The 56,526-nt window shown below is 45.5% G+C and carries 57 protein-coding genes (2 of these 57 only partly in view); 30 read left to right on the forward strand and 27 right to left on the reverse strand.

Going from position 1 to position 56,526, the window contains the following annotated elements:
- Window positions 1-57 carry the start of a 2-dehydro-3-deoxy-D-gluconate 5-dehydrogenase KduD gene (kduD, locus tag AABA11_RS03010; protein ID WP_265727290.1) on the reverse strand. 693 nt of this gene lie to the left of the window's left edge, so only the first 57 of its 750 coding nucleotides appear in the window; the start codon lies at window positions 55-57; its stop codon lies beyond the left edge, outside the window.
- Window positions 58-329: 272 nt separating this feature from the next.
- On the opposite strand from kduD, the gene AABA11_RS03015 reads away from it, so the two are divergent.
- The 3 genes from AABA11_RS03015 (at window position 330) to AABA11_RS03025 (ending at window position 2,404) form a co-directional block, all read left to right on the forward strand.
- Window positions 330-509 carry an RpiB/LacA/LacB family sugar-phosphate isomerase gene (locus AABA11_RS03015; protein ID WP_338265240.1) on the forward strand — a complete coding sequence of 60 codons (180 nt, stop codon included), beginning with the start codon at window positions 330-332 and terminating at the stop codon, window positions 507-509.
- A gap of 58 nt (window positions 510-567) precedes the next feature.
- On the forward strand, window positions 568-1,605 hold the full coding sequence (locus tag AABA11_RS03020; protein ID WP_148832222.1) for an IS110 family RNA-guided transposase: 1,038 nt from the start codon (window positions 568-570) through the stop codon (window positions 1,603-1,605).
- Between the two features lie 298 nt (window positions 1,606-1,903).
- Window positions 1,904-2,404 carry an RpiB/LacA/LacB family sugar-phosphate isomerase gene (locus AABA11_RS03025; protein WP_338265245.1) on the forward strand — a complete coding sequence of 167 codons (501 nt, stop codon included), beginning with the start codon at window positions 1,904-1,906 and terminating at the stop codon, window positions 2,402-2,404.
- Between the two features lie 116 nt (window positions 2,405-2,520).
- Here AABA11_RS03025 and AABA11_RS03030 read toward each other — a convergent pair whose 3' ends face one another.
- The 6 genes from AABA11_RS03030 to AABA11_RS03055 form a co-directional block, all read right to left on the reverse strand.
- Window positions 2,521-3,819, reverse strand: coding sequence for a TRAP transporter large permease (locus AABA11_RS03030; RefSeq protein ID WP_338265247.1), 1,299 nt, complete (start codon window positions 3,817-3,819; stop codon window positions 2,521-2,523).
- A gap of 2 nt (window positions 3,820-3,821) precedes the next feature.
- The gene (locus AABA11_RS03035) at window positions 3,822-4,340 is read right to left on the reverse strand and encodes a TRAP transporter small permease (RefSeq protein WP_338265250.1); all 519 of its coding nucleotides are present in this window, start codon (window positions 4,338-4,340) and stop codon (window positions 3,822-3,824) included.
- On the reverse strand, window positions 4,340-5,326 hold the full coding sequence (locus AABA11_RS03040; RefSeq protein WP_265729101.1) for a TRAP transporter substrate-binding protein: 987 nt from the start codon (window positions 5,324-5,326) through the stop codon (window positions 4,340-4,342). Before AABA11_RS03040 ends, AABA11_RS03035 begins: the two co-directional genes overlap by 1 nt.
- A gap of 66 nt (window positions 5,327-5,392) precedes the next feature.
- Window positions 5,393-6,511 carry a beta-galactosidase BglB gene (gene bglB, locus AABA11_RS03045; RefSeq protein ID WP_338265257.1) on the reverse strand — a complete coding sequence of 373 codons (1,119 nt, stop codon included), beginning with the start codon at window positions 6,509-6,511 and terminating at the stop codon, window positions 5,393-5,395.
- Between the two features lie 205 nt (window positions 6,512-6,716).
- Window positions 6,717-8,009, reverse strand: a complete 1,293-nt coding sequence (gene rhaI, locus AABA11_RS03050; RefSeq protein WP_338265259.1) for an L-rhamnose catabolism isomerase — start codon at window positions 8,007-8,009, stop codon at window positions 6,717-6,719.
- A gap of 36 nt (window positions 8,010-8,045) precedes the next feature.
- Window positions 8,046-10,136 (reverse strand): bifunctional rhamnulose-1-phosphate aldolase/short-chain dehydrogenase, encoded by a 2,091-nt coding sequence (locus tag AABA11_RS03055; RefSeq protein ID WP_265729098.1) that lies wholly within the window; start codon window positions 10,134-10,136, stop codon window positions 8,046-8,048.
- A gap of 235 nt (window positions 10,137-10,371) precedes the next feature.
- Here AABA11_RS03055 and AABA11_RS03060 point away from each other — a divergent pair, with 235 nt between their 5' ends.
- The 8 genes from AABA11_RS03060 to AABA11_RS03095 all read left to right on the forward strand — a co-directional run bounded on the left by AABA11_RS03060 (window position 10,372) and on the right by AABA11_RS03095 (window position 19,097).
- Window positions 10,372-11,154: a DeoR/GlpR family DNA-binding transcription regulator gene (locus AABA11_RS03060; protein ID WP_265729097.1), complete on the forward strand. Its 783-nt coding sequence runs from the start codon at window positions 10,372-10,374 to the stop codon at window positions 11,152-11,154.
- 62 nt (window positions 11,155-11,216) lie between these two features.
- Entirely contained in the window at window positions 11,217-12,212 is a 996-nt protein-coding gene (gene rhaS, locus AABA11_RS03065; protein ID WP_265729096.1) for a rhamnose ABC transporter substrate-binding protein, read from the forward strand.
- A gap of 238 nt (window positions 12,213-12,450) precedes the next feature.
- Window positions 12,451-13,965: a sugar ABC transporter ATP-binding protein gene (locus AABA11_RS03070; protein ID WP_338265263.1), complete on the forward strand. Its 1,515-nt coding sequence runs from the start codon at window positions 12,451-12,453 to the stop codon at window positions 13,963-13,965.
- Entirely contained in the window at window positions 13,959-14,957 is a 999-nt protein-coding gene (locus tag AABA11_RS03075) for an ABC transporter permease (protein WP_338265265.1), read from the forward strand. Before AABA11_RS03070 ends, AABA11_RS03075 begins: the two co-directional genes overlap by 7 nt.
- An 8-nt stretch (window positions 14,958-14,965) precedes the next feature.
- On the forward strand, window positions 14,966-15,985 hold the full coding sequence (locus AABA11_RS03080; protein WP_338265268.1) for an ABC transporter permease: 1,020 nt from the start codon (window positions 14,966-14,968) through the stop codon (window positions 15,983-15,985).
- On the forward strand, window positions 15,982-17,691 hold the full coding sequence (locus AABA11_RS03085) for an L-rhamnose mutarotase (RefSeq protein WP_338265270.1): 1,710 nt from the start codon (window positions 15,982-15,984) through the stop codon (window positions 17,689-17,691). The genes AABA11_RS03080 and AABA11_RS03085 overlap by 4 nt, the downstream gene beginning before the upstream one ends.
- A 498-nt stretch (window positions 17,692-18,189) precedes the next feature.
- On the forward strand, window positions 18,190-18,636 hold the full coding sequence (locus AABA11_RS03090; protein ID WP_265729091.1) for an antitoxin Xre/MbcA/ParS toxin-binding domain-containing protein: 447 nt from the start codon (window positions 18,190-18,192) through the stop codon (window positions 18,634-18,636).
- A complete protein-coding gene (locus tag AABA11_RS03095; protein WP_338265275.1) occupies window positions 18,636-19,097 on the forward strand; it encodes an RES family NAD+ phosphorylase in 462 nt (153 codons plus the stop codon). Before AABA11_RS03090 ends, AABA11_RS03095 begins: the two co-directional genes overlap by 1 nt.
- A gap of 38 nt (window positions 19,098-19,135) precedes the next feature.
- Here AABA11_RS03095 and AABA11_RS03100 read toward each other — a convergent pair whose 3' ends face one another.
- A complete protein-coding gene (locus tag AABA11_RS03100) occupies window positions 19,136-20,284 on the reverse strand; it encodes an alpha-hydroxy acid oxidase (protein WP_338265278.1) in 1,149 nt (382 codons plus the stop codon).
- Between the two features lie 114 nt (window positions 20,285-20,398).
- Here AABA11_RS03100 and AABA11_RS03105 point away from each other — a divergent pair, with 114 nt between their 5' ends.
- Window positions 20,399-21,298 (forward strand): LysR family transcriptional regulator, encoded by a 900-nt coding sequence (locus AABA11_RS03105; protein ID WP_338265282.1) that lies wholly within the window; start codon window positions 20,399-20,401, stop codon window positions 21,296-21,298.
- 162 nt (window positions 21,299-21,460) lie between these two features.
- On the opposite strand, the gene AABA11_RS03110 is transcribed toward AABA11_RS03105, so the two are convergent.
- Window positions 21,461-22,411, reverse strand: coding sequence for a sugar kinase (locus AABA11_RS03110; RefSeq protein WP_338265284.1), 951 nt, complete (start codon window positions 22,409-22,411; stop codon window positions 21,461-21,463).
- A gap of 133 nt (window positions 22,412-22,544) precedes the next feature.
- The gene (locus AABA11_RS03115; RefSeq protein WP_338265286.1) at window positions 22,545-23,561 is read right to left on the reverse strand and encodes a LacI family DNA-binding transcriptional regulator; all 1,017 of its coding nucleotides are present in this window, start codon (window positions 23,559-23,561) and stop codon (window positions 22,545-22,547) included.
- A 112-nt stretch (window positions 23,562-23,673) separates the two neighbouring features.
- Here AABA11_RS03115 and AABA11_RS03120 point away from each other — a divergent pair, with 112 nt between their 5' ends.
- Together AABA11_RS03120 and AABA11_RS03125 are read left to right on the forward strand one after the other, a co-directional pair.
- Window positions 23,674-24,750 carry a zinc-binding metallopeptidase family protein gene (locus AABA11_RS03120; protein WP_265729080.1) on the forward strand — a complete coding sequence of 359 codons (1,077 nt, stop codon included), beginning with the start codon at window positions 23,674-23,676 and terminating at the stop codon, window positions 24,748-24,750.
- A gap of 116 nt (window positions 24,751-24,866) precedes the next feature.
- Entirely contained in the window at window positions 24,867-25,217 is a 351-nt protein-coding gene (locus tag AABA11_RS03125; RefSeq protein ID WP_338265289.1) for a DUF6172 family protein, read from the forward strand.
- Window positions 25,218-25,342: 125 nt separating this feature from the next.
- Here the strand turns inward: AABA11_RS03125 and AABA11_RS03130 are convergent, their stop codons facing one another.
- The 4 genes from AABA11_RS03130 to AABA11_RS03145 form a co-directional block, all read right to left on the reverse strand.
- On the reverse strand, window positions 25,343-26,698 hold the full coding sequence (locus AABA11_RS03130) for a multicopper oxidase family protein (protein WP_338265291.1): 1,356 nt from the start codon (window positions 26,696-26,698) through the stop codon (window positions 25,343-25,345).
- 106 nt (window positions 26,699-26,804) lie between these two features.
- Window positions 26,805-28,640: an ABC transporter ATP-binding protein gene (locus AABA11_RS03135; protein WP_338265293.1), complete on the reverse strand. Its 1,836-nt coding sequence runs from the start codon at window positions 28,638-28,640 to the stop codon at window positions 26,805-26,807.
- A 171-nt stretch (window positions 28,641-28,811) separates the two neighbouring features.
- Complete coding sequence (locus AABA11_RS03140; RefSeq protein ID WP_338265296.1) at window positions 28,812-29,783, reverse strand: aspartyl/asparaginyl beta-hydroxylase domain-containing protein; 972 nt, start codon at window positions 29,781-29,783, stop codon at window positions 28,812-28,814.
- A 247-nt stretch (window positions 29,784-30,030) separates the two neighbouring features.
- Window positions 30,031-30,456 (reverse strand): YebG family protein, encoded by a 426-nt coding sequence (locus AABA11_RS03145; protein WP_265729076.1) that lies wholly within the window; start codon window positions 30,454-30,456, stop codon window positions 30,031-30,033.
- 127 nt (window positions 30,457-30,583) lie between these two features.
- Here AABA11_RS03145 and AABA11_RS03150 point away from each other — a divergent pair, with 127 nt between their 5' ends.
- The 5 genes from AABA11_RS03150 (at window position 30,584) to AABA11_RS03170 (ending at window position 34,632) form a co-directional block, all read left to right on the forward strand.
- Complete coding sequence (locus AABA11_RS03150) at window positions 30,584-31,456, forward strand: mechanosensitive ion channel family protein (protein ID WP_265729075.1); 873 nt, start codon at window positions 30,584-30,586, stop codon at window positions 31,454-31,456.
- On the forward strand, window positions 31,456-32,043 hold the full coding sequence (locus AABA11_RS03155; RefSeq protein WP_338265302.1) for a DUF1439 domain-containing protein: 588 nt from the start codon (window positions 31,456-31,458) through the stop codon (window positions 32,041-32,043). The genes AABA11_RS03150 and AABA11_RS03155 overlap by 1 nt, the downstream gene beginning before the upstream one ends.
- A gap of 119 nt (window positions 32,044-32,162) precedes the next feature.
- The gene (locus AABA11_RS03160) at window positions 32,163-32,642 is read left to right on the forward strand and encodes an FKBP-type peptidyl-prolyl cis-trans isomerase (protein ID WP_265729073.1); all 480 of its coding nucleotides are present in this window, start codon (window positions 32,163-32,165) and stop codon (window positions 32,640-32,642) included.
- Window positions 32,643-32,883: 241 nt separating this feature from the next.
- Window positions 32,884-33,240, forward strand: coding sequence for a hypothetical protein (locus AABA11_RS03165; RefSeq protein ID WP_265729072.1), 357 nt, complete (start codon window positions 32,884-32,886; stop codon window positions 33,238-33,240).
- A 15-nt stretch (window positions 33,241-33,255) separates the two neighbouring features.
- Complete coding sequence (locus AABA11_RS03170; protein WP_338265305.1) at window positions 33,256-34,632, forward strand: class II fumarate hydratase; 1,377 nt, start codon at window positions 33,256-33,258, stop codon at window positions 34,630-34,632.
- 94 nt (window positions 34,633-34,726) lie between these two features.
- Here AABA11_RS03170 and AABA11_RS03175 read toward each other — a convergent pair whose 3' ends face one another.
- Window positions 34,727-35,419, reverse strand: coding sequence for an aspartate/glutamate racemase family protein (locus AABA11_RS03175; protein ID WP_265729070.1), 693 nt, complete (start codon window positions 35,417-35,419; stop codon window positions 34,727-34,729).
- 110 nt (window positions 35,420-35,529) lie between these two features.
- Window positions 35,530-35,985, reverse strand: coding sequence for a GNAT family N-acetyltransferase (locus tag AABA11_RS03180; RefSeq protein WP_338265308.1), 456 nt, complete (start codon window positions 35,983-35,985; stop codon window positions 35,530-35,532).
- 196 nt (window positions 35,986-36,181) lie between these two features.
- Here AABA11_RS03180 and AABA11_RS03185 point away from each other — a divergent pair, with 196 nt between their 5' ends.
- Entirely contained in the window at window positions 36,182-36,640 is a 459-nt protein-coding gene (locus AABA11_RS03185; RefSeq protein WP_338265310.1) for a GNAT family N-acetyltransferase, read from the forward strand.
- On the opposite strand, the gene AABA11_RS03190 is transcribed toward AABA11_RS03185, so the two are convergent.
- Both AABA11_RS03190 and AABA11_RS03195 read right to left on the reverse strand, forming a co-directional pair.
- Window positions 36,637-36,900, reverse strand: a complete 264-nt coding sequence (locus AABA11_RS03190; RefSeq protein WP_265729067.1) for a DUF3820 family protein — start codon at window positions 36,898-36,900, stop codon at window positions 36,637-36,639. The two genes, AABA11_RS03185 and AABA11_RS03190, sit on opposite strands and share 4 nt — an antisense overlap.
- A gap of 80 nt (window positions 36,901-36,980) precedes the next feature.
- Window positions 36,981-37,871 carry a LysR family transcriptional regulator gene (locus AABA11_RS03195; RefSeq protein ID WP_338265312.1) on the reverse strand — a complete coding sequence of 297 codons (891 nt, stop codon included), beginning with the start codon at window positions 37,869-37,871 and terminating at the stop codon, window positions 36,981-36,983.
- A gap of 168 nt (window positions 37,872-38,039) precedes the next feature.
- Here AABA11_RS03195 and AABA11_RS03200 point away from each other — a divergent pair, with 168 nt between their 5' ends.
- The 5 genes from AABA11_RS03200 to AABA11_RS03220 all read left to right on the forward strand — a co-directional run bounded on the left by AABA11_RS03200 (window position 38,040) and on the right by AABA11_RS03220 (window position 42,279).
- Window positions 38,040-39,155, forward strand: a complete 1,116-nt coding sequence (locus AABA11_RS03200; RefSeq protein WP_338265316.1) for an S-(hydroxymethyl)glutathione dehydrogenase/class III alcohol dehydrogenase — start codon at window positions 38,040-38,042, stop codon at window positions 39,153-39,155.
- A gap of 65 nt (window positions 39,156-39,220) precedes the next feature.
- Entirely contained in the window at window positions 39,221-40,051 is an 831-nt protein-coding gene (gene fghA / locus AABA11_RS03205; RefSeq protein ID WP_265729065.1) for an S-formylglutathione hydrolase, read from the forward strand.
- A gap of 514 nt (window positions 40,052-40,565) precedes the next feature.
- The gene (locus tag AABA11_RS03210) at window positions 40,566-40,808 is read left to right on the forward strand and encodes a type II toxin-antitoxin system Phd/YefM family antitoxin (RefSeq protein ID WP_255826352.1); all 243 of its coding nucleotides are present in this window, start codon (window positions 40,566-40,568) and stop codon (window positions 40,806-40,808) included.
- Window positions 40,805-41,068 (forward strand): Txe/YoeB family addiction module toxin, encoded by a 264-nt coding sequence (locus tag AABA11_RS03215; RefSeq protein ID WP_265729064.1) that lies wholly within the window; start codon window positions 40,805-40,807, stop codon window positions 41,066-41,068. Before AABA11_RS03210 ends, AABA11_RS03215 begins: the two co-directional genes overlap by 4 nt.
- Before the next feature lie 29 nt (window positions 41,069-41,097).
- On the forward strand, window positions 41,098-42,279 hold the full coding sequence (locus tag AABA11_RS03220) for an amidohydrolase (RefSeq protein ID WP_265729063.1): 1,182 nt from the start codon (window positions 41,098-41,100) through the stop codon (window positions 42,277-42,279).
- Window positions 42,280-42,358: 79 nt separating this feature from the next.
- Here the strand turns inward: AABA11_RS03220 and AABA11_RS03225 are convergent, their stop codons facing one another.
- The 3 genes from AABA11_RS03225 to AABA11_RS03235 all read right to left on the reverse strand — a co-directional run bounded on the left by AABA11_RS03225 (window position 42,359) and on the right by AABA11_RS03235 (window position 46,694).
- Window positions 42,359-44,077, reverse strand: coding sequence for a SulP family inorganic anion transporter (locus AABA11_RS03225; RefSeq protein ID WP_265729062.1), 1,719 nt, complete (start codon window positions 44,075-44,077; stop codon window positions 42,359-42,361).
- 13 nt (window positions 44,078-44,090) lie between these two features.
- On the reverse strand, window positions 44,091-45,731 hold the full coding sequence (locus tag AABA11_RS03230) for a bifunctional protein tyrosine phosphatase family protein/NAD(P)/FAD-dependent oxidoreductase (protein WP_265729061.1): 1,641 nt from the start codon (window positions 45,729-45,731) through the stop codon (window positions 44,091-44,093).
- Window positions 45,732-45,812: 81 nt separating this feature from the next.
- Entirely contained in the window at window positions 45,813-46,694 is an 882-nt protein-coding gene (locus AABA11_RS03235) for an MBL fold metallo-hydrolase (RefSeq protein ID WP_265729060.1), read from the reverse strand.
- A gap of 223 nt (window positions 46,695-46,917) precedes the next feature.
- Between AABA11_RS03235 and AABA11_RS03240 the strand changes: the two genes are divergently transcribed.
- From AABA11_RS03240 to AABA11_RS03250, 3 genes are all read left to right on the forward strand, one after another.
- The gene (locus AABA11_RS03240; RefSeq protein WP_265729059.1) at window positions 46,918-48,270 is read left to right on the forward strand and encodes a sigma-54 interaction domain-containing protein; all 1,353 of its coding nucleotides are present in this window, start codon (window positions 46,918-46,920) and stop codon (window positions 48,268-48,270) included.
- 136 nt (window positions 48,271-48,406) lie between these two features.
- On the forward strand, window positions 48,407-48,943 hold the full coding sequence (locus AABA11_RS03245; RefSeq protein ID WP_338265327.1) for a YbhB/YbcL family Raf kinase inhibitor-like protein: 537 nt from the start codon (window positions 48,407-48,409) through the stop codon (window positions 48,941-48,943).
- A gap of 34 nt (window positions 48,944-48,977) precedes the next feature.
- Entirely contained in the window at window positions 48,978-49,748 is a 771-nt protein-coding gene (locus tag AABA11_RS03250; protein ID WP_265729057.1) for a helix-turn-helix transcriptional regulator, read from the forward strand.
- Window positions 49,749-49,840: 92 nt separating this feature from the next.
- On the opposite strand, the gene AABA11_RS03255 is transcribed toward AABA11_RS03250, so the two are convergent.
- Complete coding sequence (locus tag AABA11_RS03255; RefSeq protein WP_265729056.1) at window positions 49,841-51,463, reverse strand: methyl-accepting chemotaxis protein; 1,623 nt, start codon at window positions 51,461-51,463, stop codon at window positions 49,841-49,843.
- A gap of 156 nt (window positions 51,464-51,619) precedes the next feature.
- Between AABA11_RS03255 and AABA11_RS03260 the strand changes: the two genes are divergently transcribed.
- Window positions 51,620-52,453 (forward strand): SDR family NAD(P)-dependent oxidoreductase, encoded by an 834-nt coding sequence (locus tag AABA11_RS03260; protein WP_338265332.1) that lies wholly within the window; start codon window positions 51,620-51,622, stop codon window positions 52,451-52,453.
- On the opposite strand, the gene AABA11_RS03265 is transcribed toward AABA11_RS03260, so the two are convergent.
- Window positions 52,450-53,466 (reverse strand): alpha/beta hydrolase, encoded by a 1,017-nt coding sequence (locus tag AABA11_RS03265; RefSeq protein ID WP_265729054.1) that lies wholly within the window; start codon window positions 53,464-53,466, stop codon window positions 52,450-52,452. The genes AABA11_RS03260 and AABA11_RS03265 overlap by 4 nt on opposite strands.
- An 18-nt stretch (window positions 53,467-53,484) precedes the next feature.
- Complete coding sequence (locus tag AABA11_RS03270; RefSeq protein WP_265729053.1) at window positions 53,485-53,772, reverse strand: HlyU family transcriptional regulator; 288 nt, start codon at window positions 53,770-53,772, stop codon at window positions 53,485-53,487.
- Between the two features lie 184 nt (window positions 53,773-53,956).
- Between AABA11_RS03270 and AABA11_RS03275 the strand changes: the two genes are divergently transcribed.
- On the forward strand, window positions 53,957-54,178 hold the full coding sequence (locus AABA11_RS03275; RefSeq protein WP_265729052.1) for a VF530 family protein: 222 nt from the start codon (window positions 53,957-53,959) through the stop codon (window positions 54,176-54,178).
- A 53-nt stretch (window positions 54,179-54,231) separates the two neighbouring features.
- On the opposite strand, the gene AABA11_RS03280 is transcribed toward AABA11_RS03275, so the two are convergent.
- The 3 genes from AABA11_RS03280 to AABA11_RS03290 form a co-directional block, all read right to left on the reverse strand.
- Window positions 54,232-55,281 (reverse strand): GGDEF domain-containing protein, encoded by a 1,050-nt coding sequence (locus AABA11_RS03280; RefSeq protein WP_338265340.1) that lies wholly within the window; start codon window positions 55,279-55,281, stop codon window positions 54,232-54,234.
- A gap of 79 nt (window positions 55,282-55,360) precedes the next feature.
- Window positions 55,361-55,837, reverse strand: a complete 477-nt coding sequence (locus AABA11_RS03285) for an NYN domain-containing protein (RefSeq protein WP_265729050.1) — start codon at window positions 55,835-55,837, stop codon at window positions 55,361-55,363.
- A 65-nt stretch (window positions 55,838-55,902) separates the two neighbouring features.
- Window positions 55,903-56,526, reverse strand: the 3' portion of a protein-coding gene (locus AABA11_RS03290; protein ID WP_338265342.1) for a hypothetical protein. 306 nt of this gene lie beyond the right edge of the window; 624 of the gene's 930 nt are visible here — the last part of the coding sequence; its start codon lies beyond the right edge, outside the window — the gene reads right to left on this strand; its stop codon occupies window positions 55,903-55,905.

The following is a 56,526-nucleotide window of genomic DNA, read 5'->3' on the forward strand; positions in this document are numbered from 1 at the left end:
TCCCAGACCTGTATTGCATCCAGTGACAATGGCGACTTTACCCGTCAGATCGAACATAGTACTTCCTCTTTATTATATTGATAGCAGCATACATCGCGGCAGCTCTTAATCTTGTAGAGCAATACTAGAAGAACAATTTGGAAATAACAATCTTAAATTTATTTTAATGAAACAATGTTTTGATTTTATTTTTGTGTTTTGTGAAAAATATTGAATATTGTTTTTCTATTGGTATAGTGGAGAGAGTATGACTTATTAATTCAGGGCTGCGACACCGTAGTCTCTACAACAATAATCACTGAGAATTATTCAGACAGAATTAGGAGAAAATGATGAAAATTGCATTAATGATGGAGAACAGCCAAGCAGGCAAAAATGCGACTATCTTGGAGCAGCTCAATACTGCGGTTGAGCCATTTGATCATGATGTATTTAATGTCGGAATGGATGGCGAGAACGATCATCATCTAATGGAATGGTCCACCCCGCCCCATATCGGCTTCAAATGAGCCATGATGAAGTGAGTTGTGTGAACAATGTCATTCATCAAAAGAAACGGAGCGAACCATGAACGAGCATAGCAAAAAAGGCCAGGTATGTACTCTCGGAGTTGATTTGAGCAAAACCAGCTTTCAATTGCACGGCGTAGATAACCATGGGAAGGTGGTTTTCAGAAAAAAGCTCAGCCGTAGCAAGCTGTTACCCTGCATCGCTAATCTTCCACCTTGTGTCATTGGCATTGAAGCCTGTGGCGGTGCGCATTATTGGTGCCGTCAATTTACGGCCTTGGGGCATTCGGTTCGTATTATTGCCCCTCAATTTGTTAAACCCTATGTCAAATCAAACAAGAATGATGCCGCAGATGCAGAGGCAATTTGTGAAGCGATCCAGCGCCCGAGTATGCGCTTTGTGCCTACGAAAAGTATTGAGCAACAGGACATCCAGAGCATTCACCGTGTGCGTAGCCAAGCGGTTGCCCGAAGAACGGCGCAAGCCAATCAGATCAGGGGGCTACTGATAGAATACGGCATTATCATTCCCAAGGGGATTTCTTATGTTCGAAAACACATCCCCCTTATTCTCGAAGAGAGAGACAATGGATTAAGTGATGTATTTCGGGCCTTGCTCAGCACGCTCTACGATGAGATGGTTCATTTAGATGATCGGATTGAGGCACTTGAGTTACAACTGGCAACCATCGCCAAAAACCATGACGATTGCCAACGTTTGCTCACCATTCCGGGCGTCGGCCTGTTGAGCGCCACCGCACTGATCGCGGCGATTAGTGATGTGACCGTGTTCAAAAACGGCCGTGAGCTGGCCGCTTGGCTTGGGCTGGTGCCTAGACAACATTCCACCGGAGGAAAACCCACCTTGCTCGGCATCAGTAAGCGAGGGGATACCTATCTAAGAACCTTGATGATCCATGGTGGCAGGACGGTTGTCAGGGTGGCCGACAAACATGATGATCGCCGTAATCGTTGGGTGAAGGAGCTTGATAACCGCCGTGGTAAGAATATTTCAGCCGTTGCGGTCGCCAATAAAAATGCGCGTATTGCTTGGGCGGTCTTGAGTAAAAAGGAATCTTATCAGGCAGCAGCCTGATCCCGACCGAGTTGGTCATGAGATGCAAAGAAAAGTTAAACAGAAAAGCGGTTAACAAGGTAGATCAGCAACGAGTTGCGTGGATAAAGTACAAGTGATGGCATAAAAGGTAAGACCTGCGTTCCTAAAACCTGCTAGGGTCTAGGGCTCATAGAGGCCGATCATCTGATGAGGTAGGAGCGAGCGAATTCCATCAGGGCCAGAGGTTACAAAAACCTCAGTTAAAGGCCGGATATATGGAAGCAATATCTTTCTGTCATACCAGTAACTTTATCTTGCATCGCGGGATGGACCATATATGACTTATATCCACTTAGGCATCATGGCAAGTCTGTTGTTGAATTCAAAAGCGGTGGACTTTGTTGTTTCTGGCTGTGGTACAGGGCAGGGCGCCATGATGTCATTAAACGCTCATCCAGGCGTGGTATGTGGTTATTGCTTGGAACCATCTGACGCGTTTCTGTTTAATCAAATCAACAATGGTAATGCTATTGCTATGGCGTTCGCTAAAGGATTTGGTTGGGCGGCAGAATTGAATGCTCGCTACATTTTCGAAAAAGCATTCTCAGGTCCTCGTGGGCAGGGCTATCCAGTAGAGAGAAGAGAGCCACAAGTGAAGAATGCGGGTATCCTTCATCAAGTGAAAGCGGCGACAATGAAAGACAGCTATTTGGATGGGTTAAAAGCGATGGATCAAGAATTGGTTCGCACTGCCGTGGCAGGAAGTCGCTTCCAGCAATGCTTCTTTGACAATAACCAAAATCCAGAGATCGAAGCTTACGTACGCTCACTGATTTAATCCAAGCATTACTCACCAGCTTTCAAAAATAAAGGCGCTTCAGTAATGAAGCGCCTTTATTGTTTCCCATTCTTTTGTTTCAAACGATTTTTAATCGAGTTGTTAGTTTTATGTCCTCATAGACCGAAGAACTTCGGTAAGAATAGCGTGATGACAGGCACGTAGGAGATCAGCGCGAGTAAGCTAAATAGAACGAAGTAGAAAGGCGCGAGCGCGACGATGACTTTTTCGACTTTAACTTTGGCAACGGTTGCGCCGACGAATAGTCCTGTGCCGACTGGCGGTGTGATCGTGCCGATGGCTAGGTTGAATACCATGACAACACCGAAGTGCACAGGGTCGTAGCCAACTTTCATGGCAATCGGCAGCAAAATCGGCGTGAAGATCAAGATTGCCGGTCCAATGTCCATAAAGCAGCCAATAACCAGTAATAAAATATTAATGATCAGCATGACCATGATTGGGTCGTTAGAAATCCCTAGGATCAAAGCCGATATCGCTGCCGGAATACCTGTGAATGCCATGGCAAAGGACAAGGTAGCAGATGCCGCTAAGAGCAACATGATGGTGCCAGTAATGTGCGATGTTTCGATTAGGAACTTAGGCAAAGCGCGAAGCGGGGTGGTTTTATGGATGAAGAATGCCAAAATCATGGTGTAAATGACTGCAATACCTGATGCTTCTACTGGCGTCACTACACCCATAACAATCCCACCAATAATAAACACGATGAGAAACAAACTAGGAATGGCATCAAGAGTTATCTTAATGGCTTCTTTAAAGGGGACTCGATCTGACAATGGGTACTTGTGTTTTTTGGCAATAATAACCGTGACGAGCACTAACCCTAGTGCCCAAATAACACCTGCTACAGCGCCGCCTAAAAACAAGGCTGCGACAGACGTACCACCGGAAATTAATGAGTAAATGATAAAGGCTGTGGTGGGTGGCACCAACATGCCTGTTGGGGCAGAGGCAATATTCACTGCTGCTGCAAAGGATCTGTCATAGCCTTCTTTGGCTTGAATCGGCACCATGACGCTACCAATTGAAGTCGACGCCGCAATGGCAGAGCCTGAAATACAGCCAAATAATACGTTACCCGCGATGTTAGTTTGCGCTAAAGAGCCAGGAATGCGTCCCGCGAGCAGTTTGGCGAAATTAACCAAGCGAATGGCAATGCCGCCGGAGTTCATAATGACACCAGAGAGAATGAAAAACGGTACGGCTAACAGAGAAAAACTGTCTAAGCTCGCCACCATTTTTTGGGCAGAAGTAAACAGTGCCATGTCCACAGGCACCATCATGGTGACAGCGGCTAATGACGAGGCAACCAAGGAAATGGCCAGTGGTAACCCCAAAAGAGACAGGATAGAAAACGTAATAATGAGTACAAGGCTCGCTTCACCCGCCATGTTTATTCTCCCATGCTTAGTGGTTGATCGATATCAGAGTCAGTCTTGGTGTTCATTGGCTCTTTTAATACATCAATCAAATTCAAAATAGCGTACAAAATCAGCAATACTCCGCAGACGGGTAAAGCCGCGTAAAAACTCGACATCGGCATTTGAAGTACAGCTGTGAGTTGTTTCGAAGCGATTTGCATGCTGTGTAAACCGCCCAGAATCAGTACATAGATGCTGAAGATAATAAAACTGATAGGGACTAACATCTTAAGGAGTTTTTGAAATCTACCGCGCGAAATATCGCGCAGTAGATCAATGGCCATATGAGAACCGCGGCCAGCAGAATAAGCAGCTCCTAATAGAGACAACCAGACCAATCCTAACCTTAGTAACTCTTCGGTATAAGTCGAAGGGTCGTTGAATACATAGCGGCTGATTACCTGCCAGCTAAGTATCACGACCATACTAAGGAGTAAGAAAGAACACGTTGTCCCTAGACAGATGTCTAAGAAACGTCTTATTTTTGGCATTATTTTGACTCCGCTTGCTGGCGGATTGCCTGATAAACCTTATATTTTGCCGGATCGGATTTTAGCTCGTCATACATCGGCTGAACCGCCGCTTGAAACTCGCTAACATCTGGGTAATAAAAGGTGACGCCAAATTGTTTTTCACTCATGGTTTTTGCGTCGTTAACGGCTTTTGTCCATGCTTTCTTTTGGAACTCTGTAGATTCTTGTGCCGCTTCTTTAACCGCTTTACGCTGATCTGGCGTCAAGCGATCCATGGTGGCTTTAGATATCAAAACGATATCAGGTACACGAGAATGCACATCGTAAGAGTAATGCTTAGCTACTTCGGCATGACGGGCAATTGTTAGGGCAAACTCGTTATTCTCTGCACCATCTAGTACGCCTTGTTGAATCGACGAATAGACATCAGCTTGGCCCATAGCGATAGGCGAGCCACCCAGCATTTTGACCATTTTAATGGAGGTTGGGCTTTGCATGACGCGAATTTTTAGACCTTTTAGATCCTCGACATTGCGGATGATTTTTTCTGAGGTATAGAAGCTACGAGCACCACTGTCGTAATAGGTTAGTCCCAAAATACCTTCGTCTTTTGATGACTCATAAATCGGTGTGGTGATTTTTGGGTTATCCATTACATTGTAGAAATGCTCTTGGCTATCAAACAAGTAAGGCATAGAGAAGACACCATACACAGGAGCGAAGCTTTCCATTAGGCCGCCACTGACTTTGGTCATGTCCAGTAGGCCCGCTTGTAGTAGCTCGACCATTTCACGTTCGCCACCTAATTGGCTGTCAGGGAAAAAGGTGACAGTGACATCGCCTTTGGTTTTTTGATCAACCAACTCGGCAAATTTCTTCATCGCTTCCACGGTTGGTGTCGCGTTACTCGCGTAGCCAAAACGTAAGTTCTCTGCGTAAGCGGATGCCGACGCTAGCCCTAAGCTAATTAGGGTAAGTGCTGTGGTAAATAGTTTAGTTTTCATTTTCTTATCCTTCTTATGTTTATTTTTTTCTTAAGAAATTGATAGCGGAGTTTCCTTTAACCTCAGCTAGATATAGCGACGCAAATATTCGCTAAGACATAAAATCGCCATTGCTTGCCCGTAAGGCATAGAGGTGATTTTAATGTTTTTGTAATACTCTAAATCGTCGCCCATGGCGGTACCAAATGAGGTATTTTGCAGCTCGCCTTGCGCGTCAATGTTGCCATAGACCGCTTTGATGGCTTTTTCCGCAACAGGTAAATAGTCACTAGAGAGATAGCGTTTGCGAACGGCTTTTAAAATGCCATAGGCAAATCCTGCGGAGGCAGAGGCTTCTAGATAAGTGCTGCTATCGTCTAGTAATGTGTGCCAGAGGCCGTCACTGTGTTGTAGTTCGCTCAGGGCTTTGACTTGGCGTTCTAAAGTAGACAATAAGAAGCGGCGAATCGGATCGTTTTCAGCCAAATCCAATAATTCAATGAATTCTGGAATGACGATAGTGATCCAGCTATTACCGCGGGCCCACAAGGCTTCGGCAAAGTTGTGGTTGCCTTCGAACGTCCAGCCGTGGAACCATAGGCCGCTTTTGGTATCCATCAGATATTGGATATGAGTCAGAAACTGGTATTTTGCTTCTTCCACATAATCAGGCTTATTGAGCAATTTACCGATTTTAGCGAGCGGTAAAACACTCATCATTAAGGTGTCGTCCCACATTTGATTGTGGTTCACGCTGTTATAAACAATGTGCTGAAGACCGCCTTCTTGTACGCGCGGCATTTCGTACATGACCCATTCTGCCCATTCTTCCAGATAAGGAATCCAGGACTCTTTTGGCGTACGTTCATGCAAACAAGCCAGCGTTAAAAAGGGCGCAACCGTGTTGATATTTTTGGTTGGCGTGCCTTCGCTAAGGCGCTGTTCGAACCAGTCGTAAATGATTTTTAGCGTGGCTGGATTATTGGTTATTTGCCAATATTTAAACAAGCCATACAAGCCAATGCCATGGGTCCATTCCCAGCCTGCCCAGCCTTTGGTGTCGATCACTCGGCCGTCTTCAAGACGTAGCAGAAAGTCACCAGTAGTATCTTCAATATTGATGAGGTTGTGAGTCAAAAGATCGATTGCCTCGACGACTTGATCGCGTGAAACAACATGCTTCTTTTCTCTTAGTAATTCATGCATTTTCAATCCTTTTCTTATTTTTGTACTTTGCCATCTGCTAACTCAATATAAGCGACAAGGCATTATCTTGAAACAAATGATTTTATTTTATTTTTATTTTAAATAATTTTAATAAAACATTGTTTCTAAAATGTATTTGATCAAAAAAATATAGCCTCATTTGAAAGCTATATTTTTTAATCGCTCGCTCTTTTTATCTGTTTTACTACACAATCCCTGAGCCAGTTTTATTTGGATCTGCTGGACGAGCCTTAGCGACGGCAGCACGGTAGCCACTTGCTCGGTAGCAGCTAACAGGGTCGATGGCACCACCTGCCTGTAAACGGGCCATTTGTAAGATTGGCTCAACGTCCAAGTTATAGGCTTGCTTCAAGCTGGCCTGTGCCATCATTGGGTCGTTTGCTTCTTGGTATTGAGTTAAGGCTTCGCGATCTACTAATAAGCTTTTCACAAAAGCGCGCTGCACTTCGGCCGCACTGTACATCAAACTTTCCACAGGGTCGGTCACGTTGTGTGATTGATCCAGCATGTAAAATGGGCTGTACGCAGGATCTTGGCTGCGGATGTCTGTTAGTTCATTGAAGATCAAAAACAATTGATAAGGATTGATAGAGCCGCTGTCCAAATCATCATCACCGTATTTACTGTCGTTGAAATGGAACCCGCCAAGCTTGCCGAATTGCGCAAGACGGCTAACGATCATTTCAATATTGACGTTCGGTGCATGGTGACCCAAATCCACCAGAGACAAACAACGCTCGCCGGTTTCTTTCGCGGCAAGGTAGCTGCTGCCCCAATCCTGAATCACGGTCGAGTAGAATGCAGGCTCAAAAATTTTATGTTCCAACAGCATGTTCCAGTCGTCTGGCAGGCTGTTGTATACCTCTTTGATGCTTTCTAAATAATGCGTGAAGCTGTTTTTAAAGTGTTGTTGGCCAGGGAAGTTGGAGCCATCGCCCACCCAAACGGTTAGTGCTTTAGAACCGAGCTTTTGGCCAAGTTCGACGACATCGATATTGTGCGCAATGGCTTGTTCGCGTACGGCTTTGCTGGTGTGCGTCAAACTACCGAATTTGTACGATTCTTCCTGACCGATTTGATCTTGAAATGTGTTGGAATTCATCGCATCAAAGTGCAAACCGTATTGTTCTGCGTACTGGCGAAGCTCTTTTGGATCTTTTGGTCTGTCCCAAGGAATATGCAGAGAAACGGCAGGAGTGGCTTGTGACAGTTGTTGGATAACAGAACAATCATCTAGCTTTTCGAAAATATTGCGTGGCTCGCCTAAGCCTGGGAAGCGAGCGAAGCGCGTGCCACCTGTGCCAACACCCCAAGATGGAACAGCGACGGTAAATTGCTTAGCTTGCTCTAAAATAGTGTCGATTTTCACACCGGAGCGATCCAGTTTTTCCGCCAGCGCATTGTAATCGCTAGTAACCGCTGCTTCTTGTTTGGCGTTTTGCTCTTGCAGCAAGTTTTGATCAATAAGTTGTTTCATGGTGAATCCTTTTTATTGTTCTTTTTTGTCTAGGTTCTAGCGAGTAAATGACGGCGCATGACCGGCATCCACATTCAGGATATTGCCTGTCGATTTAGACGACGCATCAGATGCAAAGAAGTAAATGGCCTCGGCGATGTCTTCAGGGAAAACATTTAGCTTCAGCATGCTGCGCTGGCGGTAGTGTTCTTCTAAATCATCGGTCGACAGTTTGTACGCACTGGCTCTTTCTTCTTTCCATTTGCCTGTCCAGATCTTTGATCCTCGTAATACCGCATCAGGGTTGACCACGTTTGAACGAATGCCAAGCGGTGCACCTTCTAGAGCAACACAGCGAGCAAGCTGAATTTCAGCCGATTTTGCAACGCAATAGGCGCTGGCGTTTGCACTGGCAACCAAACCGTTTTTACTGGCAATAAATACCATGTTGCCGCCCATGTTCTGTTGTTTTAGCAGACTAAAGGCTTCACGAGCAACTAAGAAGTAACCAGTTGATAAGATGCTTTGGTTTTTATTCCATAGAGCAAGAGTGGTTTCTTCTAATGGCGCAGAAGATGCGATGCCTGCGTTGGAGACAACAATATCCAAACCACCAAAGGCAACAGCGCAATGTTTCACTGCACGGATAACATCGTCTTCGTTGGTGACATCCATCTTGATACTAGACGCGCAATCTTTGCTAAATTCGCTGTTCATATTCGCCTGAGCGGTTTGCAGAGCGTCTTCGTCTATGTCCATCAATACGATATTGGCACCTTCTTTGGCGAGACGTTTTGCCGTCGCAAGGCCAATGCCGCCCGCTGCACCCGTCACCAAAGCGATATGGCCTGCTAAGGATTTTGGTTTTGGCATACGTTGTAGTTTGGCTTCTTCTAATAGCCAATATTCAATATCGAAGGCTTCTTGTTCTGGCAAGCCAACATATTCGCTCACACTGTCTGCGCCACGCATGACATTAATGGCGTTAACGTAGAATTCCCCTGCGATACGAGCGGTGGCTTTGTCTTTGGCAAAAGACAGCATGCCGACGCCAGGTATCAAGTAAATCACTGGGTTTGGATCACGCATGGCTGGGCTGTTGTCGCGTTTACAGCGGTTGTAATAGCCCGCGTAATCGTCACGGTAATCGGCAAGGCTTTTATCCAGTGACTCAATGACTTCGTCTAGGTTGTCTTTTTGTGGATCATAAGCCACCACAAATGGACGAATTTTCGTGCGTAAGAAGTGATCAGGACAAGAGGTACCAAGTTTGGCGAGACGGTCTAAGTCTTTAGAATTGACGAACTGCAACACTTCGTCGGACGCATTGAAGTGACCAATTTGACGTTGTTTTTCGCTGGTTTTACCACGAATGAGTGGCATTAAGCTCGAAACCACTTGTTGGCGTTTGTCGTCTGGTAAGGTTTTAAATAATTCGCCACCAAAAGCGGCTTTGCCAGCACTTTTCTGTTCTAGCCATGTTTGCGCTTTGTTAATAATGTTCAGTGAGTTTAGGTAGCAGTCTTTGTTGCCATTTGACCAAGTAAATAAGCCGTGACTTTCAAGGACGACACCTTTCAGGTGTGGGTTTTCAGTGGCGATTTTATGTAAATCCATGCCCAACTGAAAACCTGGGCGACGCCAAGGAAGCCAGCCAATCTCGCCGTTGAAAATCTCTTCTGTGAGTTGTTTGCTGTTTTTGCTTGCCGCAATAGCAATCACCGCGTCTGGGTGAAGGTGGTCTACATGAAGGTAAGGCAAATACGCATGAAGTGGTGTATCGATACTGGCGGCGCGGGAGTTTAGGTTATAAGTACAGTGAGGCAGGTAAGCTACCATTTCATCTTCAAATTCTACGCCGCGGTAAAGCGGTAAAAGCTGATTTAGCTTATCCATATAAAGTGTTGAAAAGCCATCTAACCCCATGGAGCCAATGTCGCCGCCAGAGCCTTTTACCCACAATACGGTGGTTTCTTCGCCTGTAAGAGGGTCGTCCATTTGCAGTTTTGCTGAGGTATTGCCGCCACCGTAATTGGTCACGCGCATGTCAGAACCAAGCAAGTTCGATCGGTATTGCAATAATTCTGGTTCGCTTAGAAGAGCTGCTTCAGCATCGTTCCAAAGGTTGGGAAGTAAGTTAGTAGACATCGTTTAACCTCAAGTTTCGTCTTTTAAATAGCCTAAAACGTTGTTTTCAGGCTGTTTATCAAAGACTTTAAATTTATTTTTGTTATGCACAATCAGCGGGTTAGAATGATTGATAATCTTCATACTAGAATAAAAATAATCATTTTCAAGCATTTTTTATCTTTTTAGTTATTTTTTGATTGATAGTGCTTGATAATGATTGAAAATAAATTATATTGAATATCGAGGATGATCGATGCACGAGATTGAAAGGCACAGAGTGATCCTGTCGGAAGTAGAAGCTCGACCTATTGTGACGGTGGCGCATCTAGCAGATGTGTTAGGTGCTTCCGAAGCAACAGTACGAAGAGATATCAGCTTTCTGGATAAAGAAGGAAAACTGCGTCGGGTGCGAGGAGGGGCGGAAGCCATTAATCCTCCTTCTGATGTGAGTTTATTGGGACGGCCGTACTCGGTTAGTCAAACGATTAACACGGACATAAAGCGCTGTATTGCCAAAGCGGCTGTGGATTTATTATCGGACAATATGTCAATAATGATCAGCGGTGGCACAACGACATCGGCTATGTCTGAGTATATGCGTGGCTTAAAGCTGCAAGTGCTGACCAATTCGTTTTCTATTGCTGATCAATTGATTAAAAAGAGTAAATGCAGCGTGACCGTGCCGAGTGGCAAAATCCATCGGGAGCAGAACATTATTTTGAGTCCGTTTCCGAATGATATTTCCAATCACACGTACGCTGACATTCTTTTTATTGGTGCATACGGTGTTAATTCTCATGGTGTGATGGAGACAGACCCACAAATCGTACAAGCGGTGATGAAACTGATAAATCGAGCAGATCAGCGGGTGCTTTTGGTTGATAGTACAAAGTTTCAAAACCGATCAAGTATGATCATTTGTCCTTTATCACAGATAGATATCGTCATCACGGATGATGGAATAGATAACAAGAGTAAAGAAGTGATCGAATCGGCAGGCTGTCGTTTGATCATAGTAGAAAAACAAAAACAATAAACCGCGTCTCTGATCCAACAATTTCCTGTTGTGTGATGATGAGCGCGCTCTTGGAGATAATTATGAAAAATAAACTCATCACGGCATGTGTGTTGGCTTCTGCAACTTTATTTGCTTCTGGTACGTATGCAGCGGATCAGGTTCGAGTGGCGTTGTTAGTGAAAGCATTAGGTATTGGTTTTTTCGAAGCGGCGTACCGCGGTGCAGAAGAAGCTAAAAAAGAGTTAGGCGATGTGGAGATTATTTACACTGGGCCAACTTCGACCACAGCTGAAGGCCAGATTGAAATCATCAACTCACTAATCGCACAACGTGTTGATGCTATTGCCGTATCAGCAAACGATGCGGATGCCTTGGTTCCTTCCTTGAAAAAAGCGCAACAGCGCGGTATCAAAGTCATTTCTTGGGATTCTGGTGTTGGCAAAGACGGTCGCCAAATCCATTTGAACCCTTCTAGTAACAGCCTAATTGGTGAAATGAATGTGCAACTTGCTGCTGATGCCATCAAAGCTAAAGGCAAAAAGTCTGGTACTTTTGCCATCCTGAGCGCAACGCCAACCTCGACCAACCAAAATATTTGGATTGGTGAGATGAAAAAATCCCTTAGCAAATTCCCTAACCTAAAACTTGTCGATACGGTTTACGGTGATGACTTAGCGGATAAGAGTTTCCGTGAAGCCACTGCCTTGATCAAAAATCACCCAGATCTAGATGTCATCGTGGCACCAACTACCGTTGGTATTTTGGCCGCAGCGCAAGCTGTTAGCGATTTGGGATTAACAGGCAGAGTCTATGTGACAGGTTTGGGCCTACCTTCTGAATTAGCAGGTCATGTGCATAGTGGTGCCATTCATAGCTTTGCTATCTGGAACCCAATCGATCTTGGCTATTCAGCAACCATGCTGGCTTACAACCTTGTGAAAGGTAAAGGTACGAAAACCGAGATTCCAATGGGTCGTATGGGTACGCTTGAAGTAGACAAAAATGGTGACGGCGCAATGGCGAAGCCCTTTATCTACGATGCTTCAAACGTTGATGAATTCTCTTCAATTTTCTAGTAGCTATTGACCCCCTCCCAGCCCCTCCCTAGCAGGGGGAGGAGCTAAGAGCTTTTATTCCCTCCCGTTATGAAGGGGAGGGCTAGGGTGGGGCTTTAGAACAGACCCCCTCCCAACCTCCCCCTTAGCAGGGGGAGGAGCTAAGAGCTTTTGTTTCCTCCCCTTATGAAGGGGAGGGCTAGGTTGGGGGGTTACTCGTTCAATAATGTCATAATGAATAACAATAAGAGCAGCCGTTATGAACAATGCAATTTTTAGTCTAAAAAAGGTGAGTAAGGTTTTTCCAGGCGTGAAAGCGCTGGATGGTGTCGATCTTCACCTTTATCCTGGCCAAGTGACCGCTTTGATCGGTGAAAACGGCGCAGGTAAATCGACTCTAGTAAAAACCATGACTGGCATTTATCAGCCGGATGGTGGGGAAATTATTTTTAACGGTAAGCCTGTGCAGTTTCACTCCCCTCATGATTCCCATGCTTTAGGTATTACAGCGATCCATCAAGAAACCGTGTTGTTTGATGATCTGACGGTGGCGGAAAATATCTTTTTGGGCAATTACCCAATGAAAAAAGGCCCGATGACCAAACGTTTTTCCATTGATTGGCCTGCGATGGTGACGCGTTCACAAGAAATTTTATCCTCTATTAACGCTCAGATGGATCCTAATCAAATCTTACGCGAATTAAGTATTGGCCAAAAACACATGGTCGGTATCGCTCGCGCTTTGTCTGTTGATGCCAAAGTGGTGATTTTAGATGAGCCAACAGCGGCGTTGTCTCATCATGAAATTCATGAACTTTATGAATTGGTAAATACTTTAAGAGATCAAGGCAAAGCGATTCTTTTTATAACCCACAAATTTGATGAAATTTTTACCTTGGCGGATCGCTATACCGTGTTCCGCGATGGCAGTTTTGTGGGCGAAGGTTTTATTAAAGACACGAACGAAGCACAGTTGGTGGAAATGATGGTGGCGCGCAGTATCGAAGCAACGTACCCCAAAAAAGACGTAAAAATTGGTGAAACACTTTTAGAAGTGAGTAACTTATGCCACACAACGGAATTTGCCGATATTAGCTTTAATCTGAAAAAAGGCGAGATTCTTGGCGTCTATGGTCTGGTAGGTTCGGGCCGAACGGAAGTGATGCAGGCTTTGTTTGGTACCACGGATCATGTGACTGGCTCAGTTAAAATGAATGGCAAAGAAGTGATCATTCACTCACCCAAAGAGGCTATCGATAACGGCATTGTGTATGTGCCAGAAGAGCGTCAGAAACAAGGCATAGTGCTTGAATTACCCATTTATCAGAACGTTAGTTTGCCGCAGATGGAACGTTTAGCGAAGCATGGGCAAATCGACCAAGAAGGCGAAATGGCGCTGGCTCGCCAATATTGTGAGCGTTTGCAGGTTAAAGCGTCTTGTTGGGATGAAAAGGTGATGAACCTCTCAGGCGGCAATCAGCAAAAAGTCGTTATCGCCAAATGGCTCGCCACTAACCCGAAAGTGATTATTTTGGACGAGCCAACCAAAGGCATCGATATAGGATCGAAAGCCGCGGTGCATGAGTTTATGTCTGAGCTGGTGGATTCTGGCTTGTCTGTGATCATGGTGTCGTCGGAATTACCGGAAATTCTTGGTATGTCAGATCGTATATTAGTGATGAACGAAGGTCTAATTGTCGGTGAGTTATCACGTGCTGACGCGACACCTGAGAAGGTGGTTTCTCTTGCCACGGGAGGCAGTGTGACATGCTAAAACGTTTAATTTACTCCCGTGAAGGCGTGCTCAGTATCATTGTGCTGGCGATGTTTTTTGGTGTTGGCGTGATCAGCCCTGATTTTATTAGCCTGTCGAACAGTGTCAGTATTTTCAATGATACTTCGATTCTGATCATGCTAGCGCTGGGGCAAATGTTGGTGATTCTAACCCGTTGCATTGATTTGTCTGTGGCGGCCAACGTGGCATTTACTGGCATGTTTGTCGCCATGGTGAATCAATATTTCCCAGAGCTTCCTATGGCATTATTGATATTTTTATCGCTGTTTATTGGCGCTTTGTTGGGGGCGATTAATGGCTTATTTGTTTGGCTATTAAAAGTGCCTTCTATTGTTATTACTCTCGGAACCATGAGTATTTATCGCGGCGCGACGTTTTTATTATCAGACGGTGCGTGGGTGAATTCTCATCAAATGAGCGAGTCTTTTATAGGCTTGCCCCGCTATGAAATTTTATCTATGCCCGTGCTTGGCTGGATGGCCATTGCCGCCATTATTCTATTTTTCTGGGCAATGAAGTTCAGTGTATGGGGGCGTAATTTTTATTCGGCTGGTGGCAATCCTATGGCTGCTTTCTATTCCGGTGTGAACGTGGGTAAGGTGCAGTTTTATGCCTTCTTAGTGTCCGGTACCTTGTCCGGTTTGTGCGGGTATTTGTGGGTATCGCGTTTTGCGGTTGCCTATGTGGACGTAGCCAATGGCTTTGAACTGCAAGTAATCGCGGCGTGCGTGATTGGTGGTGTGAGTATTGTTGGCGGTTTGGGCTCTGTGGTGGGCTGTGTGATTGGCGCTTTGTTTATCGGCGTGGTGAATAACGCCTTGCCAATTATTGGTGTCTCACCGTTTTGGCAAATGGCGATTTCAGGTTTGGTCATTATTATCGCCGTCATTGCCAATGCAACATCTGGCAAAGATAAGGCGCGGATTATCTTACGAACCCCCAATGCAAATGACGAAATACGAGCTAATTAGAGGCGCATATGGATACAACAATAAAAAAATCAGCAACGCCGGATTCAATGTTTACCAGCAAACTACAGGGCTTGCTACGCTGGGAAAGTTTTTTGGTCTTGATTGTCTTTTTAGTCTGCGTGATGAATTCTTATCTATCACCTTACTTTTTAGATCCTTGGAATCTATCTGATGCGACCTTTAACTTTACCGAAAAAGCTTTAATAGCATTGCCAATGGCAATGCTGATTATCGCCAAAGAAATTGATATTTCTGTGGCGGCCATTATCTCGCTTTCCAGTACCTTGATGGGGTTAGTCGCACAAATGGGCGCACCCGTTTATGTAGTCGCATTTGTCGGTGTGTTCGTCGGTGCTGGGTGTGGATTAGTAAATGGCGTACTGGTGACACGATTTAATATCCCCTCTATTGTGGTGACCATTGGCACCATGAGTCTGTTTCGTGGCATCAGCTACATCTTGTTGGGTGATCAGGTAATTCGTGAATACCCAGATGGCTTTGAGTTTTTTGGGCAGGGTTATGTGTATTGGGTGTTCTCATTCGAGTTGGTGCTGTTTGCTTTTTTTGCTTTAGTTTTTTATTGGCTACTTCATCGGACTACATTTGGTCGTTATACCTACGCGATTGGCAATAATCCGACAGCGTCTTATTACTCTGGCATTAAAGTGAATAAGCATCGTCTAATTTTGTTTACTTTGGTGGGAATTATGTCTGGCGTAGCCGCAGTGCTGTTAACCTCTCGACTGGGGAGCACGCGTCCAAGTATTGCTATGGGTTGGGAGCTCAGCATTATTACCATGGTGGTTCTAGGAGGCGTGAGCATTCTTGGCGGCAGTGGAACCATTGCTGGCGTGGTGTTGGCGGTGATCCTAATGGGCTTGGTCACCTTTGGTATGGGGCTGTTGAATATTCCAGGCATCGTCATGACGATTATCGTTGGCGTGATGTTGATTACGGTCGTGAGTTTACCAGTGCTGATTACTTTATATAAAACTTCCCTTAAACGAAAAGAGGCAAAAGCGTTATGAGATATGCCTCAGTGATGTATTTGCACAAAGGCTGTGAAGAAGAATACAAAAAACGTCATGATGAACTTTGGCCAGAATTGGCGGAGCATCTTAAGCAACATGGCATCCGTAATTATTATATTCACTTGGATGCTAATGAGAATGATCGAAACGAAAACCGATTGTATGCCACTTTCGACGCAGACGATCTGGATGCACAATCATTAGCTGATCATCCTGTTATGCAGCGCTGGTGGGAATACATGGCGGACATTATGGAAACCAAAACACCATCGTTTGAACCTGTCGCCGATGCGTTGCAAGAAGTGTTTCGTTTTAATGTGTTGCAGCCTGATAAAACGCGCGTGGTAGCGGTGTTAGACATTGGCAAAACCAACATTAAGATTTGCCTGATGGACGGGCAAACTGGCGCGTTATTGCATATTGAAAAACGTGTTAATGGCGTAGTTGACGCGCCGCCATATCCGCATGTGGATGTGGATTCTATTTGGCAATGGATCAAAGACACCCTTGCCGATTTAGCCCAGCGCTACTTTATTGCCAGCATTGCGATTACCACACATGGGGCAACCATTGCCTGCATGAAGGGCGAGCAGCTTGCCTTGCCGATTCTGGATTATGAATACGATGGTGTGTCTGAGTTAAAAGAAGAATACGACGCTGCACGCCCATATTTTAGTGAGTCTTTTAGTCCGAGATTGCCCCAAGGCTTGAACCTAGGTGCGCAATTGTTCTGGCAGCAAAAGCGCTTTGCAGATGAGTTCGCAACAGTCGATTCATTACTTTTGTATCCGCAATATTGGGGCTATAAACTCAGTGGTAACAAAGCTGCCGAAGTGACCTCATTGGGTTGCCACACAGACCTTTGGAATCCGACCAGCTGCCAGTTTTCTACTTTTTGCGAACAGCAAAAGTGGGCGGAGCGCTTTCCAGAAGTGATCGAAACTGGCGCGAAGCTTGGCACTATTTTGCCAGACTTAGCCAAAGAAACTGGCTTACCAGCGAGTTGCGTTATCTTCAACGGTATACATGACTCTAACGCTTCGTTGGTGCCTTATATTGGCCAGCCGATGGAAAAGCTCACTGTCGTGTCTAGCGGTACTTGGACGGTTATCGCTACCATCAATGGTAAGCTGGGTTCATTACACGAAGACAAAGACATGCTTGCCAATGTGGACGCTCTTGGTCGCGCCACGCCGACGATTCGCTTTATGGGTGGACGTGAATGGGAGCAGCTGCGCAGCGACAGCAAAGCCACCTTGAGCGATGTGAACTTCATTTTAGAAAACGGTATTTTGGCGATGCCTGCCTTTGCCAAAGGCGGCGGGCCATTTGCCCATTGTGAAGGGCGTATTATTGATCGCGGTATTACATTAACGCCTGCTCAGCAGTCTGCTTTAGCCGATGTGTATGTGGCCTTGATGACGGATTATTGCTTGGATCTAATGGACACCAGCAATACTGTGATTGTCGAAGGCGCGTTCAGCAATAACCTCAACTTCCTCACCTTATTGGCTTGCATGCGTAGCCAAAATGAAATCTACGCCTCTCGGGATGTTACCGGCACCTCCGGCGGCGCGGCATTGCTGTCTAACAAGAGCCTAAAACTAAAAGGCCGGCTCAGCCTCGCTTTGTGTGACGCGCAAATAAAACCGCTGCTAAACCTGTATCGTCAGCAATGGCGGGACTTAGTGGGGGAGTTGTAGCTTTTGCTAAAATTAATTTATTCGGGTTTAATTCCTCGTCGCTTGCGGCGTAAATAACTAAAACTCAGCCTTGTCATTCCCGCGAGGAAGGTTGTCACTAAACGACTTTCGTCGATCTTGTAGGTCGCGCCTTTAGGCCGACAAAAAAGCTGTGACGATGAATTTCGTCTTGTCGGGCAGAAGCCGCGACCTACAAAACTTATTCAACTTACACTCACTATTTTTTACGGTACCCTGCTTTGAGGGGATGACGTATGAACAAAATTTAGCATTGTTTGAATGGTACACCGATACCTCGGCCTTTGGGGGGGGCATTAGCAATCTCAGTTCTATCGCTTTGTTGATGGAAAAGTCACACTAAACGAATTTTGAGTTTTTTACCCAGAGCGGAAAATTGTAATTTGATCCGATTGGATAATCAGAGAAAAGTATAGTTTTGCGCATTTTGAGGCGAGTGCTACAATAAATGTTGCAACTGCATCATAATTTGGAGGTTTTATGGCAATTCGAGCTTTTAAACCCAGTAAAAAAGAAAAAGTAGGACTTCTGCCTGCATTAGCCTTGTCTAATGATCCAGTGAGTGCGTCAAATCAATTAGCAGAAGGCTTCGATTTTGCTTTTCTTGGACGCATTGTTAAACAGGCACAGATCAAGCAGGCTACCGTGCTGAAAGCGGCAGGAGTGGATAGAGGGACTTTAAGTCGCCACACTAAAGCGCGTACAAAATGGACTGGAGCTTCTGCAGTCAAAGTTTATAACGCTGCTCGAATCATTGATGCAGCATTAAATTTGTTTGATCAAGACCAACAAAAAGCTGAAAACTGGCTCAATACACCAGCCATTGCGCTCGGTGGCATAAGCCCTGCTGATTACGCGAAATATCCGCTAGGGCAAGAAGCGGTGATAGATCTTATTGGTAGAATTAAACATGGGGTAATCATCTAATGAAGCTCTATCGTTTGTGCAAAATGGAGTTTGCTGATACGGCATTTGATGGTTATGGCGCAAGAACTTATGGCGGTCGTTGGAACCCAAAAGGATTTGATTGTGTGTATTTAGGTGAATCAAAGTCTGTCTGTCTACTTGAAACGGTTGCGCATTTAACGGATGCAAAAGCCCTAGATCAGTTCGCGATGTTGTCTATCGATGTTCCAGAAGAACTGATCATGGCGTTTCAAGAGAGTGATTTACCAGAAAATTGGAGAGATTATCCAGCTCCGCAAGAATTAGCCGATATGGGGGCGGAATGGCTAGAAAGTGCTGAAAGCCTTGTCTTATTGGTGCCCAGTGTTATATCGGGAGACTTTTGTGCGTTACTAAATCCCAAACACCATAAATGTCTAGAATTTACGGCGATTGCTCAACGAGTCGCGTTCTCTATCGATCCAAGATTAGCTCTACGGTAGTAGTCGCAAAGCTAATCTACGAATCAAGTTATTCTAGTCTAAGACCGAAACCGCAAATTATCCTTCGTCAGTTGATCAATTGATGTTTTGCCCATGAGTTTCATGTCCCGTTCGAGTTCGGCTTTCATGAGTCCAAGTGCGCGTTCAACGCCAGGTTGTCCGGCTGCGGCAAGTGGGTATAAGTACATGCGGCCGATGCCGACGGCTTTGGCGCCAAGAGATAAGGCTTTAAGTACGTGGGTGCCCCGTTGGACGCCGCTGTCGAAGATGACATCGATTTCATCGCCTACTTCATCAACGATTTCTGCGAGCTGATCGAAGGAGCTGCGCGAGCCATCCAGTTGACGTCCGCCATGGTTGGAAATGATCACGCCAGTGCAGCCAATCTCAACTGCTTTGCGGGCGTCTTCTCGGCTCATGATGCCTTTCAAACAAAACTGGCCGTCCCAGAATTTCACCATTTCCGCCACGTCATCCCAGTTCATCGATGGGTCGAGCATGTTGGTAAAATAGTCGCCAATCGATGTGGCACCAGAACCCATGTCTATGTGTTCTTCAAGCTGCGGCAAACGGAATTTTTCATGGGTGACGTAGTTAATGCCCCACATGGGTTTGAGGACAAATTGCAGCATGCCTTTTAGGTTTAATTTAAAAGGAATGGCGAAGCCTGTACGAAGGTCGCGTTCTCGGTTGCCGCCAGTAATGGAATCGACTGTTAACATCATCACTTGCACGCCTGCGTCTTTCGCCCGCTGCATCATGGCGCGGTTCAGTTCGCGATCTTTATGAAAGTAAAATTGATAGACCTGAGGTGTGGTGGTTTGCTTGGCTATCTCTTCCATGCTCACTGTGCCAAGGGACGACACGCCAAACATGGTGCCGTATTTTTCGGCAGCATTGGCAACGGCTCTTTCACCATCGTGATGGAATAATCGCTGCAAGGCTGTTGGCGAACAGTAGATTGGCAGGGCGAGTTTTTGTCCCATCACGGTAACGGACAGATCTACGTCTTTTACGCCAGTGAGAACACTGGGCACTAGGTCGCAGGTTTCAAATGCAGCCGTGTTGCGGCGGTAGGTTGTCTCGTCGTCGGCGCCACCATCAATGTAATTGAAGATCGGGCTTGGTAGGCGTTTTTTGGCTAGGGTGCGAAAGTCTTGGAAGTTGTGGCAGTCTTTGAGACGCATGGATTCTGCTCCTTTTATTTTGTTCATTCACTATAGTCTCAGTTCTATTTATAATAAATACGACATAAACTAATAAACTCTTTCTAAAAACGTCTTAATTAAAAGGACACGACATTGAACGCAGCCGATTTAACGCTTTTCGTGAACGTTGCCGATGCGGGTTCGTTTAATAAAGCAGCGCAGCAAGCGGGTCTATCGACGCCAGCGTTGAGCAAACGAATTAGTAAGCTGGAACAAGACCTAGGTGCGCAGCTAATTCATCGTACTACAAGACGACTCAGCCTGACCGAAGCGGGGGAGAGCTTGTACGTTCACGCCAAGAATATAGAAGGCCAAGTGAGCGATGCGATTGCTTCTGTGTCGGCATTTAGTCAAGGTCTCACAGGCACAATAAATATGTCCGTGCCGACGATTTCTGGGGAATTGCTATTGGCGGAAGCGGTGGCGGAGTTTTGCCAAAAATACCCTAATATTACCGTGGATATGCGCCTTGAAAATGACTTTGTGGATCTGGTTGGCGAAGGATTGGATCTGGCGATTCGAACCGGCAAGTTGGAAGATTCCAGCCTAATTGCTAAGCCTTTGATTCAATCAAATTGGGTGGTCTGTTGCTCGCCAAGTTACATTCAGCGACATGGTGAAGTCGGTGATCTAGAGGCCCTGAAAGATCATAATTGCTTGGCTTACACCTACCAAGCCCAAGGCTCGTTTGATTGGCGCTTTACTCGAAACAACATTGAAGAAAGTGTACGTATCAGCGGCAGTTTTGCCACAAATAACGCCCAAGCATTACGCAAGGCCGCTTTGTCGGGTTTTGGCATTGTTTATGTGCCGCGTTGCAGTGTGTATGAAGATTTGCAGCAAGGTAAGCTGGTTGCTATTTTGACGGATTACCAACCACGCCGACTGGGCGTTTACGCTATTTACCCCTTTACCAAATACCTGCCGGAAAAGCTTCGCTTATTGATTGAGCATATCAAACAGGCGTATCAAGCTAAGAGCGAATATTTCTGATCGAGATCAAGAGGCATTTAATAGAGTGTAAGATCCTGTAAATTCTGTCTTCTTTTAATTCGCGACGCTGTTTATTACAGGAGTATTTTTGGTTTCCTTGATATCTGGTGTAGCAATGACAAAAAGGGAAAAACAATGTGTTTTTCCCTTTTTGTTTTATGGCTATTCTAACCCGATCAATTGGTTTCGAGTAGGCAATCCTTCGCTGTCACCCCGTACTTGTACGGTTAGGGAACCCAATAAATTACCGCGACGAGCAGCTTGCTCCATGGTTTTTCCATCGAGTAAGGCCGATATCACACCGACTGCAAAGCTGTCGCCAGCGCCGACTGTGTCGACCACTTTTTCCACTGGGAAGCCTGCAACCGTTCCTGATTCAACTGTACTGGTTTTGAAATACGCGCCTTTGCTGCCGAGTTTAACGATCACGGTTTTGACGCCATGCTGGAGATAAAAGTCTGCAATCACTTCAGGTTGGTCGCTACCCGCGAGGATTTTACCTTCTTCTATACCTGGCAAAACAATGTCGCTGGCAAAGGCAAATTCATTAATGGCTGCCACCATGGTCGCTTGATCTGGCCACAAAGTCGGGCGCAAGTTGGTGTCGAATGAGACGCTGCAGCCTTGCTCTTTTGCGAGCCTTAAGGCGTGCTTTGCGGCGTCGCGCATTGGCATCGAGACGGCTGCGGCAACGCCAGTAAGATGTAAGTGAGTGTTTGTTTTAAATAAGCCGCTGTCTATGTCGACAGTGCTCAGTGTTGACGCCGCTGAGTTGCGACGGAAGTATTCTACTTTAGGGTCACTGCCGTCGGTAACGTTCGATTTCAGCATGAAGCCAGTAGCATGGTTCGTACTTTCAGAAATCCAATCGGTACGAATGTTTTCTTTGCTGATCGCTTGGCGAATAAATTGACCAAAGCTGTCTTTGCCCACCTTACTGATGTAACAGGATTCAAAACCCAAACGTGCCATACCGATGGCGACGTTGACTTCGGCTCCAGCTAAAGAGCGTTGGAACTCTTCAATTTCAGCCAGTTGGCCTGGTGTGTTGGCCACAAACATGGCCATGGCTTCACCCAAGGTGACAAAGGTGTGTGTTTGCGTATTTTGCATGTGGATTGCCCCTGACGTTTTTGTGTTTACGGAGGTCAAAAAGTGTTCGAGAAAAGTATCATGGAATCGGTTCCATGAATAGCAAGAAAAGTACTTTCATGCTGTTTGAGTGGCTTTATGGGTGATGTGTCTTTTAAAGAGAGTGTCGAATAACGAGTTCGGCTTTGAGCTTGATGTGTTGTGCGGCTTCGTTGTTACCTTGGACTCTAGCAAGCAATCGCTCGCAAGCGGTTTGACCGATGAGTTGTGTTGGCTGGCGCATTACGGTGATGCCGCCTTCGAACAGTTGTGCCCATTCTGGGTCGTCTATGCTGATGAGACCAATTTGCGTGCCGATACGAATATCTAGCTGTTTCAAAGCTTTTGCAGTGCTCATCATGGCGACCCCGTTGGTGGTGAAGATGGCTTTTTTACGTTTTGGGTGAGTGCTTATAAAACGTTCGATGGCATTGATAAGAACGCTATGGCTCAATTTTTCGATTTCAATGACATCGCAGGGCATGTTGTCGTGTGCTTTGGTGAAAGCGCGAATAGCATCGACCCTTGCTTTGCGCGGATCAATGGTAATGGATTCGGTCACCACTAAAATGGCGTCGTAAGCCTCAGTGAGTAAGTGTTCGCAGGCCTCGTTTACAGCGGCTTCGTTGTCGAGCCCAATGGCGTCGAATCCTAACGAGGTATTGATTCTATCAACCAGTACTAAGGGGCAAGGCAGGCGTTTCAAATTACTGACTTGTTTTTGTGCCATGCCCGCTGTGTTAACTATGATGCCATCGACTCGATGAGCCTCTAGAAGAGACAAATAACGGTCTTGTAATTCGTCTTGGTTGTCTGTGTTACAGACCATTAGCATGTAGCCTTCTTGGCGGCAAACATGCTCGATACCTTGCAACACTTCGATGGAGTAAGGGTTGGTAATATCAGCCAGTAACAGTCCAATTAGCTTAGAATGTCCCGCTCTGAGCATCCGAGCTGAATGGTTAGGACGAAAATCCAGATGAGCGATGGCTTGCGCGATTTTTTCTCGTAGCTCTTCGGATAATTTATCTTGTTCCCCATTGAGGTAACGTGAAACACTGGTCTTACCCACTTTGGCGTATTTTGCAACGTCGGAAATGGTGGTGAAGTTTTTGTTGTTTTGCTTCAGCAATGTGTTGTCTCAATGGTTATTGTAGCGAGTCGTTAGATAGGCGTTTTTGGGTACTGTAAACTATGATCCTAGCTTGGCGCAATCGCGCTCAATTTTTGGTAGCAGGCGTTTTATGAAAATCTTCAGTTGTCAGCAATGTGGTCAAACCGTGTTGTTCGAAAATACTCATTGTGAACAATGTTCTTCTTCGTTGGGTTTCTTACCTGATCAATTAGAGCTCAGTGCCTTGCAGTCCGTGGATAACGCATGGCATGCACTGGCAGACACATCGGTTCCAGCGAAGCGTTGGTATTATTGCGAGAACCATCAGCATCAAGTGTGTAATTGGATGGTTGAAGAAGGCGGCAGCACATTTTGTGTCGCCTGTGAGCTAAACCGTCACATCCCAAACCTAGAGAAAGTAGAAGAGCGCCAAGCTTGGCAACAGCTGGAGTTCGCTAAGCATCGTCTGGTGTATTCTATTTTGCGTCTTGGGTTGCCATTGGTTAGCAAGAAGAGTGAACCGGAAGATGGCTTATCTTTCGATTTCATTTCAGAAAATAACGTCGTACCAGAGGACGCGAGTGCCATGACAGGGCACGCCGCAGGGCAAGTGACAATCAATGCTGCTGAGGGCAATACGGTTGACCGAGAGCAAATGCGCGAAGACATGAACGAGTCTTATCGGACGGTCATTGGCCATTTTCGTCATGAAGTAGGCCATTATTATTGGGATTGGCTTATTTTGGAAGATGAGGACGCGCTGGCTGAGTGTCGTGCCATTTTTGGGGATGAGCAGGCGAGTTACGCTGATGCGTTAGAAGCCCACTACAAAACGCCGAATGCCAATTGGCAGCAATCGTTTGTGAGTGTCTACGCGTCTTCTCATCCTTGGGAAGATTGGGCGGAAACATGGGCGCATTATCTGCATATTATCGACACATTGGAGATGGCGAGCGACTTTGGCTTCAGTCTTCAGCCTATTGCGGACAGTAGAAAAAACCTAGCCGTAATGGTGAATATTGACCCTTATCGACACGACAATTTTGATGACATTCTCGCGCAGTACGTACCGTTGACGTTTGCCGTAAATAATTTGAACAGAGGCATGGGGCAACCTGATTTATACCCTTTTGTTTTGGTACCCGCGGTGCGTGAAAAGCTGTCGTTTATCCACCGTTTACTGACGCCATACCGTCATAAGCGATAGGCGCGTTGGGAGGCTCATTTGGTGTGATTCATGGCAACTAATAAGGCGATCCGTTATCATGCTCGGCAATGGGAATGTGTTCGCCACTTCCTGACTTTTAATCCCTTAGGATCCCAATGAAAAAGACCTTTAAACTATCTCATCCGACTATTAAATACCCACGTTTAATTGAAGCAACAAAGCACGAAGTCAAAAAATACCTGAAAAGAGAGCGTAACAAAAAATTGCCAGAATACGCTGACTTTTGGGGGTTTGATTGTCGTTTTGGTCAAACAGAAGACAGTGCGGAAGAGATTCATGTCGCTCAAATCAATGAAAAAATCAGCTTTGCTGAAAGCCAAGAATGGACTCAGTTTTACCTTGAGATTTTGGCGGCTCCAGCGCAACGCGCAAAACGTGATACGCTGGAACAAGACGAAGCGCAAGAAGGCGAATTTGAAGAGCAAGACGGTGACGAAGAACGATAAGTTCGCCGTTTATTGTGGATGATTTGATATTAACGTGAAAAGCCAGGTCACGCGGTGTGTGACTTGGCTTTTTTATGTCTCCTGTTATGGCTCATTAGGCCGATGCCCGTCTATAGTGACGTGGCTTACGTCACTTCAACAAAGCTCATAAAACCTGTTTTTAGGTGTTCGATGATATGGCAGTGATACATCCAACGTCCCGGATTATCGGCTACTAGGGCTGCAAGTACGGTTTCATTTTGACCCAGCAAGACGGTATCTGAATGGAATGGTGTAATGGCTTTTTTGTTCGATTTTAACACCGTGAAAGTATGACCGTGGATATGAATCGGATGGTGATATTGAGTCAAATTCGATAGCTCAAAAATATAGGTTTTACCACGCTCTAATGTGGCAAGAGGATCTGGAATATGGCCTTTTGACATGCCTTCCCAAGAACGGCGATTCATCGTCCAGAAGTTGTAGCTCACCTTGCCATCTTTCTCTATTGGCGTGATGTTGGCGTTCCATTCAAACGCAAATTTAATGGTTTCCGCGTTCTCTAAATCCAGCGCAGGGATGGGGTTGAGTGGCAGCTTAGGTAAGCGCCGGTCTTTAAGTTGGCTCGCCACGGCTTTGATGGTCACCATCGGCTTACCCTTGTGTTTAAAGGTGACGGTTTCTCCCACCTTGCTCGGTGCTATTACACCAAGATCAAGGCGCATTCCCGGTGCGGCCATGTGATTGGTTAACACAATGGGTTCTGCAATTGGATTGCCATCAATAGCAAGGATCTGAGCGTCTGGATCGGTTGAGTTGATTTGGTACATCACTGTGTTATCCACATTCAAAAAACGTACTCGAATCGCTCCGCCAGCAGGGACGTTATAGGTTGGGTGGATTTCACCATTGATGGTCATGACGCGACCGGGTGTCCCCATACGAAAAGCATTCTGTGGCGTCGTTAACGCGGAAAAAGAACCATCGTCTTTGATGTGCCAGTTCTTCATGCAAAGCACCAGATCTTCATCAAAGTCTGGCTTCTCAGCTTCATCAACAATCAGAGCACCAACCAAGCCTTTGCCGAGTTGCTCGACGCTGTTCATGTGTGGGTGATACCAGAAAGATCCCGCATCCGGTGGCGTAAATTCGTAGTCGAAGGTTTCGCCGGGCATGATGGGCGGTTGGCTTAAAAACGGCACGCCGTCCATTTCAATAGGGATTCTCATGCCATGCCAATGAATGGTCGTCGGCTCGTTTAACTTGTTGATCACACGAATACGAACGGGCTGATGCTGTTTAGCGCGAATCACAGGTGCAGGGTATCCGCCATTAAAGCAAAGTGCTGGCGTGCTGCCGCCAGCTACGATGTTCACATCGGCCGCTTCGACGATTAATTCATAGTCGAAACCCGCAGACGGTGTAGCGGCAAGAACGACTCTCGGCAGTGAACTGCTCATGGCGACTAAAAGGCTAGATTTTATAAAATTACGTCGGTTCAAAACGGTTTTTCCTGTGAGTTATTCTCGTAAACTTCGGCAAAGAACGAATTTAATGAGGCAAAGCATAACAAAAAACACTCACGCCATAGTGGCTTGGGTCAGTTTTTTAGCGATAGCCTTGCGCCTGCAAGGTAAATAAATGCGCGTATTGGCCTTGTTGTGCTAATAGTGAATCGTGGGTGCCGCGTTCTTTAATTTGCCCATGTTCCATGACGATAATTTCGTGTGCGAGTCGTACGGTAGAAAAACGGTGAGAAATCAGAATCGCCATTTTATCTTTAGTATGCTCTTGGAAATGCTGGAAAATATTGGCTTCGGCTTGGGCGTCCATGGCTGCTGTCGGTTCGTCTAACACCAAAATATCGGCGTCTTCGCGCATGAAAGCGCGGGCCAAGGCGATTTTTTGCCATTGCCCACCAGACAATTCTTGTCCGCCACGGAACCAGCGGCCAAGTTGGGTTTGGTAACCTTGTTCCAGCTCATCAATAAAGTCGGTGGCCTTGCCAAGCTCGGCCGCTTTTTTCCAACCGGTTTGATCGTTAAATCTGTCGTTATCGCCAGCGCCGATGTTTTCGCCAACAATAAATTGATAGCGCACAAAGTCTTGGAATATCACGCCAACACGTTTTAGTAGTGCGCTTTCTTCCCATTCCAGCAAATCCAAGCCGTCTAGCAAGATTCGCCCTTGGGTTGGGTTATACAGTCGCGTTAGTAGTTTGATCAGTGTGGTTTTGCCAGAGCCATTTTCTCCAACAATCGCAAGGCTGTGACCAGGGCGAATGTGCAGGTTGATGTTGGCAAGTGCCGGGCGTTCGTTACCTGGATATTGGAAAGAGACGTTTTCAAAACGAATACCATCGTTTGGAATAGTGCCTTTTGAAAGGCCAGAAGTCGAAAGCGGCGTTTCTTGTTCTAAATATTCGTAAAGATTAGATAGATATAAATTGTCTTCGTACATGCCGCTAATAGAAGTAAGTGAAGCCGAAACCGAGCTTTGACCTTGTTTGAACAGAAGCAAATACATGGTCATTTGCCCCAAAGTAATTGCGCCAATGATGGTGTCACTGACGATCCAACCATAGGCACCATAAAACACCAAGGTACTTATCACGCCAAGGGCGAAACCCCAGCTTTCACGGCGCAAAATCAGTCGCTTACTTTCTCTGAATAGCTTGATGAATATTTCGGTGTAGCGTTGCAAAAAACGGTCGCCCAGTTGGTACAGACGAACTTCTTTGATGTTGTCTTCTCGCGCCAGTAGCGTTTCTAAATAGTTTTGCTGGCGCACTTCGGGGGAGCGCCAACGAAACATTAAAAAAGCATCACCAGAAAATTTGGCCTCGGCGATAAAAGAAGGCAAAGCGCCACAAATCAACAATGCCAACGCCCACGGCGAAAAGTGCCACAGCAAGACCGCAAAACTGGATAACGTAATGGCATTTTGTAGCAGGGCAAAGGTTTTATTCACCAGAGCAAGCGGGCGGCTGGAGGCCTCACGGCGAGCACGAACTAATTTGTCGTAAAACTCTGAATCTTCAAAATGCGAGAGTGTTAGGCTTTGGGCTTTCTCTAAGATCAGCAAGTTGACTTTTTGGCCTAATAATCCTTGTAAAATGGCCTGCTGAGCGGTTAAAGCGCGTTGTGCGGCAGCAATGACTAAAACCAAGATGCCTTCCAATAACACGTAGCTGAGAGCGGCTTGGTAATGCAAGACTTGGTCTTGTTTGTAGCTTTCCATAGCTGCCACGACGGCATCTACGATCAATTGTCCCACATACGCCATGGCGGCTGGCGTGACACCGGCAACTAGAGTCGCCATCGCCAAGCCGATGGTTAACGCTGGGGAGGTTTTCCACACCAAATCAATGGCGCGACGGCTATAACGAAACACGCCAAGCATGTTTTTATCGACAGTATTATTTGGTGAAGCGGCAGGTTTCATATAGCGAGCCTAGAGGTCAGGGGCGGTGAAAGACGTCATAGTATAAGCCAAAAGAGTGTTCTTTATTGTTCTGTGAATTGTGTAATCTGAAAGGAAAATAACTAGGCGAGTGGGCATGATAAAAAAGGGAGAGCATTGCTCTCCCTTTTAATACTAAACGGATTCAATCGGTTAAAAGAATGACCAAGAAATTAACTGCACGACACCCACAATGATGCCTGCAATGGCCAGCAGTAATAGGCTATTGACTGTGTATTTTAGGCGTTTATAGGCTTTACGGTTGGTTTGCTTTAGGACTTTGCTTTGCTCTAGCAGCGGTGTGACTGTTTTGAATATTTTATTCGCGAGGCCACTTTTGTCGTCACTGGTGTTCGGCACGATGGACGCGCGCATCAGTATTTTGTAACAAAAATTAATGATTTTACCGAGTGGATTAACTGGGCGATCAAAATCGCACATCAAAATCAAACGACTTTGGTCTGTGTTGTTTTTAACAAAATGCAGATAGGTTTCATCAAACAGAAGGTCTTTGCCATCGCGCCAAGCGTATTGTTCGCCATCAATATTGATGAAGCAATCGTCTGAGTTCGGTGTTTCGAGTCCCAGATGATAACGCAGTGAACAGGCAACAGGATCAAGGTGGCGTGTTAGTTCGGAATTAGCAGGCATAAATGCAAACATTGCTCCGTTTATGTTCTTGATTTTGCTTAAAATTTCAGTGGTTTTCGGACACATGGTTTGCGCCGATGTGTGAGTGTAGCCATACCACTTCACGTAAAATTTACGCCATCCGTATTTGTGAAAGGTTCTAAACCCAACGTCGTAATAGGCATCTGAGCCGGGCTTATTTATGTTTTCTAAGTCGCCTTGTTGTTGAAGAGCAAGGGCTTCGTCACGAATAATTTCCCAGTTGTCACGCAATACGTCCAGTTCTTTGTATTGCAATGTATCGATAATAGGACGACGGACTTTTTTGCACGAAAACAAATACAACAAGCAGTTTAATGGGGCAAAAATAGGCCAACCTTTGCGGAAATATTCTGACCAGCTGGTATAGCGAATGTTTCCTCGGTAAGTGTAGATGTAATACATCGAGCACACACTAAGAGTGGCAATGAGCAATAGAATTATCGCTAGCTGCATCGGTTTTATTCCCATTTCGAAAGTTATTAGTCAATTTACTTACTAATTATTTACTAAATGTTACGAAATGTGAATCGCTAAATGGAGGGATTACTTTGCACAATAGTGATTTAAATCAATCTGATTTTGATTGGAATTTTAGACTTTTCTAGGTCTGCATCATGGTTAGGTTTTTTTGTGCAATAAATATTCGATATATTGAGAAATATTGCATGATTTTTTCTTTTATTTAAGAAAAAATGCCGCTTTATGCGGCATCACTTTCTTGGAAGTCATTGGTATCATCCATATCAAATACAGCCGCGCTGTCTTCTTCGCTGTATACAATGTCTTCGTCTGTTTCAATAACCAAGTCTTCCAGCGTTTTTTTAGCGGTCGCTTCTGTCAAGTTTAGTTGTGTGCTGGTGGCTTTTGGGCTTGGCTTTTTCGCTTTTTGAGCTGTTTTCTTTTTATTGCTTAAAATGTCCAGCAACGATTCTTTGTTTTCAGCAAGGTACATAGAAAGTGCTTCTTTTTGTCCATGATCTTTCGTTAAATGACTTTGATCCAATAAGTCATATAAGGCTTCCGCCGTGTCTAAAAGTTTGTCGTATGTATCGGCTTCGGCTTTTGAAGTAAACGTCATTTTTTCGATTCCATCGCGTTCTACAACATATTTGATAATTACAGGCATGATCCACCTCTTGAAAAATAATACTGTATAAATGTACAGTATAATTTTCCTCTTTGTCTAGTGCTTTTATTTGTTGATCTGAACAATGGTTGTTAAAGTTACGCCCTTGACAAAGGAAACACTTTTTATGCCCGTTGATTTTTCCCAATTAGACCTTTCAATTTTAATGGATCACGTTGAGATCGTTTTGACGCTTGCTTGGATTTTATTGTCCTATATTGTGCGACGTTATACGAAACGTGCGATTCGCCTTCATCAGAATATTGAACACGATAAAAAACGTCAGCGGATCAACACGGTGGATAACATTTTCAACCTTTTTCTTGTGGTTGGTTTGGTGTTGATTTGGTCGTCGGAATTGCAAAACATTGCCATATCTATTGCTGCTTTTATGGTGGCTTTGGTGATTGCTACTAAGGAATTTATTGCCTGTATCATTGGCGCATTTTATCGAGCGAGTACGCGACCCTATCAGGTTGGAGACTGGATTCGGATCGCCAATTATGAAGGCGAAGTTACCGACAGTGATTGGCTATCGACCACGTTGTTTGAAGTGGATTTGAAGGGCGGCAGCTACGCTTACACAGGACGAACGACAGTGGTGCCAAACAGTGTGTTGCTGCTGCAAACGGTTCAAAATTTGAACTATATGCGTCGTTATGTCACGCATACGTTTTCTATTTCGCGTGCGACAGACGAGGTGAATTTGTTCACCATTAAAGAACAAATATTGGACAAAATTCGTGAGTACAGTGAACATTTTCATGATGTGGCTATTCGTTATAACAGCCTGATTGAAAAACGATTGGACATTAAAATTTCAGGACCGGAACCACGTGTTCGCATTACCACTACGGTAGAAGGTTACAACGTGTTTAGCATTTCTCTTTTTTGTCCAACAGATGAGGCGGTCGAGATAGAGCAAAAAGTGACGGAAGATTTTATGGCTTTTTGGTATGCCAATCGACTTGCAAACCAACAGACGGTGGAGAATAAATAATGACACTGATGCGTACCTTTATGTTGTTAATGTTGGTGTCCACCACGCTGATTACCTCGGGTTGTAACAGCTTTCGCATTACTGAAAACGAGGTCAATGAAGAAGTCACAAAGCAACTTGCTCAGCCACAACAAAACCACATTGAATTAACGTTAGACAGCAATACGTTAAACCTCGATTTGACGGTGACCGCCGCCCACATTGATTTCACAGAACGCGATGGCGGTTTGGTGCTGGTTGATTTGACCAGCAATATGACGGGAACGCTGTCGGCATTTGGGCAGACCTTTTCCTTGACGACTAAGGTCAATCCGTCTTTTGAGTCGGGGGTGCGTATTGAAGAAGACCGTTTGTATTTGGTGGCGCCAAAAATAACCAAAATTGAGGTAGAGGGCTCCAGTTTTAACGATAAAATGCTGCGCTCCACATTGGGCTCCTTGCATGATGATTTTGAAAAAGCTTTGGTTCAGTACTTTGATGAACACCCAGTTTATGTGCTGAATCATTCACCGTTCGAAAAAACAGCGGCCTCTATGGTGAAAGACATCATAATTAAAGAAGACTCGTTAGAACTGTCCATTTTTTAAATAATGCGCTGTTTTGTGGCAGTGTCGTTTTGAGAAAGTAACAAATAAGAGTCTAGGTAAGTGGCGTTATAATCACTATAATGCCCGAATATTACATAACCAGATACTAAGGAAACATCATGTCGATTGCAGACAACCAAGTCGTTCAATTTCACTACACATTGCGTCATGGCGAAGAGCTAATTGAAACGTCTGCGGGTAAAGATCCAGCGGCGTATTTGCATGGTCACGGCAACGTTATTCCAGGGCTTGAAAAAGCAATGGAAGGCAAAGCCGTTGGTGACGAATTTGAAGTGACGGTGGCATGCGCTGATGCGTATGGCGAGCGTCATGAAGATCGTCAGCAACAAGTGCCAGTAAAACATCTACAAGGTGCGAAGCGCTGGAAAGCCGGTATGGTTGCCATGGTACAAACAGACAAAGGCATGCGTCAGGTAACGGTTGTTAAGGTTGGTTTGAAACATGCCACTGTCGACTTGAATCACCCATTGTCTGGTAAAGACCTAACATTCAATATTCAAATCGTAGATGCGCGTGAGGCGACGAATGACGAAATCGCACATGGTCATGCGCACGGCGTGGGTGGTCATCATCACTAATAGCCAGACGCATTGAATACAAAATAAAAGTATTCCTCTGAGAAGCCCCTGTTACCCAATTAGGTAGCAGGGGCTTTTGCGTTTTTGGGCATTTATTTTGCTGATTGAAATCAAGCAAACAGACGTATTATCAAAAATTAATAAGAATCGTTATCAACACCTTGACAGATCCTGCCTTCATGCACATTATTGATAATAGTTATCATTTATATTTTTTGATGTGAATTCAAGGGGCGAAACAATGAGTCATTATCTAGTGCCATTTTCAGTGCTCGAACAAACCATTCAAGGAGGGCAATGTGCGGACTCTCCCGAAGTGCTCTATCATTATTTGAATCTGACGGAAGAATATGCCGAGCGTTTGAGCATCACCGATGCGACTTTGCTGCATCAGCGTGTGTTCAATGTTTTGCTGGATACGGTATGCGACACCCGCGTTGCACCTCATTGGCGTCAGACCTGTTTAGACAAGGTGTATCAACCATTGTCGCATTTAAAGCACTTGATCGTTACTTATCAAGATGCGAAAAACTATTTCAAAATGGAACACAGTTTACGGATTCTGAGTCATTACTTTATTTCTTCCTTTGAACAATAGGGGCATTACCAACCGATGAAAATGCGTATTGAAAAAGACAGTATGGGCGAGTTAGACGTCCCAGAAAATGCACTCTATGGCGCCCAAACGCAACGTGCCATTAACAACTTTTCAATCAGTGGCGAGCCACTTCCTGAAGCCTTTATTCGCTCTCTAATTTTAATCAAAACCGCGGCCGCTCGTGCTAACCAAACACTCGAATGCATTACGCCCGATATGTCCAAGGCCATTCAAAATGCCTGTGATGAGCTGCTCAACGCCGACGATCTAATGCAGCATTTCCCTGTGGATGTATTTCAAACGGGATCGGGCACCAGCTCGAATATGAACGCTAATGAGGTGATTGCAACTTTGTCGAGTCGTTACTATGGTTCAGTGGTTAATCCGAATGATCATGTGAATTACGGGCAAAGCAGTAATGATGTTATCCCGAGCGCTATTCATATCAGCGCGACGTTAGAGTTAACAGGTCATCTGCTGCCTGCTTTAGAGCATTTAAAGGACACTATTGTTGAGAAAGGCACAGCGCTCGCGAGGTACACGAAAACAGGTCGAACGCATTTAATGGACGCCATGCCGGTTCGATTGGATCAAACTTTTCACGCTTGGGCGGCGCAACTGCAAGATAACATCGACAATTTAACGTATCTAGAAAGCAAAACGACTCAGCTTGCCCAAGGTGGGACGGCGGTGGGCACGGGGATCAATGCTCATCCTGAATTTGCCGTGTTGTTTGCTAAAGAACTGTCTGATTTAACCAAAGTGACGTTTACTAAGGGGCAGAATTTTTTTGCTTTAATTGGTTCTCAAGATACCGCCGTTGCGTTATCTGGCCAGTTAAAAGCGGTTGCCGTAACCTATATGAAAATCGCCAATGACCTGCGCTGGATGAACTCGGGGCCATTGGCGGGATTAGGTGAAATTAGTCTACAAGCTTTACAGCCAGGTTCTTCTATTATGCCGGGCAAAGTGAACCCTGTGATTCCAGAAGCAACAGCGATGGTGGCTGCGCAAGTGATTGGTAACGACGCGGCGATCACAATTGGCGGTCAATCGGGTAATTTTGAATTGAATGTTATGTTGCCAATGATCGCTAAAAACCTGTTAAACAGCATCAAGTTACTGGCCAACAGTGGGCAGCTATTGGCGGATAATGCCATCGCGACTTTAACCGTTAATGAGGATAAATTGAATGAAGCGCTGCATCGTAACCCGATCTTAGTTACCGCATTAAATCCCATTATTGGGTATGCAAAAGCCGCTGACATTGCGAAAAGGGCTTATAAAGAAAGTCGCTCGGTTGTGGATGTGGCGGAGGAAGAGACCGATCTTGGTCGAGAAGAATTGCTCGCCTTGCTGGATCCTGCAAAATTAACCCATGGTGGGATTTAGTGTTTAAAGAATCAGGTTTCTTTATTTGGTTCCTCCCTTTCCAAATAATGAAAACGAGCCAGCGTTCGCGCTGGCTTTTTTTGTGATTAATCACTTATTCCAATGCTGTGTCCACGGCGGCCTGCGCGTGAATGTAGGTCGTATCAAACAAGGGAACGGCAACGTGCTCTTGCTTTAATAATAGGGTGATTTCTGTGCACCCTTCAATGACGGCTTCTGCGCCTGCGGCATTAAGCCGATTGACTATATCAATGTAAATTTCCCTCGATTCAGGAAGGATCTTTCCGAGACACAATTCGTCGTAAATAATTTTATGAATGTTGTCCCTGTCTTGTTTCGATGGCGTAATGACATCCAACCCGTATTGCTCTTCTAAACGTCGAATATAAAAATCGTCTTCCATAGAATAACGTGTGCCAATAAAGCCAACTTTTTGATGCTTTTGTTGAACCAATTCTTTGGCTGTCGCATCGGCAATATGCAATAAAGGGATTTGCACCGCACTTTGAACAGCATCTGCCACCTTGTGCATGGTATTGGTCGCGATCAGCAGAAAATCGGCTCCGGCGCGTTCCAGACGAGTGGCTTCATTGGCCAACATATCGCCCAATTGCTCCCAGTCACCTTGGTGCTGCAGACGTTCAATGTGAGCAAAATCCACGCTGTTTAAAATGACCTTGGCGGAATGTAATCCCCCAAGGCGCTGCTTGGTTAACTCATTGATGGTTTTGTAGTACAAGGCGGAGGATTCCCAACTCATTCCGCCAATGATGCCGATCGTTTTCATGTTCGCTCTCTTTTTGGTCTGCCACGTATCCTTGCAGTCTAACGGGCTTATAAATCGCCCGTAATGCACAGTTTGAACGAATAAACAGCGAAACTGTGATGGCTAATTTTTCAGAGTGTTCTGGTCATGAAAACACTGTGAGGATCTAGCTTGTAATCTGAAAAGGGGTCACATTCACGGAATTCGTGTTTAGCGTAGAGTTTTCTAGCGGGCGCAAAGAAATCTTGCGACCCAGTTTCTAGGCTAATCTTATTGAGTCCTTTTTGTTTCGCGTTATCGAGAATATGGCGAAGTAGGGTTGAGGCAACTCCCTTGTTGCGCGCGGCGCTGGTGGTGCGCATGGACTTAATTTCACCGTGTGTATCGTCTAACGTTTTCAGTGCCCCGCAACCGAGCAATTGACTGTCTTGCCACACTGTCCAGAAGGTAATGTTGGGCTTTTTTAAGCCGTCTAAATCCAATGCAAATACGCATTCTGGCGGCGATACAGCAAACATGTCTTCAAGGTGTTCGGTAAGCAATTGTTTGATTTCTGAACCAGATAAATCATCAATTCTAATGTCCATTAGGTGGTGTGTCCTGTTTGTTTAAAGGGAAAATATCGTTTTTTGTGACTCAAAAAAAATAAGCAACTTTTGTACCTTTTGGTAGGATAAATGCCATATAAAATGTGGTAAAAAATAGCACTGGCTGTCGTTAGGAAATAAAGGTGTATACTCCTACCAAACTGTCTTCTACATTTGAACTAATGGAAGGTTTCTTATGGCAGATAAAGTGTGTTTACGGCCGGCAACAATGGCTGATGCAGAAAAACTGTTGTCATGGCGTAATGATCCAGAAACACGTATGGCTTCTCATCATATGGATCAAATTACTCTTGAGGAACACCTTGTGTGGCTCGAGAATTCTTTGCGTCACCCTGAGGTGCGTCGTTTGTGGGTGGCCGAAATGAACGGTGAAGCGGTCGGAACGTGCCGAGCAGATCGCGTGGCGGATGCTTGGGAATTGTCGTGGACTGTGGCGCCTGATTCGCGCGGAAAAGGCATTGCACAGAAGATGCTATCGACCATCATTGGCTACTTCAAAGACCCCTTGTTGGCGGAAATCAAAGTTGGCAACATTGCGTCTATTAAGGCCTCCGAACGCGCAGGGTTTGTTTTTGACAAAGAAGATCACGGCGTGTTGTATTATGTCTTCCCTCGATCTAAAACCACTGCTTAGTCATCAAAGCGGATGCGAACTTTTGGCTCGTTTGGTTTTTTCTCGGCAGGTTTACGCAGAGGATCGACCAACTTTTCCAAACCGTTGATTTTGATTTCCAACGCCAGCTGTAACCACTGTCCCAAATTGCCATTCGGCCAGCCTTCGTGGGCAAACCACAATAAATAGGCTTCGGGTAAATCGATCAAAACACGGCCTTGGTATTTTCCAAATGGCATTGTCTGACGGGCAACTTGTACGAGATCTTCTTGTGAAAACATGGGCTTCGCTTAATGGTGCGTTATGGTTAGAAATGCACTGCGTAAAATACGTGCGCGTTGGGTATTTAAACATACGAGTATCATTTGGCAAAAGGCGGATCTTGCTTAAAACGTTGGATCAAGTAATCGCATATATTTTGTAACTTAGGTGAAGGCTGACGAACTTTTGGGTACACCAGCCAAACGCCACTGTATGGATATTGGTACTGAGTCAGTAAAGGGATGAGTTTTCCGCTGGCTAGGTCGTCGGCCACGTAATAATCTGGCAACTGAGCGATCCCCAAACCTTTTCGCACGGCATCCAGTAAAGCAGGGCCAGAATTGCTGCGCCAGTTGCTGCTTACTTTCATTTCTTTGCGTTGTCCGTCTTGTTGAAACAGCCAATGATTTTTTGAGCCGATTAAGCAGCTGTGTTTGTTGAGTTCCGCCAACGTATGCGGCATGCCGTGTTGGTCGATGTATTCCCGAGACGCACAAAGGTATTCCACTCGATCGCACAGGCGGCGTGACAAATGGCTGGAATCCTTCATGGCGCCCATGCGAATGGCAAGATCGTAGCCTTCTTCGATCAAGTCGACTGCACGGTTAGTGAGATGAAAGTCCAGTTCGATCTTTGGGTGACCTAACAAAAAATCGTTCATTAGTGGCGCAATATAGCGTTCACCAAAGGTGGTGGCACAGGTCATTTTAAACGGGCCAATGGGGGCTTGATTTAGCGATGAAATCACTTCTTCAGCACTGCTTAGCGCCTCTGGCAAACCACGGCAATGCTGGTAATACAGCTCGCCTGCCTCACTTAAGCGAATGCGTCTTGTGGTGCGGAACAGCAAGGTGGTGCCCAGTTCTGCTTCCAGCTGAGTAATTAAACGACTGATGTGAGAGGCAGAGACGTTGAGTTTAACAGCGGCGGCAGAAAAGCGGCCTTGTCGGACGACTTCGACAAACGCTTCCATGGCTTCCCAGTTTTTCATTGTATCCCCCTTATGTCCAAACGCTCAGATTACCGTATTTCCTATAAAGTGAAAGAGGATTGTTGCTGTATGGCAATAATCATTTTCTAAATTGGGCATTATCCTAGTAATCAATTGCGTCTACACTGTTTGCATTGAAACTGAATAACACACACTTTGGAGAACGCAATGAAATGTAAAGCAGCAGTTGCTTGGGGCCCAGGCCAACCACTTAAAATCGAAGAAGTGGACGTTCAAGACCCACAAAAAGGCGAAGTACTGGTTCGCATGGTGGCGACGGGCGTTTGTCACACAGACGCGTTCACTTTGTCGGGCGAAGATCCAGAAGGTATTTTCCCTGCTATCCTAGGTCACGAAGGCGCGGGTGTGGTTGAAGCCGTTGGTGAAGGCGTTACGACACTCAAAGTAGGAGATCACGTTATTCCACTTTACACAGCAGAATGTGGCGAGTGTAAGTTCTGTCAGTCTGGTAAAACCAACCTTTGCCAAGCGGTTCGTGTGACCCAAGGTAAAGGCTTAATGCCAGATGGTACCAGCCGTTTCAGCATCAACGGCGAGCCTATTTTCCATTACATGGGCACCTCTACTTTCTCTGAGTACAGTGTGGTTCCTGAAATTTCGTTGGCAAAAATTCATGTAGATGCGCCGCTAGAAAAAGTCTGTTTGCTAGGTTGTGGTATCACCACAGGCATTGGCGCCGTTCTGAACACAGCGAAAGTTGAAGAAGGCGCAACGGTGGCTGTTTTTGGCTTGGGCGGTATTGGTTTGTCGGTTATCCAAGGTGCTCGCATGGCTGGCGCGTCGAAGATCATCGCCATCGATATCAATGAATCTAAGTTTGAAATGGCGAAGCAGTTCGGCGCGACCGATTGCGTTAATCCGAAACACTTCGATAAGCCTATCCAAGACGTTATCGTTGAAATGACGGATGGCGGTGTGGATTACTCTTTCGAGTGTATCGGTAACGTACAAGTGATGCGCTCTGCGCTTGAGTGCTGTCACAAAGGGTGGGGCGAATCCATCATCATCGGAGTTGCTGGCGCGGGACAAGAAATCTCCACACGTCCATTCCAATTGGTCACTGGCCGAGTCTGGAAAGGTTCTGCTTTTGGTGGCGTAAAAGGCCGCAGCCAGTTGCCAGGTTACGTAGAAGACTACATGAACGGCAAGATCGAAATCGACCCATTCGTGACACACACTATGCCGCTTGAACGCATCAACGAAGCATTTGATTTGATGCACAAAGGCGAGAGTATCCGTACTGTCATTCTTTTCGATAAGTAATCGTAATGACGCCGTTGAGATAAGCCCGCAATGTGAGCTTATCTCACGTAGATTAGGAGACATCTATGGAATTGCTATCCAGTACCAAAAGCTTCGGCGGTTGGTTGAAGCGCTACAAGCATGAAAGCTTATCGGTAAAAAGTGACATGACCTTTGCTATTTACCTGCCACCACAAGCGGAAACGCAAAAAGTGCCTGTCTTGTATTGGCTGTCAGGTTTGACTTGTAATGATGAGAACTTTACGCAAAAAGCCGGTGCCTTTCGTAAAGCGGCAGAATTAGGTTTGGCCATTGTTTGTCCAGATACCAGCCCACGCGGTACGGATTATCCGAATGAGCACGAAAGCTACGACTTTGGTTCGGCGGCGGGGTTCTATGTCAACGCGACAGTGGAACCGTATTCAAATACATACCGCATGTATGATTACGTGGTTCAAGAGCTGCCGCATTTGGTGGAAGCGAATTTCCCAGTGACTGATAAGCGTTCTATCTCTGGTCACTCTATGGGTGGGCATGGTGCTCTGATTTGTGCGTTAAAGAACCCAGGCAAGTATCAATCTGTCTCAGCATTTGCCCCGATCGTTAATCCAACTAACTGTCCTTGGGGCGAAAAAGCCTTCACGGGATACTTGGGTGAAGACAAAGCCACTTGGAACGAGTGGGACGCTACTTTGCTAATCGAGAGCGCGAGTGAACGCTTACCCTTGTTTATTGATCAAGGTGAAGCCGACAACTTCTTGGTAGAACAACTTAAACCAGAAGCCCTAGAAGTCGCCTGTGAAAAAGCCGGACACCCGATCACGCTACGCCGTCAACCAGGCTACGACCACAGCTACTATTTCATCGCCAGCTTTATTGATGATCACCTAGAACATCATTCTAGAGCCTTGAGTTAACACTTAGTTTTCTCTTCATTGGAATCGACAAAAGCGAGCCGTGGCTCGCTTTTTTATTGCTTGAAAACCTATTTAAAACAACACGTAGGGCGGCATGAGCGAAGCGTGATCCGCCGTTTTGTAGGTTGGCCTTTAGGCCAACAACTGCAGATAGAGCAGGTTCAGAGGATACTCAAACCAAGCGGCGTTTCTTTTGAAAAGACCAGTTAATATGTCTAGCTTCTCTTAACTCCCTTGGCTTTTTTAACAAAAAACTCTCTTTATAAACTTATAAAGAGAGTTTATGTTTTTCTGTGGATAACTTGCTGATTTTAATTTCCAGTGCAGCTTTATTTTTTTGTTTAATGTTTTTGAGTCTAAGGTTTTTCTATAGCAATGTGTAAAAAAATCCACTCTTGCTGACTGAGTCTATATTTCGATTGAGAGGCTGATGAAAAATGAAAAGCGTCCGTCTTGACGTACGTATTATAAAGCGTAAAATCTGATTGTTATTTGAACTATTTTGAGGTGTGTGATGGCTGGAATGACGGCAACAGAAGCACGTAGTAATTTGTATCGATTGATTGACGAAACAGCAGATTCTCATCAGCCTATCGTTATTACTGGTAAGCGTAATAATGCGGTTTTGGTATCGGAAGAAGACTGGTCAGCGATTCAGGAAACCCTGTTTTTACTATCAGTGCCTAATATGCGTGAATCTATTCGCGAGGGAATGGATACTCCCGCGAGTGAATGTGATGAGGAGTTAGATTGGTGACATGGAAGTTGATTTATACCAAGCAAGCTCAGAAGGATGCAAAAAAATTAGCGTCTAGTGGGCTGAAACCAAAAGCTCAAGAGTTACTCAGTTTGGTCGCGCAGGACCCCTTTCAAAAACCACCTCCGTTTGAGAAGTTAATCGGTGACCTTTCTGGTGCTTATTCACGCAGAATTAACATTCAACACAGACTTGTTTATCAAGTGTTAGACGCTGAGAAAATGATAAAAATACTTCGGCTTTGGAGTCATTACGAGTAGTACCCTTATTAGTCAGAATAGGCCCAATTATGCAATCTTTTGATGAGCTAATCGCGTTTCGTAAAATCCTTCACCAGAACCCAGAGCTGTCAAATCAAGAGCAAGCGACGGCGGCTCGAATTCTCGAAGAGTTTCAGGCTTTCTCTGCGGATGAGGTGATCACGGGGCTTGGCGGAACGGGCCTGGCGTTTGTGTTTAACGGTGCGCAAAGTGGCCCAACCACCTTAATTCGCAGCGAGTTAGACGCCTTGCCCATCGAAGAGACTAATGACTTTGAGCATCGATCGAAAGTGATGGGGGTTTCCCATAAATGCGGACACGATGGGCACATGAGTATTGTGACGGCGCTGGGTGCAGAATTGGCGACGCATCGTCCGCAAAAAGGGCGCGTGGTGCTGTGCTTTCAGCCGGCAGAAGAAACCGGTATGGGAGCGATTCAAATGGTACAAGACCCGCGTTTTTCTGACATCGCGCCCGATTATGCTTTCGCCTTGCACAATTACCCCAGTTTAGAGCTCGGTAAGGTGGCGGTGCGAGCGGGTACCTTCAATTGTGCGTCCCGAGGCATGATTATCCATCTAAAAGGCAAAACTTCCCATGCTGCCCACCCCGAAAACGGCATCAGTCCTGCCAATGCCATGTGCCATATTATTCAAGAATTAAATGGTTTGCCTGCCAATGTCGCGCAAGCTACATCATTGGGACGCAATTGGGTGACCGTGATTCATGCAAAACTGGGTGAAGTGGCCTTTGGTACCTCGCCTGGCGATGCGGTGGTGATGGTGACGTTGCGTAGTGAAACCAATGAAGGGATGCAAACATTGGTGGCGCACGCAGAGCGTTTTTCTCAAGCGATCGCAACGCGTGAGAACGTGAGTATTTCGTTTGAGTACGACGATGTGTTTCAGGCCAGCGTTAACTCTCAACAAGGTTGTGATTTGGTGGTCAGTGCTTGTGATAATACTCAAACGCCTTTTGCGTTATTAGATGAACCAATGCGTTGGTCAGAGGATTTTGGTCAGTTCACCGCCACGGCAAAAGAAGGCGCTATGTTTGCCTTGGGTGCAGGACACACGAGCCCACAATTACATAACCCTGATTACGACTTCCCCGATGGTTTGATTCCTGTTGGTCGAGATTTGTTTCTGGATATTATTCGTCAGTTAAATGGTCAAGAGGGGCATAATTGTGTATTGATAGGGCGTGGTTAACATACACCAAGAAAAATCCAATGGCCGCAACGCCATTGGATTTTTTGTCTCTGCTTGCTTAGGTATTTGGTATTAGTTATTAGCTGGCTGAGGATTGTGTAATATCTTTAAACGCTTGGAATTGCGATAAATACACTTTGCCATTGAGGTGCTGCAGGAATCCGCTACATTCTAGGTGATCCATTACGGGGCCTTTTACCTCCGAAAGCGAGAGTTTTATGTTCAAGCTTTTTAATTGCAGGTTAAGGGCTTCAAGCATTTCTAAGGCGCTGAAATCAATTTCATTCACGGCGCTGCATTGAATCACCACATGGTTAATGTCTTTGCGCTGGCTAATGGTGTCGATGATGTGATCTTCCAAAAACGTTGCATTGGCAAAGAACAGGCTCTCGTCTGGTCGTAAACAAAGCAATTGAGGGGAAGTTTCTACCTCATAGCGTTTCACATTACGAAAGTGCTCTGAGCCCTTGATCAAGCCAACTTCGGCCACGTGTGGTTTCGATGTACGATACAAATGCAAGGCAATCGATAAAACGACCCCAGAAGCGACACCCACTTCCACACCAAGCAACAAGGTAATTACTATGGTTGCGAGCACGGCATAGAAATCACTGCGAGAAAACAGCCAGGTTTTTTTCAAGATAGAAAAATCTATCAGGGTTGTGACCGCTACAATGATGGTCGCCGCCAGTGTGGCTTTGGGCAAAAAGTACAACATAGGCGTTAACAGCAAAGACGCGATCATAATACCGAGAGCCGTCATGATGCTGGCAAGCTGAGTGACCGCACCGGCATCAAAGTTCACCACAGAGCGAGAAAACCCACCGGTGACAGGAAAGCCGCCTGAAACGCCTGAAGCAATGTTGGCGGCCCCTAAACCAATCAGCTCTTGATTCGGTTTGACTTTTTCACGTCGTTTAGCGCCCAACGTTTTGCCAACGGAAATGGACTCTACATAGCCAATAATGGAAATCATCAGTGCAGGCAGTGCCAGCTCTTTAATCAAGTCCAAGGAAGGCAAGGTGAACATTAAGGTCGGCAATCCTGCGGGAATGTGTCCAGTAATCGCCACGCCATGGGACGGTAGATCATATAAATACACCACCGCAAGGCTGGATAACACACCGAGAATGGGGGCTGTTTTGGCCAACGACGCCGCTGATGCTTCAGGAACTTTTAGAATGATCAAAAAACGTTTCGCGTGACGACGAGCTAACAGCAAAAATGCGATGACAGAAACGCCAATCACAAAGGTCATGGGTTTAAATTGACCGATGTTTTCCAGCATAGAAAGCAATTGTGTGACAACATTATCGCCATGGGCTTGAATGCCCAAAATGTGTTTCAGCTGGCTCAGCGCAATAATAATACCGGAAGCAGAAATAAACCCAGAAATCACGGAGTGAGAAAGCAGGTTTGTTACCATGCCTAGTTTCATTACGCCCATGATCACTAGCATGGTGCCAGATAACAAAGCGAGCGTAATAGCACCAGTGAGATAGCTGGCTGTACCTTGCTCGGTAATCACCGCCAGTGACGTCGCCGTCATGAGTGACGCCACGGCAACTGGGCCAACTGACAAAGATGTGCTGGTGCCAAAGAAAGCGTACAAAACCAAAGGTAATATACTGGAATATAAACCCACTTCTGGTGGCACCCCAGCCAGCATGGCATACGCCAGTGACTGAGGAATCAGCAACATGGTGACGATAAACGCCGCGGTGGCGTCTTGGCTAAATTGCCCACGGTTATAGGTCTTTAGCCAAGACAGGGCGGGAATGAAACGTTCAATGGTCATCTTGAAGCTCTCGTTACTTACGCATTGTTGGTTTAACAAACCATTCATAGCCTTTCAGCATCCCGTGCCAGTAGAAAGGAGGCAGCAAGTCTTCTTTCAGCACCCAAGCGAGATAGGTGGGTTTGGTGCCATCGTTCAGCCATGTCGGGAAGGTCGGCAGCAGCTTTCCGCCGTAACCAAATTCCGCCAAGACAATCTTGCCGCGTTCAACGGTAAGCGGGCAGGAGCCGTAACCGTCGTAGATGGCTCTTATCGTATTTCCGTCGATAGCATCAGCAATGTTTTGTGCCACGACCGGTGCTTGTTTACGAGCCGCTGCCATGGTTTTTGCGTTTGGCGTGTTGCTTACATCACCTAATGACCAGATGTTTTTGAACTGGGTATGTTGCAAGGTTTCTTTATCCACATCGACCCAGCCAGCCGCATCCACTAATGGGCTATTGCGAATGAAGTCTGGAGCTGTTTGTGGTGGGCAAACATGTAACATATCGAACTCGGTCTCTACGATGCTTTTCTCACCGTCTTTGTCTGTGGTGGCAAAATAGGCGCGTTTGTTTGGACCGTCCACTTTGACTAGGTTGTGAGTGAAGTGAGTATTTACTTGGTATTTTTGAATATAACTTTCCAAAGCAGGAACATAGTCAGCAACGCCAAATAGTACGGCACCTGCGTTGTAAAATGAGACATTGATATCTTTCAGTTTGTCATTCTTCAACCAATGATCGCATGACAAATACATGGCTTTTTGTGGCGCGCCTGCGCATTTGATTGGCATGGGCGGTTGGGTGAATACGGCTTTGCCGCCGTTTAAGTTTTTAACTAAATCCCATGTATAAGGTGCTAAGTCGTAACGATAATTTGATGTCACGCCGTTGCGGCCTAATGTCTCTGATAAGCCTTCAATGGCGTCCCAATTAAGCTTGATACCAGCCGCCACGACTAGGTATTGATAAGCTATTTTTTGGCCGTTTTCGAGCACAACTTTGTTTTCATTTGGCAAGAACGTTTTTACCGCTTCTTTTAGCCATTTTGTGTGTGCTGGAATAACATCAGCCATGTTGCGGCGCGTATTGGCTGCTTTAAACACACCGCCGCCTACCAGCGTCCAACCGGGCTGATAAAAATGACTTTCAGCAGGATCAATCAAACAAATTTTCAAGCCAGGTTTGCGTTTTAATAAACTGGCGGCGGTAGAAATACCGGCTGAGCCTGCACCGACTACCACAACATCGTATTGAGTGGTTGTTTTGTTGTCTTCTTTAGGCTGTGCTTTATCGGCTGTTGCGGAAGAGGCTTTATTGTCTTGAGTGGAGGGATCAGCAGGTGAAGCTTCCTGAGCTGCTTGCCAAATTTGGCTAGAGCGATTACCGGTTCGGCAATAGGCGTGAATATTATCTGCATCTTTAATGGCAGCTTGAAATGCTATAACATCGGCTGTTGTCATTTGCCCGCCAGCAAACGGAATGTGCTCAGCCTTAATGTTTTTTTCTTTTGCATAAGCGGCAACATCGGCAAAAGGTAATTGTCCTTCCTCTTCACCATCTGGTCGATTACAAATGATAAGTGTGACGCCAGATTCTGCTAAAGCGTCTACATCGTCTAAGCTGATCTGCTCAGAGACGGAATAGTTGTCTGTGATTTGTTTGCGTAACATGGCTGTTCTCACTTTATATAATTATTATTTAGCCTAATGGTCATTAGGATATTTATAGTTAGTTGCTCTTGTCGTTACGATCTACTTAAATGCATTCAACGGAATCTTTAGATAAGATAAACCATTGTCTTCTGGTTCTGGCATGTGTCCTGCTCTCATGTTGATTTGTAACGATGGCAAAATCAGGCGAGGCATGGACAAGGTTCTGTCGCGAGCTTCTCTTAGGTCAACGAAGGTTGATTTGCTGATGCCTTGTTTGACGTGAATATTTTGCTCGCGCTGGGCTTTGACGGTGGTTTGGTACTCTAATTCTCGGCCGTTCGGGCAGTAGTCGTGGCACATGAAGATACGATGATCTTCTGGCAACGCTAAGATTTTTTGAACCGAGTCGAACAGGATGCCGGCGTCTCCACCAGGGAAGTCCGCGCGTGCCGTTCCGGCGTCAGGCATAAATAATGTGTCACCAACGAAAACAGCGTCGCCCAGAACATGTGTAAAACAAGCTGGTGTGTGGCCGGGGGTGTGAAGCGCGGTGCATGGCATGTCGCCAATATGGAATTGTTCACCATCTTGGAAGAGGTAATCGAACTGAGAACCATCGTGTAGGAAGTCAGTACCTTCATTAAATACGTTGGCAAAGGTTTCTTGAACCGTCGTGATTTGTGCGCCAATGCCAATTTTTCCGCCCAATTTTTTCTGAATGTAAGGGGCAGCAGAAAGATGGTCGGCGTGGACGTGTGTTTCTATTAGCCATTCTACTTTCAGTTTATGCGCGATCACGTAGTCGATGATGTCGTCGGCGCTTTTGTGAAAGGTGCCACCAGAGGCATAGTCAAAATCCAAAACGCTGTCTACGATCGCACAGCTTGACGACGCTGGGTCCTTCACCACATAAGAAAAGGTACTGGAGTCTTTATCAAAAAATACAGCTACGTCAGGTTTTGCCGTTAAATGGGTTGTCATGTGTCACCTCAATGTCGGTTTTCTTCACAAATGGAATGCCCATTTGTTGGATGGATACTTGGTACAAAGGCAGAAAGCGTGCCAAACACAATATTTTTATTTAACTTATTGAAATTTAAGGTTAAATAAATTTTTGTGTTTTTTTCTTTATTAATTAGATTTGACTAATGTAGTTTCTTTTGTCATATTTGGCGTAAATTTTTGACATTAATGGCATGGAATTATGAAGATCATTGCATCCGACACAGTGGCTACTCGCGGCTTTGCTAGTATGTTAGAGGGTTATGATTGCCCTGCTATTTTGGTGTCTACGGATTACCGTATTGTGGCGTTTAACCAGCATTATCGAGATCAATTTGGTGACATCGCGCTGGATAAGCCTGCTCGTTGCTTTGAAATATCGCACGGCTACACGGTACCTTGTGATGAAGCGGGAGAGGATTGCCCCTTGTCTGCCACTTTGCAGTCAGGGCGGAAAGAACGTGTTTTACACATTCACCAGACGCCGCGAGGAAAAGAACACGTCGATGTGGAAATGTTGCCGATTCATAATGAACAGGGCGAATTGTTGTTTTTTGTTGAGCTGCTGCGGCCGGTTTCGGTGGCCAGTGTGGAAGAAGGTAGCGCCAAATTGGTGGGGGCGAGTAAGGCCTTTAATCAGATGTTGGAAAAGATCACTCGCGTGAGCCACAGCGATGCTTCGGTCTTGTTGTTAGGCGAATCTGGTAGCGGTAAAGAGTTGGTAGCTCAGGCCGTTCACCAAGGCAGTGATCGCGCTAAAAATTCGTTGGTCACACTGGAGTGTGCTGGCCTGACGGATTCACTGTTTGAAAGCGAGCTGTTTGGTCATCTCAAAGGGTCGTTCACGGGGGCTCACAGTAACCGAACTGGGCTGGTGGAATTGGCCAATGGCGGTACGCTATTTTTAGATGAAATTGGTGATGTGCCGTTGTCGATGCAGGTAAAGTTGTTACGCCTAATTGAAACGGGTGCGTTTCGCCCTGTGGGGTCTTCGACGATCAAACACACCAACTTTCGGTTGATTTGCGCCACTCACAAAAACCTCGCGCAAATGGTGAAAGCAGGCGAGTTTCGCCAGGATTTGTATTATCGAATTAATGTATTCCCGATTTTTGTTCCTCCGTTGCGCGATCGTCAAGCGGATTTGCCTTTGTTGATTAGCACCTTGTTAAAACGCATCAGTGAGCGAAAAGAATACCACTTAACACACTCTGCGTTGCAGGCGTTACAACATTACCCTTTCCCCGGCAATATTCGAGAACTCAGTAATATCTTGAACCGAGCTGTGTTGTTAACTGACACCAATGTGATTGAGCGTGACACCATATTGGAGAGCCTAAATATCGATACGAGCATTCACCAACAAACGGATTTATCGCTCACGCTGGTGACGTATGGGCAAACCGCGGAAGGTGAAAAGGTTGCGTGGGTGGATTTAAAAACAGCAGAAAAGCGTTACTTGTCCGATCTCATGGCCGCACACGACAACAATAAGGAACAAGTGGCTGAGATTGCAGGGATCAGCTTGCGATCCTTGTATCGAAAACTGGAGTGATTTAGTTTTTTCATGAGGTAGAGCACAAAGTGTCAAAAAAATTAATTTAAGGTCTTAATAAGATACTTTTTGTCGAGTTCGAATGATCTTGAATCCTTACTATAACGACTCTAAAGATTAAAACAGTAAGGTGACAATGATGAATAAAGTAATTTTTATGACGGCAGCGTTAAGTGGCTTAGTCTCCATGAGCAGCAATGCATTTGAATTAACCAGCCAAGATATTCAAGAGGGTAAGAAAATACCGCAAGTGTTTGAGTTTGATGGTTTCGGTTGCTCAGGGGAGAATAAGTCGCCACAACTGCAGTGGGCAGATGCACCAAAAGGCACAAAGAGTTTTGCCCTTACCGCATACGACCCTGATGCGCCGTCAGGCAGTGGTTGGTGGCATTGGTCTGCGTTTAATATTCCAGCTTCTGTGTCGTCTTTGGCTCAAGGTGCTGACTTAACTAAGCTGGGTGCAACTGAGCTGAAGTCTGATTACGGTAGTGTGGGGTTTGGCGGTGTTTGTCCTCCTAAAGGCGATAATATGCACCGTTACCAGTTTACGGTTTGGGCATTGCCTGTCGAAAAGCTGGATCTAAATGCCGATGTTTCATCCGCGTTAGCGGGTTTTACCGTGCGCAGTATGGCCATCGGTAAGGCCGTGCTGGTCGCACCTTATCATCGTTAATCCATCATTTATTAGGGTTTAGGAGTGAGTAACAATGCGTCCTGCTTTTAAAGTCAGTCATGTGTATGGGGTACAAGCACAGCGATTGCGTAATGTGGCGATTCTTACTCCTAGCCTCTTTAAAATTCGTTCAGGGCGTAAACGTCTATTCTGGCAAGATGATGTGTTGGAATTTGATGCATCGACCTTGCTATTAACAAAAGCAGGGCAACAACTGACGTTTGAAAATGAGCCAACCAAAGCGCGATTTTTGTCAGTGCAGATGAGTTTTTTATTGTCACCTCCAGAAGCCATGATACAGCTAAGCATGGCAGTAGATGGTGAGTGGTCGCCGCGCTTTAAACCTAGCCGCGCTTTGATGGAGAGTCTTGATTTCTTAATGGGATTGGATATCGATGGATTGAGTGAGACGGCTCAAGCGTATTGGATTAATGGCTTTTATCAACAGATGGCCGAAGTCGGTAAATTGCATCTACTTTTTGATGGGCATTCTGTGCCCTTTGCGCAAAAAGTCACTGAACTCATGCAACAAGCGCCATGGCAGGATTATCAATTGGATCAAGTTGCGGCCCATTTCTCAATGAGTCGAGCTACCTTGATTCGTCGTTTGAAAGAAGAAAATACTCAGTTTAGAACCCTGTTAACCCGAGTGCGTATGAATCATGCAATCAGCTTGATGCAACAAGGTTACGATCAACAAATCGACATTGCGGTGCGTTGCGGCTACCAGTCTCAAGAACGCTTTAGTCAGCGCTTTTACAAGTCATTTGGAGTAACGCCAAGTCAATATATAAGGACGCTTTAGTTAAAATCATATTTACGTTTTTAACCGCAGCGAGCTTAAACGAAAAAGAGATGAGTGCTTAGCTCACCTCTTGTTACAGGATAGAAAGGCTCTCAAGCAAACTGGAACTGTTTGATTTTCTTACTTAGCTCGTCGGTCATTTTGGCGATCATGGTGCTGCCTTCGGACACTTGTTGAGAGTCTTCCAATACTTTTTCAGACACTTCACGAATGCCCATCAAGTTGTGATTGATCTCTTCGGCCACGGCGCCTTGCTGCTCTGCTGCGGAGGCGATTTGTAAGCTTCTTGCGGACACGTCATCGACTTGAATCAGCATGTTTTTGAGGTTTTCAGCGGCCACATGCATTCGGCCGGCACCGCGTTCCGCTTGTTCTGTGCTGGTGGCCATGGAAGTAGATGCTTCTTTTGATTGATGTTGTAGCTTTTCAATAATTGCGCGGATTTCGACGGTAGAGCCTTGAGTTCGGCTGGCCAGTGAGCGTACTTCGTCTGCAACTACCGCAAAGCCACGACCCAATTCACCTGCGCGAGCGGCTTCAATGGCGGCGTTGAGTGCGAGCAAATTGGTTTGTTCTGAAATATCGCCAATCACCCCCAGCACGGAATCGATATCGCCTGTTTGCTCTAGTAGTTTAATGATGACGTCGTTGGCTCCTTCAATGTGCGTGGTTAAGCTCTGAATGTCGATGTTGGTGGCATCAAGGTCTTGACTGCTTTGACGGGTAATGGTTTGAACCGTTTGAGTGGCGTCCGCCGTGTCTTTGGCATGTTGTGCAACGTCTTTAATAGAATAAGACATTTCATTCATGGCGGTGGCCAACAGTTCGACTTCTTGGAATTGGTGATCCATGCCTTTTTGGGTATTGAGGCTGTTGCCTTGCATTTGAACACACACGGCTTGCAACTCTGTGATGGCGTGGTCGACTTCGAGTAGCGTGTCGTTTAGGGAACTGGATACTCGATTGGCCGCATTGGCCAAGATGCCAATCTCATCAGCACGTTGCATATCGATGTGTTTGGTTAGGTTGCCATTAGAAATATGTTGTAGGTGTTCTGTTACGGTTTTTAATGGCTGCGTGATGTTGCGAACAATCAAAATGCTTCCAATCATGGCGAGCATTATCAATGACATTTCAATGATGGCTGATTGGGTAATCGACTTCCAGAATATGTCGGTGACACTGCTGTATAAAACTCCGCTGCCAATCACCCAGCCCCATGGTTGGTAGCCTTTAACATAGGATACTTTGTCTTCTGGTTGGCTTACTTGAGGGCCTTTGTAGGCGTATTCAACATAGCCTTCGCCTTGCTGTTTCACCACAGAGACCATATTTTTCCAATGAAATTGGCCTTTTGCATCCGTTGTATTAGACATGTCTTTGCCGGCATTTTGTGGTTTGAATGGGTGCATAAGGAGTTTGGTTTGCATGTCATTTACCCAGAAGTACCCGTCCTCGCCAAAGCGTAATGCAGATAAGGCGGCGAGTGCCGACTGTTTGGCGTTGTCTTCGCCGATCGTATCCGCTTGGTCTGCGTAGAAGGCAACCAGTGAGTAGGCGTTATCCACCTGTTCTTTGACTTGCAATTGACGGGCTTGTAATAACTCAGCGTACAGTTCGCGGTAGGTGGTTGCACTAAAGGTGACCAGTAAGGCGACTAAAACGATAATAAGCCCCCACAGTTTATGACTGACTTTAATTGAGCTGAGTTTCATGTGACATCCCTTTAACAGAAAATTGTGTGTGTTTTATAAGCAGGGATTATGGGCTGGAGTGGCTGTTTATATTGTGATCGAAATCAATAGAAAGGCACTTTGTGCGACATTTTGGTACCATCCAAAGCACGATGTTTTTTCTTCAAAGGAGCCGCTATGCAATATTCTATTCTCATTACAGGGTGTTCGTCGGGGATTGGTCTAGAGGCAGCCAAAATGCTTCAAGAGCGTGATTTTCTTGTCGTTGCCAGTTGTCGCCAACAAGAAGATGTTGAGGCGCTAAAAGCGCAGGGCATTAAGCATGTGGTGTGTTTGGATTTAGCGGATTCGGCTTCTATTTCACGAGGCCTTGAAGAAACGCTGGCAATGACTAATGGTCAGTTGTTTGCTTTGTTTAATAACGGTGCTTATGGCCAACCGGGGGCTGTGGAAGATTTGCCCGTTGACGCGTTACGAGCTCAGTTTGAATGCAATTTCTTTGGTACGCATGAGTTGACGACGAAAGTTTTGAAAATCATGCTGGCTCAAGGTTTTGGACGTATTGTTAATAACAGCTCTGTATTAGGGTTGGTCGCGGCGCCATTTCGTGGTGCTTACAACGCCAGTAAGTTTGCATTGGAAGGTTTAACGGACACCTTGCGCTTGGAGTTGTCTGATACGCCGATTAAGGTCAGCCTTATTGAGCCTGGTCCAATTGAAAGTCGTTTTCGTGCTAATGCTTTGCTTGCGCTACAAGACAATATTGATATGGAAAACAGTCGTCATCAAAAGGGTTATGCTGAAGCCATTACTCGCTTGAGTAAAGAGGGCGTCACCTCCTCGCAGACTCTGCCTGCCAGCGCGGTGGTTGAAAAGCTCATCCATGCTTTGGAATCCACTCGCCCAAGAGCACGGTATTATGTGACTCTGCCAACATACGCCGCAGTGATCATGAAGCGTGTATTACCAACGGTTTTGTTGGATTGGGTAATGCGACGTCAAGGCGCTTAAGTTAGCGCCTTTGTTTGCTCGTCTAACCAATCCGTCATGGCCGATAAATAGGCGTCACGCGCTGTCTGATGAGACAGATACAAATCATGGAACCCTTGTGCGATAGACACTTTGGTTAGGTTTCTGAATATTTTGTGGGCAGCGTCTTGCATGCTTTCTATGTCCAAAACACCGTCCCCTTGTTGGGTTTCTTCGATGGTTTCTTTGCCAATAGTGCTGATGTTCGAATGGCAAAGTAGGGTAGGAATCGTTAGGTGTTGTTTTACTAAATTGTGCTGCGCCGAAATGATCTCTCTAAGCCAATGAAAGGACAAATCAAACCCTTGAGCCGGTTTCCAATCTAATCGGTAGTCCCATTCGCCACCAAAAACACAATGCAAGGTTTTAGCGTAAAGGGTGATTTTTTTGGCGCGCATATACCAAAAGGGCAATAAAGACACGATGGCTCGTATTGGCCAGTTTATTCGGTTCAACACTGTGGGTGGGAAAGGCAAAGCCAGAAACGGGCTGTTCAACATCAAGCCAAGAATATTTGGAAAAGGCTTTTGGTAATGGCTTTCTCGTTCAGGTAAAGCATAGGGTTGCGCCAAATAGGTTGAGACGACCAGTCCCCCAGTGGAGTGTCCTAAAATGACAACATCGTTCACGCCGTCTTGTTTCATGGTGGCTAAAGCGATGTCTAAATCTTGCCCATATTGTTCTATGGATTCACACCAGTTTGGTGGCGTGGATGGGCGAATAGAGCGACCGTAGCCTTGAAGGTCTACTGCATAAAAACGGTAGCCAAGACGCACAAAATGTTCGGCTAATCCCGTTTGAAAAAAATAATCGGTGTAACCGTGTACATACAAGATGGCTTTTGTGCTGTCAGGGTTGCCAATATGATGAACTAGGGTGGTGCAAACTTGGGTTTTCGGGCCTGGAAATGCATAGGTGCGAGCTCGAAAATCGGCACCTAATAGGTCTTCACAATCATCTATTTGCTTCCAGTGTTGTCCTATCGGTGCGCTCATTGTGATCTTCTCGTTCAATTAATTGAAAATAGTGTCACCCAGTTGATCTATGGTGAGCTTGGCTTTACGAAGTGTGATTTCAATGCATTCATCACGGTTTGGCATTAAATCGGATCGAATGAAATTGTGCGTTTTGAGTTCGTCTCCTTCGCCTTTGGTGATGCTCGCCGCGACGCGATATTGGCCGCCGTCTTTCATTGGGGCTGGAATAATAGAAAAACCTTTGTATTCCACGGTGTCTTCTGCTTTTTCTGGTGCGCTTTCTGTGCCGGCAAATAGCCCTTTTAGGCTAGATAAAATACCCATGAGAGTTTTCTCCTAATGTTTTTGACTATTTTTCGGGGATTTGTCTTATTAGTCAAACATCATTGAATGATTTCTGTTCTTTCTGCGCAGAATTATTCTAGAAGTTGGATTATGTCTCAGGGTGGCAAGGGCTTTTACTGTATACTGCGAAAAATTATGAATGTACATAACAAGGTAAATAGAAATGAGTGGAACGCAAGTAAACAACCCTTTGCATGGGATAAAGCTGGAAAAAATTGTCACAGACCTAGTAGAGCATTATGGTTGGGAAGAGTTGTCGATTCGCATCAATATAAATTGCTTCAAGAGCGATCCGTCTGTTAAATCCAGCCTGAAATTTTTGCGAAAAACGCCTTGGGCGAGAGACAAGGTTGAGGCATTGTTTTTAGACACATTTGTCCATTAATAATGCAATGAGCCTGTATTGAATGGCGTTGCGTCGATTTACATCGTCTTGGTTTACATCGCTTCGCTAATGTTCATGGTGTCATGATGCACCAAATTACGTCCTTTGTTTTTCGCAGAGTATAGGTTTTTGTCAGCGACTTTGAAGAACTCTTTGAATGTTTGGCCTTTATTGAGTTGGGCGATGCCGATGCTCACTGTGATTTTTATGTTCTGCTGATGGTAGCGAAACACTGAGTTCTCAATGTTTCTTCGAATTGTTTCTGCAAAGCTAAAGGCTTGTTTGCCATCGTGTTTCTGCAAGACAATGAGAAATTCTTCTCCGCCGATCCGGTACACTTGGTCGTTGTCCGTGTAGTAGTGCAATAGCTCAGTGATTTCGATTAGAACCGAGTCTCCTACATCATGGCCAAATTCATCATTTACGCTTTTAAAATAATCAATATCGACAATCAATAAGTGCGTTTCTTGGGGCTCTCCCAAAAAAGGATCTATTGGTTTCTTATTAAATTCTTCAAAAAACAGCTTTAACGCATGACGGTTCTTTGCGCCCGTTAACGGGTCTTGGAACGCCATTTTTTGTAATGTGATGTCTCTTGTTGTGTATTGATTTTCGTATAAGTAGCAAATGACATACGACAAAAAGTACGCGAGCACAAAATTGATAACCGAGCGATAGCCGAGGTAATTTTCGGGGTCGGATTTTATAAATAAAATGGCGATGGCGGGTAAAGAGAGCGCAATGGTATAAAAAAGCCCTCGCTTAGAGCCGGTGAGAAGGCAGTACAGTGGTGGTAAAACAAGCAGCCAATAGGCCGATCCCGCTCTTAAATCCGCAGTATAAACGGCATACGAAATAGTAATGGTGAGAGAGGCGATTAAGATGTGGCTGTGCCAACTTTGCATTTTGCCCTGTTGAGCTTGGTGATAAAAATACAAATTAAGCAGACCAAACCCGCCTTCAACAAAACCCAAAGAGGGCTGATTGAGTGCCACAATATTTAACAAAGAGAAAAAAAGGACAATAATCGCCGTAGCGAGGCTCAGCCACTTATGCAAGGTTACTCTGGCGTCTATCAGTTGCGGGTTTTTGTGGCTTATCATTGGCTTTTTATTTGTCTGTGAAGTAAATATGAAAACATTGATTTTCACATTCTCTCTTAAAAATATAGCCAAGTTGTATTTATTTTAGTAACAATTTGTTATCGACGGGAAAGAAACTGTCCGCCGCATTGATTAATGATTGCGCAGTAAGGGATTCGACACCATATACCTCGACTTGGGTTTGATATTTCTCCCTCAATGTTTTGGCGAGAATATCGAAATCGCCGTCACCTGAAAGCAGCACAAGCACATCGCTGCCTTTACCGTATTCGATACCATCAATCGCAATACCCACATCCCAGTCGCCCTTTGCTGAACCGTCCGAGCGCTGAATAAAAGGCTTTAATTTCACTTCCAGGCCAATGGCACGAAGGATATTTTGGAATTGTCGTTGTTTTTCATCGCCTCTGTCGATGGCATACGCAATGGCTTTGATCACATTACGGCCTTCCGTCGCTTGTTTCCAAAAGGTGTTGTAATCAAATGAACGGCCGAACGCTTGTCTGGTGGTGTAATAGACATTTTGAACATCTACCAAAATAGTCACATTTTTCATGCCTTTCCTAGTCATCTTCTGAAAAAACACCACGGTACAAGCATTCGTAATGAAAAGAAATGGCGTTAATCGTTTGCGATGCGCATTGTTGTGTCTTGGTATAGGGAACCTTCGTTCGATAATAAGGTCAATTTTTTTAGACTTATTGCTGGAGAGGGAGACATGGACAGTGACAATTGATTTGGGTTATTCAAAAACGTCAGTACTGTTTTAGCAATGTGATCCGCTTCGCTTGAATCCGCGGGTGCTAGCCCAAATGCTTGGCTTGCGAACTTTAACCCAGTTAGGTGACTGTTCTGTGAATCTTGAGACATTGTCGAGTGCGGGAACAAGTGGGTGAATAATCCCGTGTCTTGGTATTGAACGTTTAACGAATTTAACTCAATGGTGTCCCCATAAATTATGGCTAACGCTTCAGGTTGACCCAGTGCGAGTGAGGCAAGTATGTCGGCTCGTAAATCGGCCATGTCGATCGCCTGATCCAGCAGATTAATGTGTGAAGCCACGGTCAGTTTGCCAAGGTCTTTGATGTCGAGCTTGAATTGGGACGTTACTGATTCACCATCAACGTTGGATGAAAAAGACCCTTTGCCTAGCAATGTGTCTATTCCAGCGGCACGCATTAAGCGACCCGTATCACGGGACAGGCTATTGATTGGGCTTTCTTGAATCCAAAAGTCCACACTCAG

Source organism: Marinomonas pontica (assembly GCF_036322735.1).
Classification (GTDB): Bacteria; Pseudomonadota; Gammaproteobacteria; order Pseudomonadales; family Marinomonadaceae; genus Marinomonas; species Marinomonas pontica.

Excerpts from the sequence above, each read along its gene's own strand:
- AABA11_RS03185 (WP_338265310.1), top strand. The coding sequence starts at position 36,182 with ATGGCAGATAAAGTGTGTTTACGGCCGGCAACAATGGCTGATGCAGAA.
- AABA11_RS03085 (WP_338265270.1), top strand. The coding sequence starts at position 15,982 with ATGAGATATGCCTCAGTGATGTATTTGCACAAAGGCTGTGAAGAAGAA.
- AABA11_RS03015 (WP_338265240.1), top strand. The coding sequence starts at position 330 with ATGATGAAAATTGCATTAATGATGGAGAACAGCCAAGCAGGCAAAAAT.
- AABA11_RS03230 (WP_265729061.1), bottom strand. The coding sequence starts at position 45,731 with ATGTTACGCAAACAAATCACAGACAACTATTCCGTCTCTGAGCAGATC.
- AABA11_RS03020 (WP_148832222.1), top strand. The coding sequence starts at position 568 with ATGAACGAGCATAGCAAAAAAGGCCAGGTATGTACTCTCGGAGTTGAT.
- AABA11_RS03025 (WP_338265245.1), top strand. The coding sequence starts at position 1,904 with ATGACTTATATCCACTTAGGCATCATGGCAAGTCTGTTGTTGAATTCA.
- AABA11_RS03055 (WP_265729098.1), bottom strand. The coding sequence starts at position 10,136 with ATGTCTACTAACTTACTTCCCAACCTTTGGAACGATGCTGAAGCAGCT.
- AABA11_RS03100 (WP_338265278.1), bottom strand. The coding sequence starts at position 20,284 with ATGCGTCTCAAAGACTGCCACAACTTCCAAGACTTTCGCACCCTAGCC.
- AABA11_RS03170 (WP_338265305.1), top strand. The coding sequence starts at position 33,256 with ATGAAAATGCGTATTGAAAAAGACAGTATGGGCGAGTTAGACGTCCCA.
- AABA11_RS03125 (WP_338265289.1), top strand. The coding sequence starts at position 24,867 with ATGAAAAAGACCTTTAAACTATCTCATCCGACTATTAAATACCCACGT.
- AABA11_RS03260 (WP_338265332.1), top strand. The coding sequence starts at position 51,620 with ATGCAATATTCTATTCTCATTACAGGGTGTTCGTCGGGGATTGGTCTA.
- AABA11_RS03030 (WP_338265247.1), bottom strand. The coding sequence starts at position 3,819 with ATGGCGGGTGAAGCGAGCCTTGTACTCATTATTACGTTTTCTATCCTG.
- AABA11_RS03175 (WP_265729070.1), bottom strand. The coding sequence starts at position 35,419 with ATGAAAACGATCGGCATCATTGGCGGAATGAGTTGGGAATCCTCCGCC.
- AABA11_RS03080 (WP_338265268.1), top strand. The coding sequence starts at position 14,966 with ATGGATACAACAATAAAAAAATCAGCAACGCCGGATTCAATGTTTACC.
- AABA11_RS03120 (WP_265729080.1), top strand. The coding sequence starts at position 23,674 with ATGAAAATCTTCAGTTGTCAGCAATGTGGTCAAACCGTGTTGTTCGAA.
- AABA11_RS03040 (WP_265729101.1), bottom strand. The coding sequence starts at position 5,326 with ATGAAAACTAAACTATTTACCACAGCACTTACCCTAATTAGCTTAGGG.
- AABA11_RS03075 (WP_338265265.1), top strand. The coding sequence starts at position 13,959 with ATGCTAAAACGTTTAATTTACTCCCGTGAAGGCGTGCTCAGTATCATT.
- AABA11_RS03095 (WP_338265275.1), top strand. The coding sequence starts at position 18,636 with ATGAAGCTCTATCGTTTGTGCAAAATGGAGTTTGCTGATACGGCATTT.
- AABA11_RS03245 (WP_338265327.1), top strand. The coding sequence starts at position 48,407 with ATGATGAATAAAGTAATTTTTATGACGGCAGCGTTAAGTGGCTTAGTC.
- AABA11_RS03165 (WP_265729072.1), top strand. The coding sequence starts at position 32,884 with ATGAGTCATTATCTAGTGCCATTTTCAGTGCTCGAACAAACCATTCAA.
- AABA11_RS03035 (WP_338265250.1), bottom strand. The coding sequence starts at position 4,340 with ATGCCAAAAATAAGACGTTTCTTAGACATCTGTCTAGGGACAACGTGT.
- AABA11_RS03255 (WP_265729056.1), bottom strand. The coding sequence starts at position 51,463 with ATGAAACTCAGCTCAATTAAAGTCAGTCATAAACTGTGGGGGCTTATT.
- AABA11_RS03190 (WP_265729067.1), bottom strand. The coding sequence starts at position 36,900 with ATGTTTTCACAAGAAGATCTCGTACAAGTTGCCCGTCAGACAATGCCA.
- AABA11_RS03220 (WP_265729063.1), top strand. The coding sequence starts at position 41,098 with ATGCAATCTTTTGATGAGCTAATCGCGTTTCGTAAAATCCTTCACCAG.
- AABA11_RS03265 (WP_265729054.1), bottom strand. The coding sequence starts at position 53,466 with ATGAGCGCACCGATAGGACAACACTGGAAGCAAATAGATGATTGTGAA.
- AABA11_RS03270 (WP_265729053.1), bottom strand. The coding sequence starts at position 53,772 with ATGGGTATTTTATCTAGCCTAAAAGGGCTATTTGCCGGCACAGAAAGC.
- AABA11_RS03180 (WP_338265308.1), bottom strand. The coding sequence starts at position 35,985 with ATGGACATTAGAATTGATGATTTATCTGGTTCAGAAATCAAACAATTG.
- AABA11_RS03210 (WP_255826352.1), top strand. The coding sequence starts at position 40,566 with ATGGCTGGAATGACGGCAACAGAAGCACGTAGTAATTTGTATCGATTG.
- AABA11_RS03275 (WP_265729052.1), top strand. The coding sequence starts at position 53,957 with ATGAGTGGAACGCAAGTAAACAACCCTTTGCATGGGATAAAGCTGGAA.
- AABA11_RS03155 (WP_338265302.1), top strand. The coding sequence starts at position 31,456 with ATGACACTGATGCGTACCTTTATGTTGTTAATGTTGGTGTCCACCACG.
- rhaI (WP_338265259.1), bottom strand. The coding sequence starts at position 8,009 with ATGAAACAACTTATTGATCAAAACTTGCTGCAAGAGCAAAACGCCAAA.
- AABA11_RS03160 (WP_265729073.1), top strand. The coding sequence starts at position 32,163 with ATGTCGATTGCAGACAACCAAGTCGTTCAATTTCACTACACATTGCGT.
- fghA (WP_265729065.1), top strand. The coding sequence starts at position 39,221 with ATGGAATTGCTATCCAGTACCAAAAGCTTCGGCGGTTGGTTGAAGCGC.
- AABA11_RS03250 (WP_265729057.1), top strand. The coding sequence starts at position 48,978 with ATGCGTCCTGCTTTTAAAGTCAGTCATGTGTATGGGGTACAAGCACAG.
- AABA11_RS03200 (WP_338265316.1), top strand. The coding sequence starts at position 38,040 with ATGAAATGTAAAGCAGCAGTTGCTTGGGGCCCAGGCCAACCACTTAAA.
- AABA11_RS03140 (WP_338265296.1), bottom strand. The coding sequence starts at position 29,783 with ATGCAGCTAGCGATAATTCTATTGCTCATTGCCACTCTTAGTGTGTGC.
- AABA11_RS03070 (WP_338265263.1), top strand. The coding sequence starts at position 12,451 with ATGAACAATGCAATTTTTAGTCTAAAAAAGGTGAGTAAGGTTTTTCCA.
- AABA11_RS03110 (WP_338265284.1), bottom strand. The coding sequence starts at position 22,411 with ATGCAAAATACGCAAACACACACCTTTGTCACCTTGGGTGAAGCCATG.
- AABA11_RS03240 (WP_265729059.1), top strand. The coding sequence starts at position 46,918 with ATGAAGATCATTGCATCCGACACAGTGGCTACTCGCGGCTTTGCTAGT.
- AABA11_RS03135 (WP_338265293.1), bottom strand. The coding sequence starts at position 28,640 with ATGAAACCTGCCGCTTCACCAAATAATACTGTCGATAAAAACATGCTT.
- rhaS (WP_265729096.1), top strand. The coding sequence starts at position 11,217 with ATGAAAAATAAACTCATCACGGCATGTGTGTTGGCTTCTGCAACTTTA.
- AABA11_RS03150 (WP_265729075.1), top strand. The coding sequence starts at position 30,584 with ATGCCCGTTGATTTTTCCCAATTAGACCTTTCAATTTTAATGGATCAC.
- AABA11_RS03225 (WP_265729062.1), bottom strand. The coding sequence starts at position 44,077 with ATGACCATTGAACGTTTCATTCCCGCCCTGTCTTGGCTAAAGACCTAT.
- AABA11_RS03145 (WP_265729076.1), bottom strand. The coding sequence starts at position 30,456 with ATGCCTGTAATTATCAAATATGTTGTAGAACGCGATGGAATCGAAAAA.
- AABA11_RS03235 (WP_265729060.1), bottom strand. The coding sequence starts at position 46,694 with ATGACAACCCATTTAACGGCAAAACCTGACGTAGCTGTATTTTTTGAT.
- bglB (WP_338265257.1), bottom strand. The coding sequence starts at position 6,511 with ATGCATGAATTACTAAGAGAAAAGAAGCATGTTGTTTCACGCGATCAA.
- AABA11_RS03285 (WP_265729050.1), bottom strand. The coding sequence starts at position 55,837 with ATGAAAAATGTGACTATTTTGGTAGATGTTCAAAATGTCTATTACACC.
- AABA11_RS03090 (WP_265729091.1), top strand. The coding sequence starts at position 18,190 with ATGGCAATTCGAGCTTTTAAACCCAGTAAAAAAGAAAAAGTAGGACTT.
- AABA11_RS03280 (WP_338265340.1), bottom strand. The coding sequence starts at position 55,281 with ATGATAAGCCACAAAAACCCGCAACTGATAGACGCCAGAGTAACCTTG.
- AABA11_RS03195 (WP_338265312.1), bottom strand. The coding sequence starts at position 37,871 with ATGAAAAACTGGGAAGCCATGGAAGCGTTTGTCGAAGTCGTCCGACAA.
- AABA11_RS03060 (WP_265729097.1), top strand. The coding sequence starts at position 10,372 with ATGCACGAGATTGAAAGGCACAGAGTGATCCTGTCGGAAGTAGAAGCT.